The sequence below is a fragment of the Rheinheimera marina genome, assembly GCF_042654345.1.
Classification (GTDB): Bacteria; Pseudomonadota; Gammaproteobacteria; order Enterobacterales; family Alteromonadaceae; genus Pararheinheimera; species Pararheinheimera marina.
Genome location: NZ_JBHSGB010000017.1, coordinates 1 through 57,671, shown reverse-complemented (window position 1 = coordinate 57,671; position 57,671 = coordinate 1). Strand labels below are relative to the sequence as shown.

Annotated in this window: 46 protein-coding genes, 1 tRNA gene and 1 riboswitch (1 of these 48 running past the window's edge); of the genes, 28 read left to right on the top strand and 19 right to left on the bottom strand. The window is 53.7% G+C overall.

The window, feature by feature from the left end:
* Positions 1 to 1,010, top strand: the 3' portion of a protein-coding gene (locus tag ACFO3I_RS16560; RefSeq protein WP_377335878.1) for an ATP-binding protein. The gene continues 2,239 nt to the left of window position 1, outside the view; only the last 1,010 of its 3,249 coding nucleotides appear in the window; its start codon lies beyond the left edge, outside the window; its stop codon occupies positions 1,008 to 1,010.
* Positions 1,011 to 1,016: 6 nt separating this feature from the next.
* Here ACFO3I_RS16560 and trhA read toward each other — a convergent pair whose 3' ends face one another.
* Positions 1,017 to 1,643 (bottom strand): PAQR family membrane homeostasis protein TrhA, encoded by a 627-nt coding sequence (trhA, locus tag ACFO3I_RS16555; RefSeq protein ID WP_377335876.1) that lies wholly within the window; start codon positions 1,641 to 1,643, stop codon positions 1,017 to 1,019.
* Positions 1,644 to 1,776: 133 nt separating this feature from the next.
* Between trhA and ACFO3I_RS16550 the strand changes: the two genes are divergently transcribed.
* From ACFO3I_RS16550 to ACFO3I_RS16540, 3 genes are read left to right on the top strand one after another with little or no spacing between them, the layout of a single operon-like run.
* Positions 1,777 to 3,018, top strand: a complete 1,242-nt coding sequence (locus ACFO3I_RS16550; protein WP_377335874.1) for a glycosyltransferase — start codon at positions 1,777 to 1,779, stop codon at positions 3,016 to 3,018.
* Complete coding sequence (locus ACFO3I_RS16545; RefSeq protein WP_377335872.1) at positions 3,015 to 3,779, top strand: Nif3-like dinuclear metal center hexameric protein; 765 nt, start codon at positions 3,015 to 3,017, stop codon at positions 3,777 to 3,779. Before ACFO3I_RS16550 ends, ACFO3I_RS16545 begins: the two co-directional genes overlap by 4 nt.
* 7 nt (positions 3,780 to 3,786) lie before the next feature.
* Complete coding sequence (locus ACFO3I_RS16540; RefSeq protein ID WP_377335870.1) at positions 3,787 to 4,554, top strand: methyltransferase domain-containing protein; 768 nt, start codon at positions 3,787 to 3,789, stop codon at positions 4,552 to 4,554.
* Positions 4,555 to 4,827: 273 nt separating this feature from the next.
* Here ACFO3I_RS16540 and ACFO3I_RS16535 read toward each other — a convergent pair whose 3' ends face one another.
* The 3 genes from ACFO3I_RS16535 to tamA all read right to left on the bottom strand — a co-directional run bounded on the left by ACFO3I_RS16535 (position 4,828) and on the right by tamA (position 10,937).
* Positions 4,828 to 5,460, bottom strand: a complete 633-nt coding sequence (locus ACFO3I_RS16535) for a PilZ domain-containing protein (protein WP_377335868.1) — start codon at positions 5,458 to 5,460, stop codon at positions 4,828 to 4,830.
* A 99-nt stretch (positions 5,461 to 5,559) separates the two neighbouring features.
* Entirely contained in the window at positions 5,560 to 9,276 is a 3,717-nt protein-coding gene (gene tamB, locus ACFO3I_RS16530) for an autotransporter assembly complex protein TamB (RefSeq protein ID WP_377335866.1), read from the bottom strand.
* Positions 9,273 to 10,937, bottom strand: a complete 1,665-nt coding sequence (gene tamA, locus ACFO3I_RS16525; RefSeq protein WP_377336620.1) for an autotransporter assembly complex protein TamA — start codon at positions 10,935 to 10,937, stop codon at positions 9,273 to 9,275. Before tamA ends, tamB begins: the two co-directional genes overlap by 4 nt.
* Before the next feature lie 240 nt (positions 10,938 to 11,177).
* On the opposite strand from tamA, the gene ACFO3I_RS16520 reads away from it, so the two are divergent.
* Positions 11,178 to 11,930 carry an alpha/beta fold hydrolase gene (locus tag ACFO3I_RS16520; RefSeq protein ID WP_377335864.1) on the top strand — a complete coding sequence of 251 codons (753 nt, stop codon included), beginning with the start codon at positions 11,178 to 11,180 and terminating at the stop codon, positions 11,928 to 11,930.
* Here ACFO3I_RS16520 and ACFO3I_RS16515 read toward each other — a convergent pair.
* The gene (locus tag ACFO3I_RS16515; protein WP_377335862.1) at positions 11,857 to 12,087 is read right to left on the bottom strand and encodes a hypothetical protein; all 231 of its coding nucleotides are present in this window, start codon (positions 12,085 to 12,087) and stop codon (positions 11,857 to 11,859) included. The two genes, ACFO3I_RS16520 and ACFO3I_RS16515, sit on opposite strands and share 74 nt — an antisense overlap.
* A 222-nt stretch (positions 12,088 to 12,309) precedes the next feature.
* Here ACFO3I_RS16515 and ACFO3I_RS16510 point away from each other — a divergent pair, with 222 nt between their 5' ends.
* Together ACFO3I_RS16510 and ACFO3I_RS16505 are read left to right on the top strand one after the other, a co-directional pair.
* Positions 12,310 to 12,741, top strand: coding sequence for a hypothetical protein (locus tag ACFO3I_RS16510; RefSeq protein WP_377335860.1), 432 nt, complete (start codon positions 12,310 to 12,312; stop codon positions 12,739 to 12,741).
* Positions 12,742 to 12,815: 74 nt separating this feature from the next.
* Complete coding sequence (locus ACFO3I_RS16505) at positions 12,816 to 14,501, top strand: dipeptidyl-peptidase 3 family protein (protein ID WP_377335858.1); 1,686 nt, start codon at positions 12,816 to 12,818, stop codon at positions 14,499 to 14,501.
* A 387-nt stretch (positions 14,502 to 14,888) separates the two neighbouring features.
* Here ACFO3I_RS16505 and ACFO3I_RS16500 read toward each other — a convergent pair whose 3' ends face one another.
* The 3 genes from ACFO3I_RS16500 to ACFO3I_RS16490 are packed head-to-tail and all read right to left on the bottom strand — an operon-like array spanning position 14,889 to position 19,541.
* The gene (locus ACFO3I_RS16500; RefSeq protein WP_377335856.1) at positions 14,889 to 17,756 is read right to left on the bottom strand and encodes an ATPase; all 2,868 of its coding nucleotides are present in this window, start codon (positions 17,754 to 17,756) and stop codon (positions 14,889 to 14,891) included.
* Positions 17,749 to 18,297 carry a condensin complex protein MksE gene (locus ACFO3I_RS16495; protein WP_377335854.1) on the bottom strand — a complete coding sequence of 183 codons (549 nt, stop codon included), beginning with the start codon at positions 18,295 to 18,297 and terminating at the stop codon, positions 17,749 to 17,751. The genes ACFO3I_RS16500 and ACFO3I_RS16495 overlap by 8 nt, the downstream gene beginning before the upstream one ends.
* A 2-nt stretch (positions 18,298 to 18,299) precedes the next feature.
* Entirely contained in the window at positions 18,300 to 19,541 is a 1,242-nt protein-coding gene (locus ACFO3I_RS16490; RefSeq protein WP_377335852.1) for a hypothetical protein, read from the bottom strand.
* A gap of 119 nt (positions 19,542 to 19,660) precedes the next feature.
* On the opposite strand from ACFO3I_RS16490, the gene nhaD reads away from it, so the two are divergent.
* From nhaD to ACFO3I_RS16475, 3 genes are all read left to right on the top strand, one after another.
* Positions 19,661 to 20,908 (top strand): sodium:proton antiporter NhaD, encoded by a 1,248-nt coding sequence (gene nhaD / locus ACFO3I_RS16485; protein ID WP_377335850.1) that lies wholly within the window; start codon positions 19,661 to 19,663, stop codon positions 20,906 to 20,908.
* Between the two features lie 85 nt (positions 20,909 to 20,993).
* A riboswitch (Lysine riboswitch) is annotated at positions 20,994 to 21,166 on the top strand.
* Between the two features lie 104 nt (positions 21,167 to 21,270).
* Positions 21,271 to 22,617: a lysine-sensitive aspartokinase 3 gene (gene lysC, locus ACFO3I_RS16480; protein WP_377335848.1), complete on the top strand. Its 1,347-nt coding sequence runs from the start codon at positions 21,271 to 21,273 to the stop codon at positions 22,615 to 22,617.
* A 110-nt stretch (positions 22,618 to 22,727) separates the two neighbouring features.
* A complete protein-coding gene (locus tag ACFO3I_RS16475) occupies positions 22,728 to 23,579 on the top strand; it encodes an AraC family transcriptional regulator (RefSeq protein WP_377335846.1) in 852 nt (283 codons plus the stop codon).
* Positions 23,580 to 23,924: 345 nt separating this feature from the next.
* Here ACFO3I_RS16475 and ACFO3I_RS16470 read toward each other — a convergent pair whose 3' ends face one another.
* The 6 genes from ACFO3I_RS16470 to ACFO3I_RS16445 form a co-directional block, all read right to left on the bottom strand.
* Positions 23,925 to 24,764, bottom strand: a complete 840-nt coding sequence (locus tag ACFO3I_RS16470) for an HDOD domain-containing protein (RefSeq protein ID WP_377335844.1) — start codon at positions 24,762 to 24,764, stop codon at positions 23,925 to 23,927.
* A gap of 124 nt (positions 24,765 to 24,888) precedes the next feature.
* Positions 24,889 to 26,646: a DNA repair helicase RadD gene (locus ACFO3I_RS16465; RefSeq protein ID WP_377335842.1), complete on the bottom strand. Its 1,758-nt coding sequence runs from the start codon at positions 26,644 to 26,646 to the stop codon at positions 24,889 to 24,891.
* A 50-nt stretch (positions 26,647 to 26,696) separates the two neighbouring features.
* Positions 26,697 to 26,948, bottom strand: a complete 252-nt coding sequence (locus tag ACFO3I_RS16460; protein ID WP_377335840.1) for a DUF3862 domain-containing protein — start codon at positions 26,946 to 26,948, stop codon at positions 26,697 to 26,699.
* A 23-nt stretch (positions 26,949 to 26,971) separates the two neighbouring features.
* Positions 26,972 to 28,084: a CsiV family protein gene (locus ACFO3I_RS16455; protein ID WP_377335838.1), complete on the bottom strand. Its 1,113-nt coding sequence runs from the start codon at positions 28,082 to 28,084 to the stop codon at positions 26,972 to 26,974.
* A complete protein-coding gene (gene mfd, locus ACFO3I_RS16450) occupies positions 28,081 to 31,572 on the bottom strand; it encodes a transcription-repair coupling factor (RefSeq protein WP_377335836.1) in 3,492 nt (1,163 codons plus the stop codon). The genes ACFO3I_RS16455 and mfd overlap by 4 nt, the downstream gene beginning before the upstream one ends.
* 45 nt (positions 31,573 to 31,617) lie before the next feature.
* Entirely contained in the window at positions 31,618 to 32,220 is a 603-nt protein-coding gene (locus tag ACFO3I_RS16445; RefSeq protein WP_377335834.1) for a PilZ domain-containing protein, read from the bottom strand.
* Positions 32,221 to 32,341: 121 nt separating this feature from the next.
* On the opposite strand from ACFO3I_RS16445, the gene ACFO3I_RS16440 reads away from it, so the two are divergent.
* The 10 genes from ACFO3I_RS16440 (at position 32,342) to tcdA (ending at position 43,115) form a co-directional block, all read left to right on the top strand.
* Positions 32,342 to 33,547: a lipoprotein-releasing ABC transporter permease subunit gene (locus ACFO3I_RS16440; protein WP_377335832.1), complete on the top strand. Its 1,206-nt coding sequence runs from the start codon at positions 32,342 to 32,344 to the stop codon at positions 33,545 to 33,547.
* Positions 33,540 to 34,223: a lipoprotein-releasing ABC transporter ATP-binding protein LolD gene (gene lolD, locus ACFO3I_RS16435; RefSeq protein ID WP_377335830.1), complete on the top strand. Its 684-nt coding sequence runs from the start codon at positions 33,540 to 33,542 to the stop codon at positions 34,221 to 34,223. The genes ACFO3I_RS16440 and lolD overlap by 8 nt, the downstream gene beginning before the upstream one ends.
* Positions 34,216 to 35,460: a lipoprotein-releasing ABC transporter permease subunit gene (locus ACFO3I_RS16430; protein ID WP_377335828.1), complete on the top strand. Its 1,245-nt coding sequence runs from the start codon at positions 34,216 to 34,218 to the stop codon at positions 35,458 to 35,460. The genes lolD and ACFO3I_RS16430 overlap by 8 nt, the downstream gene beginning before the upstream one ends.
* A gap of 140 nt (positions 35,461 to 35,600) precedes the next feature.
* A complete protein-coding gene (locus ACFO3I_RS16425; protein ID WP_377335826.1) occupies positions 35,601 to 37,841 on the top strand; it encodes a DNA internalization-related competence protein ComEC/Rec2 in 2,241 nt (746 codons plus the stop codon).
* A gap of 78 nt (positions 37,842 to 37,919) precedes the next feature.
* Complete coding sequence (gene msbA / locus ACFO3I_RS16420) at positions 37,920 to 39,668, top strand: lipid A export permease/ATP-binding protein MsbA (RefSeq protein ID WP_377335824.1); 1,749 nt, start codon at positions 37,920 to 37,922, stop codon at positions 39,666 to 39,668.
* Positions 39,668 to 40,666 (top strand): tetraacyldisaccharide 4'-kinase, encoded by a 999-nt coding sequence (lpxK, locus tag ACFO3I_RS16415; RefSeq protein ID WP_377335822.1) that lies wholly within the window; start codon positions 39,668 to 39,670, stop codon positions 40,664 to 40,666. The genes msbA and lpxK overlap by 1 nt, the downstream gene beginning before the upstream one ends.
* Position 40,667: 1 nt before the next feature.
* Positions 40,668 to 40,865, top strand: a complete 198-nt coding sequence (locus ACFO3I_RS16410; RefSeq protein ID WP_377335820.1) for a Trm112 family protein — start codon at positions 40,668 to 40,670, stop codon at positions 40,863 to 40,865.
* Positions 40,853 to 41,611, top strand: a complete 759-nt coding sequence (kdsB, locus tag ACFO3I_RS16405) for a 3-deoxy-manno-octulosonate cytidylyltransferase (protein ID WP_377335818.1) — start codon at positions 40,853 to 40,855, stop codon at positions 41,609 to 41,611. Before ACFO3I_RS16410 ends, kdsB begins: the two co-directional genes overlap by 13 nt.
* Complete coding sequence (locus ACFO3I_RS16400; protein ID WP_377335816.1) at positions 41,608 to 42,321, top strand: TIGR01621 family pseudouridine synthase; 714 nt, start codon at positions 41,608 to 41,610, stop codon at positions 42,319 to 42,321. The genes kdsB and ACFO3I_RS16400 overlap by 4 nt, the downstream gene beginning before the upstream one ends.
* Before the next feature lie 2 nt (positions 42,322 to 42,323).
* A complete protein-coding gene (gene tcdA, locus ACFO3I_RS16395) occupies positions 42,324 to 43,115 on the top strand; it encodes a tRNA cyclic N6-threonylcarbamoyladenosine(37) synthase TcdA (RefSeq protein ID WP_377335814.1) in 792 nt (263 codons plus the stop codon).
* A gap of 103 nt (positions 43,116 to 43,218) precedes the next feature.
* Here tcdA and ACFO3I_RS16390 read toward each other — a convergent pair whose 3' ends face one another.
* The 3 genes from ACFO3I_RS16390 to metG form a co-directional block, all read right to left on the bottom strand.
* A complete protein-coding gene (locus ACFO3I_RS16390; RefSeq protein ID WP_377335812.1) occupies positions 43,219 to 43,854 on the bottom strand; it encodes an NAD(P)H-dependent oxidoreductase in 636 nt (211 codons plus the stop codon).
* Positions 43,855 to 43,923: 69 nt separating this feature from the next.
* Entirely contained in the window at positions 43,924 to 45,378 is a 1,455-nt protein-coding gene (locus ACFO3I_RS16385) for an MFS transporter (RefSeq protein WP_377335810.1), read from the bottom strand.
* A gap of 180 nt (positions 45,379 to 45,558) precedes the next feature.
* Positions 45,559 to 47,619 (bottom strand): methionine--tRNA ligase, encoded by a 2,061-nt coding sequence (metG, locus tag ACFO3I_RS16380; RefSeq protein ID WP_377335808.1) that lies wholly within the window; start codon positions 47,617 to 47,619, stop codon positions 45,559 to 45,561.
* A 96-nt stretch (positions 47,620 to 47,715) separates the two neighbouring features.
* Here metG and apbC point away from each other — a divergent pair, with 96 nt between their 5' ends.
* The 3 genes from apbC (at position 47,716) to ACFO3I_RS16365 (ending at position 50,476) form a co-directional block, all read left to right on the top strand.
* Positions 47,716 to 48,783, top strand: a complete 1,068-nt coding sequence (gene apbC, locus ACFO3I_RS16375) for an iron-sulfur cluster carrier protein ApbC (protein WP_377335806.1) — start codon at positions 47,716 to 47,718, stop codon at positions 48,781 to 48,783.
* A 3-nt stretch (positions 48,784 to 48,786) separates the two neighbouring features.
* Entirely contained in the window at positions 48,787 to 49,377 is a 591-nt protein-coding gene (dcd, locus tag ACFO3I_RS16370; protein WP_377335804.1) for a dCTP deaminase, read from the top strand.
* A gap of 211 nt (positions 49,378 to 49,588) precedes the next feature.
* Positions 49,589 to 50,476: a DMT family transporter gene (locus ACFO3I_RS16365; protein WP_377335802.1), complete on the top strand. Its 888-nt coding sequence runs from the start codon at positions 49,589 to 49,591 to the stop codon at positions 50,474 to 50,476.
* A gap of 32 nt (positions 50,477 to 50,508) precedes the next feature.
* Here ACFO3I_RS16365 and ACFO3I_RS16360 read toward each other — a convergent pair whose 3' ends face one another.
* Positions 50,509 to 50,631 (bottom strand): hypothetical protein, encoded by a 123-nt coding sequence (locus ACFO3I_RS16360; RefSeq protein WP_377335800.1) that lies wholly within the window; start codon positions 50,629 to 50,631, stop codon positions 50,509 to 50,511.
* On the opposite strand from ACFO3I_RS16360, the gene ACFO3I_RS16355 reads away from it, so the two are divergent.
* The 3 genes from ACFO3I_RS16355 to ACFO3I_RS16345 all read left to right on the top strand — a co-directional run bounded on the left by ACFO3I_RS16355 (position 50,630) and on the right by ACFO3I_RS16345 (position 53,878).
* Positions 50,630 to 52,174: a DUF3300 domain-containing protein gene (locus tag ACFO3I_RS16355; RefSeq protein WP_377335797.1), complete on the top strand. Its 1,545-nt coding sequence runs from the start codon at positions 50,630 to 50,632 to the stop codon at positions 52,172 to 52,174. The two genes, ACFO3I_RS16360 and ACFO3I_RS16355, sit on opposite strands and share 2 nt — an antisense overlap.
* Before the next feature lie 54 nt (positions 52,175 to 52,228).
* A complete protein-coding gene (gene bla, locus ACFO3I_RS16350) occupies positions 52,229 to 53,161 on the top strand; it encodes a class A beta-lactamase (RefSeq protein WP_377335795.1) in 933 nt (310 codons plus the stop codon).
* 141 nt (positions 53,162 to 53,302) lie between these two features.
* Complete coding sequence (locus ACFO3I_RS16345; protein ID WP_377335793.1) at positions 53,303 to 53,878, top strand: glutathione S-transferase family protein; 576 nt, start codon at positions 53,303 to 53,305, stop codon at positions 53,876 to 53,878.
* 65 nt (positions 53,879 to 53,943) lie between these two features.
* Here the strand turns inward: ACFO3I_RS16345 and ACFO3I_RS16340 are convergent, their stop codons facing one another.
* The gene (locus tag ACFO3I_RS16340; protein ID WP_377335791.1) at positions 53,944 to 55,785 is read right to left on the bottom strand and encodes an ABC transporter ATP-binding protein; all 1,842 of its coding nucleotides are present in this window, start codon (positions 55,783 to 55,785) and stop codon (positions 53,944 to 53,946) included.
* Between the two features lie 302 nt (positions 55,786 to 56,087).
* Here ACFO3I_RS16340 and ACFO3I_RS16335 point away from each other — a divergent pair, with 302 nt between their 5' ends.
* Both ACFO3I_RS16335 and ACFO3I_RS16330 read left to right on the top strand, forming a co-directional pair.
* Positions 56,088 to 56,732 (top strand): hypothetical protein, encoded by a 645-nt coding sequence (locus ACFO3I_RS16335; protein WP_377335789.1) that lies wholly within the window; start codon positions 56,088 to 56,090, stop codon positions 56,730 to 56,732.
* A 96-nt stretch (positions 56,733 to 56,828) separates the two neighbouring features.
* Positions 56,829 to 56,905: transfer RNA gene (locus ACFO3I_RS16330), tRNA-Pro, on the top strand.
* Positions 56,906 to 57,671 lie beyond the last annotated feature (766 nt).

Genomic DNA, 57,671 nt, shown 5'->3' with positions numbered 1-57,671 from the left:
TTGAAGAGAGGGCTGTGCATATTCGGGTATTACCGCATTGGTGGCAACGCGTTGAGATCATTGCGCTGGCAGTTGGGCTGGTAGTACTGCTGATCATTGCCGTGCATGCCTACCGATTACGGCATATCCGTCAAATTAATAAGCTGCTGCAGCAATCGGTGCAAGAGCGCGCCAATACCCAACTCGCACTGGAAACAATGGTGACACAACGGACCAAACAACTGGAAGACAGTTCAGTGACCCTGTCGTTAAGGTCACGCCAGTTGGAACATAGCCTGGCGAAGCTGGCCGAAAATAATCATGAGTTGACTCGACTCAACCGGTTGAAAGACGAGTTTATCTCGACAGTCAGCCATGAGTTGCGGACGCCGCTAACCTCCATTCGCGGTGCTGTTGGCTTAGTGGCCTCAGGTGCGGTATTGCCATCGTCTGAACATTATCAGCAACTGTTGCAGACGGCGTTAGGAAACGCCGAGCGGCTGTCTAATTTGATCAATGATTTACTTGATGTGCAGAAATTTGAATCTGGTCATTTTCAATTACATCAGCGGCAGTTGGATTTAGCCAGTTTGGTTGAAGATGCGGTGGCTGCATTAACCCCCTATGCCAATGAATACCAGATCCGCATCGACATGAAACTGCAGTCGTGCGTCGTGTTCGCCGATCCAAACCGTCTGACGCAGGTACTGGACAACTTACTGTCAAACGCCATTAAGTTTTCTGAGCCAGGTCAAGGTATCCGGATTGAGTTGTATGCCAAAGACACTAAAGCGCATTTGGAAGTGCAGGATGAGGGCTGTGGCATCAGCGATGAATTCCGCAGCAGGGTGTTTGAAAAATTCTCTCAGGCCGACAGTTCCAGCAGCCGCAAGGCTGAAGGCACAGGCCTAGGCCTGACTATTTGTAAAACCATTATTGAAGCCCACCACGGACAGATTGGTTTTTACAGCCAGACAGGCCAGGGCAGCACCTTTTGGTTTGAACTGGCTCTGGCCGAATCTGCCGAATAAAGCGGCTTAGAGCACGTAGAGGTACACCGCCACAAAGTGGCAGAGGCTGCCTGCCAGCACAAACAGATGCCAGATCAGGTGGTGCATATACATGGATTTTCTGACGTAGAACAGCACACCAAGTGAGTAACAAAGGCCGCCGGCCAGCAACCACCACAAGCCGGCATTGCTGACCTGAGCCAGCATTGGGTCGAGTTTAACCAATATCAGCCAGCCCATCAGCAGATACATCGCCACGGATAATTTTTGTAGCTTGCCGGTGGTAAAGAGTTTGAGGATCACGCCAAGCAGGGCGATGGCCCAGACCACACCAAACAGCCACCAGCCGCCGTGTTCACGCAGACTAATCAGCGTAAAAGGGGTGTAAGTACCGGCGATCAGAATAAAGATGGCGCAGTGGTCGAGTTTGCGCAGCGTCAGTTTCCAGCTGTCTGTCTGGCAGGCGTGGTAGCAGGTGGAGCTGGCGTACAGCAGGCACAGACTCAGGCCAAACACCAAAGCGCTGGCCAATTGCCAGCCATCATGACTGGCCAGCAGCATCAACACTAAACCGGCGACACTGGCGGCAAAGCCCAACCCATGACTGATGCTGTGGCTTATTTCTTCTACTTTACTGTATCTGGTGAGCTGCATGTGCTGTCCTTAAAAAGTCTGTGTGGATCCTAACACCGGACTGGTTGTGCCAGCCAGAGCTTTTCATCGGCGACAGCAGTCGTGCTTTTGAGCCGGACAAGGTAAACTGTGCGCTTTTTTACAGTGGTGACAGATGCAAACTCTGCTGGTACTTGGCTATGTCTGGCCGGAGCCGAATTCATCGGCAGCGGGCTGGCGTATGCTGGCCTTACTGAAACTGTTCCGGCAAAAAGGCTGGCGGGTTATTTTTGCCAGTCCGGCAGAGCCAGGTCCACACCGTGTCGATTTACCTTCGTTCGGCATTGAAGAGCAGCAGGTGCAGCTGAATGACAGTGGTCTGGAGCATCAACTGGCTGACTGGCAGCCGACCGTGGTGATGTTTGACCGTTTTATGCTGGAAGAACAATTTGGCTGGCGGGTGGCGAAAGTCTGCCCGCAAGCGTTGCGGTTGCTCGATACTGAAGATCTGCATTTTTTGCGTCAGGCCCGGCATCAGGCATTTAAGGCTGGCCGGCCAGTTTCCGCCACCGATTTACTGGGCGAAACTGCGCAGCGGGAGGTGGCGGCTATTTACCGCTGTGACCTTAGCCTGATTATTTCCGAGACCGAACTGCAGTTGCTGCAGCATCAATTTAGCCTGCCCGCCGCTTTGTTGCATTATTGCCCGTTTTGGTTTGAACAGTTCCCAACCGAATTGACTGACTTTGATTCTCGTCGCCACCTGGTGTTTATCGGCAACTTTCGTCATGAACCCAATTGGCAGACGGTGCTATGGCTGAAACGTTTGTGGCCGCAATTACGACAACGCCTGCCGCAGGCGGAACTGCATATCTATGGTGCCTATCCGCCGCCAAAAGCCAGCCAGTTACATGCACCTAAACAGGGGTTTCATATCAAAGGCTGGGCCGATGATTCAGCGCAGGTGCTGCGCGATGCGCGCTTGTTGCTGGCACCACTGCCGTTTGGTGCTGGGTTAAAAGGCAAACTGGTGGAAGCCATGCTGACAGGCACCCCCAGTATCACCACGCCAGTGGGGGCTGAGGGGATTGCCGGGTCCGACGACTGGCCAGGTGCAGTGGCTGAACAGGACCAACAACTGATTGAGGCTGTGGTTGCTTTGTATCAGGAGCGGGAGCTGTGGCGGCAGAAACAACAGTTGGGGTTGGTGGTCGCGCAGCAGCGTTTTGGGCCTGAGCAGGCCGAGCGGTTCTGGCAAGCCCTGATGCAGGTGCTGGAGAATTTGCCGGCACACCGGCTGCACAACTTTACCGGCGCTATGCTGAATTTGCATCATCAGCGCAGCACCCAATATATGGCGCAGTGGATAGAAGCCAAAACCAAACTTGCTGCGCTGCAACAGGAGAAGTCATCATGAGTTGTATTGGACGTACTGAGTTGTTGGCGTTAATTGAACAACAATTGCAGAGTCATCTAATTCGCGACTATTGCCCAAACGGCTTACAAGTCGAAGGCAAAGCCGAAATCCGCCGGATTGTCGCCGGTGTCACCGCGTCGCAGGCGTTATTGGATAAAGCGGTTGAGCTGAGCGCGGATGCCGTGTTGGTGCATCACGGTTACTTCTGGAAAAACGAAACTCCGCAAATCACCGGCATGAAAAAACGCCGGCTGCAAACCCTGCTGCGCCACGACATCAACCTGCTGGCCTACCATTTACCGCTGGATGTGCACCCGGTGCTTGGCAACAATGCTCAGCTGGCGCAGAAACTTGGCCTGACGCAGTGGTCTGCGGTTGCGGCGGTGAGCCCAGCTGGTGTGTTAATGCAAGGGACGCTGACCGACGCCGTTCCGGCCGCCGCCATTGCCCACCGTCTGGAGCAGCAGCTGGGGCGCGGCGTGTTGCACAATGCTGTGCTAGACAGGCCCGTCCGCACTCTGGCCTGGTGTACTGGTGGCGGCCAGTCGTACATTGATGCCGCGTATGAAGCTGGCGCTGATCTGTTTATCAGCGGCGAAGTGTCTGAGCAGACCATCCACAGCTCAAGAGAACTTGGCATCGATTTTATCGCCGCAGGCCATCACGCGACGGAACGTTATGGTGTCGCCGCTTTGGCCGACTATATCGCCGCGCAAACCGGCATCAGTTGTCAGTTTATTGATATCGATAATCCGGCTTGAGGTCGTAGTGACAAAGAAAATCCATGATCAAAGCTTTGATGGCATCGCCGTCAAGTTTGCGAAAAATATCTATGAAACCAGCAAAGGCAAATTACGCCAGGCGGTGTTACTGCGTGACTTACTGGAACGACCTGAGCTGGCGTCAAACTGCCGGATCCTGGATGTCGGAGCCGGGCAGGGCCAGCTGGCGCTGGAACTGGCCAGTCGTGGCCACCAGCTGACACTGACGGACCTGTCGGCAGAGATGCTGGAGCTCGCTAAAGAGCGGGCAGCACAGCAACAGCTGCAGATCCAGTGCCACCAACTGCCTCTGCAACAACTGACGGCACAGGGCTGGCCGGCCTTTCCAGTGGTGTTATGCCATGCCGTATTGGAATGGCTGGAAGATCCGGCCGAAGCCATTGCTCAACTGCATCAGCTGGTGGAGCCCGGCGGCCTGGTGTCACTGATGTTCTATAACAAAGACGCCAAACGATTGAGCAATATTATTTATGGCAACTTTAACTATGTGCTGCGTGATTTAACCTACAAAAAGAAAGTCAGGTTAAGCCCGCAGAACCCACTGCAACCTCAACAGGTAGAGCTGTGGTGCCAGCAGGCCGGTTTTGACATTGTGCAAAAAACCGGCGTGCGTTGTTTTCACGATTACCTGAGAGACCGCTCAGAGCAAGAAACTGAGTACGAGCAGTTATTGCAGGTCGAACTGATGTTTAACCGGCAGGAACCTTATGCTTCACTTGGCCGCTATCAGCACTTGTTGCTGAGAGCTTTATAAATAAATGCGATAAATTCTCATTTGGGTGTTGATCGGGGCAAAATAACTGTTATGATAACTCACGTAATGCGAACGGTTATCATTTGCTTGGTTGGTGGGAGGTCTGCACTACTTCTCCAAACGGATTTGACCCAGCCAACGCCTGATGTAGTCTCTGCGCGTGTTACATGTTGTGACCCTGGGCAGCAGCAAGGTTCTGGTGCTGTTGCCAACTCAGTCTTTGCCCATCCAAAGACCACGTTCCTCGCCCGGCTTAACACGCCGGGCATTTTTTTATTGCCCGAACGACTCAGAATCCCGATACAGTTCTTGATAATACTGCCGGTGATTTTGAAAAAGATACTGCCGCAGGCGTTCCCTGTTGGCTTTAGTGGCATGGATACGGGTGGCCAGCAGTTGTCTGTCCTGACGCACGGCTTCAATCTGTAACTGAATTTTTTGACCATCTGGTAAGCGCAGGTGCAGCTGTTTTTGCGCAGCTAACAGACTGGCGGTTGCCTGACTGTCGCAGTGCAGTGCCAGCCCGGTGCTGGAGACTGACTGGATGCTGACATTATTGGCCAGACTGGCGTCATTGAGTTGCAGATCTTTGGGGTGCATCAGCCGCCAGCTGCGCTGCTGACCAGAGTGGTCTTCGACCTCCGGAATACCAAGCACGGGCAAGGGCTCACCGGCTTCGTTCAGGGAGATTTCCAGTGGAAACCACAGCTTGTAGGGGCCCACTTCGGCTAATAAGGTAAAGCTGGCTTTGCCGAGCAGGGTGCTGATGAGTTGTGGCACTTCGGAGGTAACAGACAGCATGTGGCTGATATGGCTCGGCCCTGACACTTCGATTTTTTCATCGCTGCTGAAGATCTCAGCGAAATAGCCTAACTCGTCACTGCTGAGCCCTCGGTCTCTGCTCATTCCCTTACCAGCTTTTGCGTAAAAATCAACCTAAAACCACTGTAACATGAGCTTAAAGTTTAGACAATTACTGGTCGGGGCGAGCAGTGTTAAACCGAATTAATCGAACTCAAATTTGTACAACAGGTCGACGGCATTGTCCAAACCCCGCACAGCTTCCAGATACAGGCTTTTCATCAGCTCATACCGCAGGGTGAATTCGCCCAACGAATTAAAGATACCGACACCGTATTTTAATTGCAGCTTCGGCGACAGATAGCCACTGACGGTGACCTGTGAATTATCGCCAGAACCTTTGGTGTCCAGCGTCACCTGTTCAAATCCGAGTGCTTCGCCGACAGAGCTAACCAGGGCGCCACTATTGGCGATCCCCATACCTATCAGGCTGGTGGTCAGTGGGTTGCCACCGGCTGCGTCTGCAGTCAGATCACGGCCTGTCAGCAGGTAAGATAAGGCGTTTGCCTGCGGCTTGCCGGGCTGAGAGAAGATACTTGCACTGGCGGCGTCTGCCGGGCCCGTGACGCGAATACCGGCAATCACGTCATCTTCGGTATTGTCGGGGTTGCGGATGGCCTCTATATTCAGGTAAGGCTGATCAACAGGGCCATTAAATACCAGCTTGCCTTTGCGGATCTGCAAATCCTGGCCGTAGGAGCGGAAAGTGCCGTCCAGCAGGTTGACTTCACCTTTGAGCGATTGATTGGCGCCGCGCTGAGAAAACAGCAACTGGCCTTTGAGTCGGCTTTTCAGGCCAAAGGCCTGCAGTTTGACCTGTTCACCCAGCACCAGGCGGATATCGCTGCTGAGCTTCAGGCTGGATTGCTCGGCGGCCCGACGCACTTCCAAGTCTTTATTCAGGATCACTTCATCGTCAGACAACTGGACCGCAGAAGCCGGTAAATCATCAATAGCCAGATGTGCTTGTGGAACCTGAACTGTGCCCTGAACCGCCAGGCTGCTGTTTTGCGCCAGCAAGGTCAGCTGTGGGCTTAGCACTAACTGGCCTTGTGGCAGATTCACAGGTAATTGTTGACCGGTCAGCGCCAGCCTGGCCTGGTAATTCACTAAGTCAAACCAGTCGGCAAAACCAGACAGTTCGGCATTGCCCTGGCCACTTTTCAGCTGACCGGATAACTGTGCACTGTGCTGGTTCAGTTGCAGCAACAGTTCGGCTTGATCGATATCCATCGGCGCCTGAACCCCTCGCATGCTGACGTCAGTCAGCCGGACCTGGCCTGCGAGTTTGGGTTTGCTGAGTTGGCCCGACAGGTCGACTTTGCCGTTCAGTGTGGCAGCAAATTCGGTTTGATCAGGCAGCAAGCTTTGCAGCAGGCTTAAATCAAGTTGCTGCAATTCCAGTTGCGCAGCCAGCTGCAAGTCCTGCTGCCTCACATCCGGCAGGCTCAGTTCGAGTTGTGCTTTGGCACTGTCAGTAAACTGAATGCGCGTGGTGCTACTTAGCTTATTACTCGCCAGTGTTGCGGACAGCGACCATTGTTGCCAGGGCAGCAGCAATGGATTGATCTGTGTTTGCTGCCAGTGTCCTTTGGAGCCTGTAACCTCTAACGTTGCTTGCAATGGTTGATTGGTTTTCCACTGGGCGCTTGCAGTCAGTGAAGCTTCGCCGCTCAAACGCTGCTCGTCCGCAATAAAGTGCTGTAACTGCGCCAGCTCAAAGTGTTCAAGGTTCAGTTTGACGGCGCCATGGCTGGCCGATAACCAGTTGCTTTGTTGCAGACAAAGCTCTGCCGGGTTGGATTGCCAGCACTGTGCGGACAAGCGCAGCCGTTGTTTGGTCGGGTCCAGCTCGACGCTGCTTGCCTCTTTCAACACCCAATTGCCAACCGGGCTTGCCAGTTGAGCTTGAGTCATCTGCACTAACCAGAGCTGGTTTTTTTCTGCTTTGGCCTGCAACTGAAGTTGGGCCTGCAGTAGTTCGGTGTCCAGTTGCAAGGCGGCTGCTGACTGCTGCTGGTCACCATGCAGCACCAGTTGTGCCGAATTGAGCTTTTCGCCAGCCAGCCGGCCGCTGCCTAACTGCAGGTCTAACTGGTGTTGCCACTGATTGGTATCCAGGGTTCCGCTCAGGGCCAGACTGTCCATCCGGTAATCCCGTTGGTAACGAAGTTGCTCGCCTTGCAAGTCCAGTTGCAGTCGGGGCTTGAGCTGTGGGCCTGAAACCTGCACCAGGCCTGTCACCCGGCCTTTGGCTGCCTGCACACTTTGTGAAAGGTCGGCCGCGTCAAGCTGCAGCTGCAGTTGCCACTGGTCGGTCAGTTGACCTTTTGCCGTTAATTGATTGCTGCCGTGCTGTAGTACCAGGCCCGTGGTTTCGAATTTACTGATCTGCAGCTGCTGACCAGCCACATTTAGCTGGCCCTGCAATTGAAGCGGTTGCTGCCGGACAGTCCCTGAAGCCGTCAGTTCGGTGAGATCCAACTGCCATTTTTGCTGCTGATAAGCTGCGCTTAGCTGCAAGCTTGCGTTCAGCGAACCTGGGTAGTCCGGCAACCAGGGTGCTAATTGCAGCTCAGTGGTGGCAAGCTGCGCCGCCAGCGATTGTTCGGTGAGATCCAATTGGCCCTGGCTTTGCAGCTTGCCTTGGTCGGAGTTCAATTGCAGCCGGCTCCAATTGAGTTTGGGTGCTTTGAAGTTTGCCTCTAATGTCAGATCAGCTTCACCTGTCTGCGGACTCTGACCTTGGGCCTGCAGCTCAAGCACTAAATCGGTCAGACTGCCTTCGGCACTCAAGCGGCTGTCTATCAGCCGATAGTCCGCGGCTCCTTGCAAAGGCCATTGCAGCCGCTGTACCTGCAATTGGGCGGACAAGGGTAGATTTTGTTGCAGCAGGTTCAGGCTGGCGGTTAATTCTGCCTGCTGCGAGCCTTTCGCCTTAGCAACAATATCCAGCTGTTCCAAAGAGCCAGAAAGCCGGGTGTCCAGTTGTTGCTCAGCGCTTAGCAGGCTCACCTGCGCCTGTAAGGCAAAAGGCGCTGTGTTGGTAAGCCGCGCCTGACCCTGGATAGCCCAATGCTGGTACGTTGCCGACAACTGATGCAGCACCAGGGCATTTGGCGTCGCATCCAGCTGCAGCCGCATGGACTGCAAGGCGAGTTCCGTCATGCCAGTCAGTTGCAGCTGGTCGAGCTCCATCACACCCAGCTCAAGTCGCACTGGTATCGGCAACCTCGCCAGCTTCGGTGCCTGGTACTGCCACCAGGCGGAAGAAGAGGTATGGCTCTGCGCCGGGCTGTCCGGCAGATGCAGACGTAACTGACCGAGTCTGGTCGGACGTATGCTTATTTTGTCGCCCTGGGTGGCGATGGCGCTTTGTAAAGAGGCCAGTTTCAGATCAAAAGCGCCTTGTTGCAGATGAATGTCGCGCAGGTGCAACGCCTGAACCCGGATGGCTGGCAGCGCCAGCGGCTCTGGGGCCGAAGCTGCTGCGTCTTCGTCCTGGAGTGTTTCCGACGGCTCACTGGGTTGAGTGGAGGCTTCTGCCAGCTTCACGTCCAGGCCAGTGGCACTTAGCTCGGTCAGGCACAGCTCCAGCCTGGCCAGACAGCGTAAGTCAATTTTGGCCGCCAGCTCGTCAATCGCCAGCGTCAGTTGTGGTTGTTCGACTTTGAGACCACGAAGCACCAGCCCTTCAGCGAGCGAGCCTTCCAGTGTAGTCAGTCGGATGCTGCCGTCAGACGGCAGGGCAAATGACAGAGTCCAGCGCAGCAGCTGCGTACTGTAGAGCAAACTTAACAGCGCCACTAACAGCAGCAGTACCGGCACTAAGGCCGCTTTTTTCCGGCTGAAGCGGCTCATAGTTCTGGTCCTAAAGCAAAATGCAGTTGAAATTCCCGGCCTGTCGGCAAATCCAGTCCCCAGGCAAAGTCCAGCCGGACCGGGCCGACCGGTGATGCCCAGCGCACACCAAAACCGGCGCCTCGGTACAGGTCGCGCTGGTCGTTCCAGGCGCTACCGGCATCAAAGAAACTGGCCAGCCACCAGTTGCCACTGACCCTGTGTTGGTATTCCAGTGCGGCGGTGGCGAGATAACGGGCACCCGTTAAGGTACCATCCTCGGCAACCGGGGAAATACTTTTATAGGAGTAGCCACGAATACTGTTATCACCACCGGCGAAAAAACGTAGTGATGGTGGTAGCGCGGTTGCCGATTTCATCAGAATGGTGCCCGCATCCAGCTTAACCAGCCAGCGTTGATCGTCAGAGAAAGAACCAATCCAGCCAGCTCGGGCGCGTAAACGCACAAAACGTTCGTCAGAGCCCCAGGTCGGATCAGACAGTTCGGCGTTCACCAGGTAGCGATAGGCTTGCTCTGGCATACTGCCGCCACTGTCGTAAGCGCGGTTAAAACCAAGTCCCGGCATAATCAGGTTGGCACTGCCTGAATCTGAGCCTTGGGTATAGTCTTCGTACAACCAGCGCACCGATGCAACCCGATACCAGCCATTGTCCAGCAGCCAGTGGCGCTCTAAGGCCAGGTTGTATTCGGCGCTGTTGGTGTCTTCAAGGTTGGTATTTTTAATCCCGGTGCTGACCAGATAATAATCGTCACTGACATTCTGCTGTGGCAATTTGTAGCCAGCTTCGATGCTTTGCTCCGGGCCTGACAGCGACATTTTGCTGCTTAGGCTGTGACCTTTATCGTTTAACCAGGGTTTGTTCCAGTTCAGCTTTAGCCGTGGGCCCAGGTCAGTGGAATAGCCGACACCAGTTTCTACCGTATTGCGGATTTGTGGGCTTAAGGCAACCCGCACCTGCAACGGCTGCGCTGGGTCTTTCGGGTCGTCTACATCGACTTCAATGCTGGAAAACCAGCCGCTTTCGGCAAGTTTTTGATGCAGCTCGCCGAGCGAACTGGCCAAATACGGGTCGCCAAGACGAAAGGGAAGCAGCGCTTGCAGCCGTTCTGTACGGATCTGGCTGCCGCTGAACTGTACGTCACCAAAACTAAAGCGCTGGCCGGAGTCGAAGGTTAGCCGTAAAAAGCCTTGACCAAGCCCGGGGGCGACGGCCAGTTCCTGTTGAGTGAGCCTGGCCTGAAAATACCCTTTGCGGATGGCAAGTGAGGTGAGCTGCTTTTTCAATTCTTCGTAACGACCGTGATGAACCCGGTGATTCACCTTCGGGGCGTGTTGCTTAATCAGTGCGGCAAAATCAGCGTCGTTTTTAGCTTCGCCACGCACTGTCACCTGAACTTCTTTGTATCTGGCTGCTTCGCCAGGTTTAACCTGAATTAGCAAGCGGGACTTTTTGCCTTTTTCCTGCAATTCTGTACTTACTTCAATCCTGTAATAGCCCATGGCCCTGGCCGCCGTTTTCACTTCTTGCAGCACCTGGTTTTGAAAGCGGCGCGATCCCAGGTTGCTGGGATCGGGCAATCGGTCAAGGTAAACTTGTATATTCTCGGCAAGCGGACCAGACGCCCCTTTCAGTTCGAGTTGAGAGTGAGCCAGCAGCAAACTGCTGTGGCAGATAAGCCATAAGACGAGGATCCTGGACCACAAAATGTAAACTTTCCTGTGTTGTACCGGATCAGAGGCATCCGGAATAAGTGAACAGAGTATAACAAGCTGTAATGGTTCAGTTATACAACAAGAAGATATTCAGTCAGTGCGGCCAGCTAAAAAGCCCCTTGGCCTGTGGATTGTCAACAGCCTGTCATCTGCAGCTTTTAGTCTGGAGAGATTACGGAGGTACCTATGCTGCTCGTTATTCTGCCGGGGCTCGATGGCTCAGGGTTGCTGTATCAGCGATTTGCTGCCGCGTTGCCACAGGACTGGCAGGTGCAATGTTTCAGCTACCCGGACAGCCCGCTCAGTTATGCCGAGCTGGCTGACTGGCTGGAACCTCAGTTACCAGACCAGCCGTTTTTGCTGTTAGGCGAATCCTTTGGCGGGCCTCTTGCTTATGAGCTGGCCCGGAGGCAGCCGCAGCGGGTGTTGGGGCTGGTGCTGTGCTGTACTTTTATCGAAAACCCGATGCCCTGGGCGCCAGTGTTGTGGCACTGGCTGCGCAAACTGGAGTTTACTGCGGCCCGGCGTATGGTGTTGCTGCGGTATCTGTTGTGGGGGCATGAAGTGCCCGGGCTGCGGGCCGAATTGGATCAGGCGCTCAGTATGTTGCCTCAGGCCAGTTTTATTTATCGGGTTGAGCAGGTACTTGCACTGAAGGCGCCGACAGCACGCAGCGAACTCACCATGCCGGTGCTTTATTTGCAGGCGGCACAAGACAAGCTGGTGTATGCGCATTGTGCGCAGGCATTTCAACAGTTGTTACCACAACTGCAGTTGTTTAAGTTTCAGTGCAGCCACTTTTTATTGCAGCAACAAGCGGAAAAGGGTGCTGAAGTGCTGCTGCATTGGTGCCGGCAACATAGGCTCAGGGACGTCGTTCAGCCTGAGCATTCAGCAGAAACAACATCTTATCCAGATTCAATTTCTGGTAGGGCATAGTCCGTTCAGGTTTGCCTTCACGGTTGATAGTCAGGTGGTCGGCGGCAAAGCTTAGTTCCGCGTTTTGGGTTAACACTTTATTGCCCTGAATGCGGTAGCTGCAGTGGGCCAGGTCCAAAAAAGCTAAAATACGGCTGCGAACAGTAGTCATAGTCATCACGAGCTCCTTAATTAGCGCATTTTTGTTGTTTCCCTGCTGTACATCGTCACTCAGTCCGGGAGGAGTTCTCATTCACAGGCTATGAGTCTTTGGTTCAGCTTTGGTTCAGAAAAAAATAAAAAATTGTCGGCAGTTGCAAAGCCTGCCTGCCGGGCTGGGCTCATGCTAAAGAACAGAGTATGCTAAAGCCAGAAAGTGACTGACAAAGGTGATTTATCAATGCGTTATTGGTTTTTGGCTGTGCTGGCAATGACTGCCGGTTGCAGTTCCGGGCCTGAGTTGCCAAAAAGTGCCGGTGTGTTTGAAAGCTGTGTCCGGCCCGATGGCAGCAAGCAATTCAGTTACCGAAAAGGCCGGGTAAAAAATCTGACGCAACGTGAAATTGCCATTCGAACGAACAATGACCGCGCTGCTGCCAGGATGGTGGAAAAACAAGTGATGACACAGGGGGATCGCAAACCAGGCACCGGCCCTTTGTATGATGAGCTGGCGCTGGTACTGGAAAAAAATCAGTTTTGCAGCGACGGCTATTTTGAACTGGATAGCCAGTTTGAACCTGGTTTTGCCCGTATTATTGCCGAGTGCAATGACAGTGCAACGGACGCACAGCGTGACCGTCTGCAAGCTTGCGGCGCGGAACACTCACTTTAACCCAAAACAACTGAGTCCAGACCCGGGTCTTGCATCCGGCGTCGGATCACAAGCCGATCCCGAAGGAAGCATTTATGCGTTTTCATCCACTTTACCTTGGCCTGCTGACTGCAGGCCTGCTGGCAGTAGCCGCCTGTAAACCTGCTCCTGACAGCGCCAGCACACCGGCTTCAGCCGCCAGCACGGTGCAGACCATGCCTGAACTGAACCCTGGTTTTGAATCCAGGTTGGACATTTACCAGACGGTACGGTTAACCACAGATTTGACGGCAGTGTCACCGGCCCATAAACAGATGCTGGCGCTGCTGATTGATGCGGCCGCAGTGATGGACGAGCTTTACTGGCGTCAGGCGCTGGGTGAAAACAAAGCGGAGTTCCTGGCGAAAATTAAGGATGGGAAAGTCCGTCGTTTCGCTGAAATCAACTACGGCCCTTGGGACCGCCTACAAGGCGATGAGGCCTTTTTAAAAGGCTATGCGGCCAAGCCATTGGGTGCTGAATTTTATCCGTCCGATATGACCAAGGCGGAATTTGAAGCCGCTGATACAAGTGATAAAGCTGGCCTGTATTCACTGGTGACACGGGATAAAGACGGCAAACTGACGACTGTGCCTTATTCAGTGGCCTACAAAGCTGAGCTGGAAAAAGCCGCTGATTTGTTACTCAAAGCGGCCGCGTTGTCGGAAGATGCCGGATTTGCTGTCTATCTGAAATTACGCGCTGAAGCCTTATTGTCCGATCAGTACCAAAAATCTGATCTGGCCTGGATGGAAATGAAAACCAACCCTATCGATTTGGTGATAGGCCCGATTGAAACCTATGAAGATCAGCTGTTTGGCTACCGTGCAGCTTTTGAGGCCTATGTACTGGTGAAAGACCTGGCCTGGAGTGAGCGTTTAAGCAAATACGCCGCGACTTTACCAGCGCTGCAGCAAGGCTTGCCGGTGCCGGATCCGTACAAACAGGAAACACCGGGTTCCGATGCCGACCTGAATGCGTACGATGTGATTTACTACGCTGGCCATTCCAATTCCGGCGGCAAAACCATTGCCATTAACCTGCCAAATGATGAAGAGGTGCAGCTGGAAAAAGGCACGCGCCGATTGCAGCTGAAAAATGCGATGAAAGCCAAATTTGACCATATCATGGCGCCGGTCGCTGATTTACTGATCACGCCGTCACAGCGCAAGCTGGTGACCTTTGATGCGTTTTTTAACAATGTGATGTTCCACGAAGTGGCGCATGGGCTGGGTATTAAAAACACCATTAATGGCAAGGGCACTGTTCGCCAGAGCCTGAAAGAGCATGCTGGTGCGCTGGAAGAAGGTAAAGCCGATATTCTAGGCCTTTATATGATCACCCAGCTGAGCGAACAGGGCCTGTTAACCGACGCCCGGCTGGAAGAGTTTTACGCCACCTTTATGGCCGGTATTTTTCGCTCAGTGCGCTTTGGCGCATCCAGTGCGCATGGCAAAGCCAATATGATCTGCTTTAACTATTTTGCCGAGCAGGGCGCTTTTGTCCGCAATGCAGACGGCACCTATCAGGTGGATTTTGCTCAGATGCGCAAGGCGATGACCTCATTGTCGACCTTGATCCTGACCTTGCAGGGCGATGGTAATTATTACGGCGTCAGCGCACTGTTAAAGGACAAAGGGGTGATCCGGCCAGAGCTGGCGGCCGATTTACAGCGCCTGAGCGGCGCCAATATTCCGGTGGATGTGGTGTTTGAACAGGGCAAAGCCGTGCTGGGGTTGTAAGTCGGCTTTGGGTCGAAATCCGGCAGCGAGATTGCCGCATTGCTTCAGATAAAAAAACGGCGGTTTAACACCTAATGCCAGTCAGTTAAGCTGACTGGCATTATTTTTTATGGTGCAGTATCGGAATTTACCTTCACTAAGACAGTGAAGCGGATAAGTCCGTCCAGGGCGAGGAAAGGCAGAGAACTAAGCAGACCCTGTGAGGCATGGATGCCGAACAGGAGCCTATAGGGATATATCCACGGCGGGTCTGCGTGGGCTTTGCCTTTTCCGCTGCAGCTGAACCAACTCGAGAATAGATAAGCAGTTTTTGCATAAAAACTGCTTATCTGATCGGTATTACGGTTTAACACCGCCGTTTTTTTATTGGCTATGTCTGTCTGAACCTCAGACCGTTTCAGCCTCTACTGAGGTTTCTGCAGTTTCAGCGTCGGCCTGAACTGGGGCTGTGATAATTTTTTCACACAAGATCCAGTCTTTCTCGTCAACCCAGTTTTGCGCGCCACCGGCCACAGTGCGGATAGGCACAATATAGCGGCAGGAGGTTTGCGGTTTTACCGATGCAAAAATTGGTACAAAACCAAAATTCAGTGCTGTTTCAATCAGCGCTTGCTGGTTGTGCGGGTCGATGTCGGCGGCTTCGTCGATGTAAATCGGAATGCGGTATTTGCCACGTTCCCGTTCGGCCAGCAGTTGACGGATAAATAACATGCCACACAGCAGTTTGATGGTGATCCGGGTGCCATTGGAGCCTGCCGAGTCGATTTTGTCGAAAAATTCCACGTCACCGGCACGGTTAATCACCTTAAAGCGGATATCAAACAGGTCAGACAGTGTCAGGCCACCTTTTTCACTGGCGGCCTGGATCAGGTAATCCTTGGCGGCTTGAATATCCTGTTCGCTGCTGGTGGTGCCAGGTGCCAATAAATCCAGCGTATCGCCTTGCTGATAGGAATCCGAGGTGGTCAGAATACTGTCGATATGGCCGACCAGCAGACTGCGGTCGACAATCTCAATTTTGAAATCCTGCAGGTTAGAGATTTGGTGGCGCCAAATACCGCGGTTGAAGCTGTTCATCTCGCGGTGCAATCGGTTTAAGTCGTCGCGTAAGCCTTTTAAGGTCGCCGCCACTTCGGTGAGCGCAACCCGGGCGCGGCGTTCAATGGCTTCACGCTCTTTATCCAGATGGTGATACGCACTGATCAACCGCTGGTACTTCAGCTCTTCGTCGGTCTCGACTTCAAACTTGGTAATACCGGCGTTAAAAATAAACAGGTAAGTGTTTTTGATATTGACGTCAATCAGCTTCAGCTCATGGCACTGGCGGTTAAAGTCGCGCAGCACATCGGCCAGGTTGTCAAAATCCAGCACCACTTCAATTGGGTAAGGCGTGATTTTACCTGAGTAGAAATCCAGCTGGAAATCAATCCGTTCTTTTTTCTCCTGCTCAACACGCTCCAGCTGACGCTTCAGCTGCTCTTGCTTGTTGGACACCAGGTTACGCCGGTCGGACAGGGTCGAGGCTTTATGCTGCACTTCACCCAATTGGGTTTGCAGCAGCTCTTCTTCCTGCTCCAGCTGGTCCAGCATGGCGTGTTGCTCGTCGGCAATCTGCTGCATGTGCTGGTAACGGGCGAATTTCTTTAAGTCTTCTTCGGATTGCAGCATGTCCTGGTACAAGCGGTCCTTTTCGCGGGTTTTGCCGGCTAAATCGCCGGCCACCGCCAGCTGTTGCTCCAGTGTCTGCAAGGTTTGTTGCAGCGCTTCAATCTGCTCTTTGAGCTGAATTTTATTTTCCAGGCTGTTCTGTTCGACCGGTTGCAGGTGCGACAGGTCAATCACAGCACCGGCCAGATGCAGTTTGCCTTGTTTAAAGCAATCGGCCAGCGCCTCGAGTTGCGAGGAAAAGGCATCTTCGTCGGTGATTTCAATATCACCACCCGCTGCGGTCGACAGCGACAACAGGTCCGGGTTCAGCACCCGGCTCAGCTGCTGCACTTCCGGCAGGCTTAAGTCTTCCCGCAGTCGCGAATACAGGTTGTATTCCAGGTTCTTCAGTTGCAGTTTCAGGCTTTGCAGCTGCTTTTGCGTCTGGCTCTTCTGATGCGCCAGCGTGGTGGCATTGACCTGTGACGCGCCTTGCAGGCTGTGGCTCAACTGCTCATAGCTTTGGCGAATGTTTTTCAGGTTGCTGTCCAGTGTCGCTTCATTGGTCAGGCCGAAACGCTGATGCAGCTGGTCATAATCCTGATACCACTGGCTGAGCTGAATACGGCGGCCAGACAAGTCTTTGATTTGGCCTACATAGAGTCGCTGGCGTTCTTCCAGCTGCGTTTTTTCGCCATGCAGTAATTGCAGCTGCTCATTCAGTTGCAGCTGTTGGTCTTCGGCATAACCGTGAAATTCGGTCAGCGCGACATCCAGTTTTGGCGCATAAGTCGCCAGGCGGCCTTTCAGCACAGAGCGGTTGTCCAGCAAACTTTCCAGTGCTGTCACAGCTTCCTGTTGGTTTTCCAGCGCCTTCAGTTCACGCCGGTCTTTGTTCACCTTTTCAAAAGCGTTGTGCCAGACCTGATAGAAATCCACTTTAGGGTCGCCCAAATGGCGGGCAAACACCGGTAATAGCAGACGTTTGACATCCTGCGCTGTTAAACGGTGCAGGTTCAGAATACGGCGGAAAATATCTTTGTAGACCGGCGCGTCGCTGACGTTGGCCAGCGGGATCATACGCAGGTTGATCCGGCTGTCGTACGGGGTAGCACCGCCGGTCAGCATGGCGTTCAGTTCAGACTGTTTCAGTTCAATCGGATCAAAACCCAAAGCGCGTAAATGATGGTCCAGCTTGCTGTAACGCACATAGCTTTTGCTATCCAGGTAATGGGCTAAATCCAGTTTGCCTTTGTAACAAAAGTACTGAAAAGCGTAACCGGCAATTTTGCCGCGGCCTGCCACGCCAATGACCACAGGCCCGTCGGGCAGGTTGGCTTCCAGCAGGATGTAACTCTGGTCCGTGCCAAAATAGAATTTGCGGGTTTCATCCAGATCGTGGCCGTCCCATTCGGTCAAGCGCAAGTCGTTGATTAATGGAAACTGCAGTGCGTTTATCACCGAACTTTTACCCGTATTATTCGGCGCGCAAATAGAGGAGGAATCATCCAGTGGGATCACACATTTGGCATAACCTGCGGTGTTCAGCAGGGCCAGTTTGGTTAAACCATACAGCTCTGGTTTCGTTGAATTAAGCGGCTCAGACATCGGCGTGCTCCTCTGTAACAGCGCTGTGTTCCACATCCATTAAGGCATCTAAATAACGGTAAACAGGGGGTAACAGCTTGATGTTGTCGCCACTGGCGCGGGCCAGGCCATAACGCAGCATCCGGTTGGCGATTTCACGTTTGATATCGGTGACGGAGAAAATTTCCAGCTGTTCAAATAAATGGTAATGCTGTTGCAGCAACTGGCCCCAGACTTCGGACGTCACTTCCTGCTCGAACAGTGCCCGCAGCGGGTCCTGGCCTTTATCGGCGTAAAACTCCACCAGCGCATAGAGAGCCAGTGCAAAGAGCCGGGAAATCTTCCCCATGCTGGCGGTGGCGTCATCCACTTCAAAATAGAAAAAGCCGCGGCCATCCCGTTTCAGGCTATGACCTAGCGCGCCAAACAACGCAGTGTAGGCGTCTTCCTGCTGATCGAGTTCCTGCCACAGCGCAAAATCCTGCTCGCTGATATGGTAGCCCGAGCCTAATTTTTTATGCACCTCAGCCAGCTGGCTGAGCAATTCTAAATCCAGTTGCATCGTTAGTGTCCTTCAGGGCTGCTGCGAAATGGGTGCAGGGTTAATCGATAGCCCTGCACGTCCAGTTGGCTGGCATCCTGCTGATGTTCCAGCTTCAGGCTGTCCGCGCGGGACAGTTCCTGATACAAAAAGAGTAATTCGTCGACCGGCAGTTCCGGGTAACTGTCGGCCAGCCAGCGGCTTAAATCCGGGAGTTGCTTGATGGTTCTGGCTTTGCGCAGCACATCTTTGACTTCAGGCACCTGCATTAAGCTGGCGTGCGCGGAATCGATCGCGTCCGGCACTTCATAGGCGTCGTGCTGGTATTGGCAAAGCTCAGCCATATAACTGGTGATTTGATTGGCCGAACCCAAAGAGAATTTTTGTGCATCTGAACGCAGACCTGGTACCAGCGGGTCCAATGTGTGTTCAATGCCTTTTTTCCGCATCTGGCCCAATAAAAAGCTGGCGTTGCGGGACAGCAGGGTGTTGCGGCGCAGTTCATCACGCAGTGGCATCAACAGGTCGGCACAGCGGCTTAAACTTTCCCGGCCAACCTGGTTCATCTCGAGCAAACGGGTACGCAGTTGCAGCAGACTTTCTTTGTCCTGATGGAGCACGCCTGTGACTTCAATCTGCTGAATTTGTTCGGTTAGTTGCAGCTCGATGCTGCTGATACTGTGCTGAAAGGCACCATTGATATCAACTAATAGCAGCACAGGTTCGATGTAATCATCAAAGGCATCCATCACGGCGGCATAACGCCGGGCCAGGCTGAGTTTGCTTTCGTCCGCTTTGGCGCGCTCCACCAAAGACAGAATCGCCTGCTCGTTTTGGGCGAATTGCTTGAGCACTTCACGGATCCGGTCATCCATGGCGCGGGCAAAGCGGCGCAGCTCACGGCTGTCGCGTTGGCTGGCGGCCTGGGCCATACGGGATGACAAGCGGTTCAGCTCCAACACCCGGCTTTCAATGTCGGTGGCCAGCCCCAATTGCTCTTCATGCAGCAAGTGCTGAGCAAACTCCAGAATGGTGCTGCTCAGCTCAAGCTGACTGGATTTGGCCAGAGGGATCAGAACTTCCAGCTGCAACAGACGCTGGGTTTCTTTAAACACCTGTTCACTGCTGTACTGCGGGTTGGCTTTTTGGATCAGATGCTGCACATCCTGCACACTGAAGCTGCTGTGCTGGCTGCGTTCAACCAGCCATTCAATCAGGGTCCAGTGCTCATCCAGACAGCGGATCAATTTACGCGGCGCTATCATGGGTCCTTTCTTTCATAAAAATTTCATTTTGCGACTTTAGTGGTAGTGACTTTGTAAGTGGCTTGTTAGAAAATGCGCGCGCAATTTCCTTCCCTTCATCAACAAAGCTGGTACCTATCATGTTAAGCGCTGTAATTTTAGGCTTGGTGGCAATCGCCTTCATCATGATCGTTATAGAGGATATTATCCACGTAAACAAGGCAAAAACGACACTTTTTTTCGGTACTCTGTGTTGGATTCTCGCCTTTATTTTTCCAATGCACGGCAGCACAAGTGCCGAAATATCTGAGCAGTTGAACCATAACTTATTAGAAATAGCCACCTTGTGGCTTTTTTTAATGTCAACTATGACTTTTGTCGCTTATCTGAACAGTAAAGGCTTTATTTCACAGCTGGTTCAGCGAATTTTACCAGCCGAACTTTCCGAACGACGGCTGATGTTTCTGATCGCGGTTTTCGCTTTTGTGTTCTCCTCATTTGCCGACAACGTCACGGCGACCCTGGTGTCCATTGCGGTGATCAGCGCCATCAAGCTGGAAATGAAAAAGCGTATTCAGTACGCCACCCTGATTATTTTCGCGGTGAACAGTGGTGGTGTGTCGCTGATCACCGGCGACGTGACCACCCTGATGATCTTCCTGGCTGGCAAGGTGACTATTCCGCACTTATTGTTGCTGGTCGCACCGTCACTGTTTGCAGTGGCTGTGCTGGCGATACTGCTGTCCCACAACATGAAAGGCCGCATTGTGCTGGAAAAGTCGCCGAAAAAGCTGGAAAAGCCAGACATCATTATTGCCTGCATTTTCGCCGCAACTATTGGCTCCACGCTGGTGTTTAATATTCTGTTCCAAATCCCGCCGGTGCTGACCTTCCTGTTTGGTCTGGGCATTATGTTCCTGGCCGCACAGTACCTGCTGCGCAAAAAGCCCGGTGTCAGTATTCTGAACTACATCCGTGAAGTGGAATTTGACACCTTGCTGTTTTTCTTAGGGGTGTTGTTATTAGTCGGCATCCTGAAAGAAATTGGCGTGCTGAACGCCATCCCTCAGCTGTACCAATACCTGGACCCGACGCAGGCCAATTACCTGATGGGCATGACATCTGCGCTGATTGATAACGTGCCATTGACCGCTGCGCTGCTGAAATCCGGTGTGGAAATGTCACCAGCCCAGTGGTTGATGCTGACCTATGCCACAGGGGTCGGTGGGTCCATTCTGATCATCGGCTCTGCGGCAGGTATTATTGCGATGAGTAAGGTGAAAGAGCTGACCTTTATCACTTATTTCCGTATGGCGGGCTATTTACTGGGCTGCTACAGCCTGGGTTATGTCGGCGTGTATCTGGTCGGTACCACGGTACTGGGATAAACCGAAGCAATAAAAAAGACGGCTATACGGCTGTTGCTTTTTCCCAGTCAGTTGGGTTAAAGTCTTGGCCGTCCATCGAATCTGATAGACCAGAAGAGGAGCGTTAACCAGGTAGATGATCTCAGGCTGCTACAAGCCGCAGGGTCATTGAGGGGGATTAACGCCGAGGGAAACCAGAGGTAGCACCTGAGTTCCCGGTTGTTAAGGCTGAATCCTTACGACTGTCACCTGTAGTTAGGGTGGAGAGCTTCTGGCCTTTGTTGGTGTATTCCGGCTGCCACAGCTTTCTGCCTGTTGCTGCGCGTTGTTCCCCATGCAAATGCCATTGCTCTGCCTTATGAAATGAAATAAGGAGAGACTCAATGTCCAATTCACTGATCGTCGCCAAATTTGGCGGAACTTCTGTGGCTGATTTCCCGGCCATGTCCCGTTGTGCTGATATTGTGCTGGCAGACTCGGCCATCCGTTTAATTGCGGTCAGCGCAAGCTCTGGTGTGACCAACCTGTTGGTGGATATTACCCGTCAGACCGAAGTTGCAGCCCGCTTTGAAGCCTATGCTGGTATCGAAAAAATTACCCTGGCGGTGCTGGAAAAACTGCAGCAGCCGCATGCGGTGGCCGCTGAAATTGAAACCCTGCTGGCTGACCTGCGTAACCTGATTGAAACCGGCGGCGCTGTGTACAGCGGTGCCCATAAAGATCTGATCCAATCCTTTGGCGAGCGGTTAAGTTCGGTGTTATTCGCTCAGGTGCTGCGTGAGCGCGGAGCCAAAGCCTCGGCCTTCGACGTGCGCCGGGTGCTGCGTACCGACAGCCGGTTCGGCAAAGGCGAACCGCAAGTGAAAGAAATTGCCGCCCTGGCGGACGTGCATCTAAAACCACTGCTGGCTGACCAGCTAATTGTGACCCAGGGCTTTATTGGTGCTGATGTGACAGGGCAGACCACAACGCTGGGTCGTGGCGGTTCGGATTACAGTGCCGCGCTGCTTGGTGAAGCTCTGCAGGCAGACATTGTGCAAATCTGGACCGATGTGGTGGGTATTTTCACCACTGACCCACGCCTGACCAGTGAAGCGCGCTGTATTCCGGAAATCAGCTTTGACGAAGCCGCTGAAATGGCCACCTTTGGTGCCAAAGTGTTGCACCCGGCGACCTTAATTCCGGCGATGCGCCGCAATATCCGGGTTTTTGTCGGCTCCAGCCGCGAGCCTGAAGCAGGCGGCACCTGGATTGCCAAACAAGTTGAACACAAGCCAGCCTACCGTGCCATAGCACTGCGTAAATCTCAGACCTTGATCACCGTGAAAAGCCCTGAGATGTTGCATGCGGCCGGCTTCCTGGCCCGGGTGTTTGATATTTTAAGCCGCCATCAGATCTCGGTGGATTTAGTTACCACCTCCGAAATTTCAGTGGCACTGACACTGGATGAAACTCCGGGCAGCGCGTTTAACCAGAATATTGAACCGGCTCTGGTGGAGCTGCGCAGTTTCTGTGAAGTGACGGTGGAGCAGGGCCTGAGCCTGGTGGCAGTGATTGGTAATCAACTGCACAGCAGTAAAGGCGTCACCGGCGATTTATTCAGTGCGCTGGAAAAAATTAATATGCGACTGATTTGCCATGGCGCCTCCCGGCATAACCTGTGTTTCCTGGTGCAGGAAGAGCAGGCCGCTAAAGTGGTGAAAGACTTACATCAGCGTTTATTTAACTAAAGGCAGACTAAGGCCGTTACAACATCCTGCGACGAAACAGCAAAAACGGACACCTGCGCTGCAGGGATCTGCATTAAGCTGGTTGAAGTCTTCTAAAACAGGAGTTTGTAATGGCCAGCCTTGAACAGTTGTTACCTCGTTTGCAACGGGCGCTTGCATTATTGGGGCAGAAAGTGGCGCAGGAGCAGGCGGTCAGTCTGGATGAGTTGGCTGCTGAAGCTGCGTTATCCAAATACCATTTTCACCGGCTTTATCGCCTGGCCTTTGGTGAAACCTGCAAACAAACCCAAACCCGGTTGCAATTACTTAGAGTCAGCCAGGCGCTGAATGAAAATGCTTTGTCGGCACAGCAGGTGGCCTGGTTGGCCGGCTTTTCTTCTGCACAGGCGCTCAGTAAAGTGCTCAAACGAGAACTGAACACCAACGCGACTGAATTACGGCAGGACCCAGAGCGGTTGGGGTTGCTGATGCAAGAGCTGCAACTCCCCAAAACTCAAATGGTGGCACCTTATCAGGTGAGTGTGGTTAGCCTGCAAGGTACTGAAGTGCTGTCGGTACTGACCCGCGATCAGTATCCAGAGCTGAACCAGCAGTATGAACTGTTGTTTGAGGTGGCTGCGGTACAAAGTGACATTCTGGCTATTCTGGGACTGGCCTGGCAGGATCTCGACAGCGATGTAGCTGGAGCTCGTTTTGACTGTGCATTGCTCACTGCGCCTGTAGTGAGTGTGCAACAAACGGGCGTCAGCCTGCAGCGTATCAGCGGGGGCGTATTTTTGGTGTTTCGTCACCAAGGCAGTTATCAGCAGTTGGGCGACAGTATAGATTGGTTGTATGCCTATGCAGTGACGCAGGGTTATCAGCTGGCGGACCAGCCTTGCTTGCATCATTACCTGGATGATCCCGAACAGGTTGAGGAAGCGGTGCTCAGAACGGATCTATATTTACCTGTATCGCGCTAACCAGATGGATTGAAAAGAAAAAGGCGCCTGATGGCGCTAATGCCAGTCAGATAAGCAGCTTTTATTCAAAAACTGCTTATCTATTCACGAGTTGGTTCAGTTGCAGCGGAAAAGGCAAAGCCCACGCATACCCGCCGTGAACCCCTCCCTGGGGGCTCCTGTTCGGCCTCCATGCCTCACAGGGTCTGCTTAGTGCTTTACCTTTCCTCGCTTTGGATAGAATGTGTTAGTTCACTGTTTTCGTTCAGGTGAATCTTGATACTGATTCACAAAAAACAATGCCAGTCAGTTTAACTGACTGGCATTAGCCTGATGGCGCCTTTTTCTTTGGTCTTAATGGCTGTTTCAAACAAACAGCTGTTTCATATCGTGGTACAAAGCAACAAATTCCGGCGAGCGGTTGAAATCAACGCCAGCGATCAGGCCGCGCTCCACATAAGGTTTCAGCGCAATACGCGCTTCGGTTTTGTCTTTGCAGTAGCCTTTTTGGATGGCAGCAATGCGGATAAAGTCGATGTAACAGACTTTGTCGCTTGGGTCCTGATTGTTCCACTTCTCCGCAACGGCCACCAGCTCCTCCGGAAATTCCCAACTACGCAGAATGCTGCCGCCAATGTTACCTGCCAGATCTTCAATGCAGTGCTCGATAAAGTCTTTGTCACCAAACTGGTCCAGGTTCTTTTCGGCTTCGGTCAGAATGGGCAGGGCACCGATATTGTGAATAAGGCCGGCCAACGTCATGGTGTCAAAATTGACCGGGCTGTTTTTCAGGTTGCTGTTGTACAGCTGCATGGCCGCCAGCGCAGTTGCAGCCACTTCCAGCGTGTCATGCCAGACCTTACCCATCAGGCCTTTGATCAGGCTGGAATGCGAGACAAACAGCTGTTCAACCGCCATTGCGGTGACGATGTTTTTGATGTAACGCAGACCAATGCGGGTCACGGCCTGATGTAAGGAATTCACGTGCACTGAGCGGCCGAGAAAAGCACTGTTGGCAATTTTCATCATACGGGCTGACATGGCCGGGTCGTGAGAAATAATATCGGCCATCTGGTTCAGGTTCACCTGAGGGTCTTCCGCCATCTTGCGGATCCGTAACGCAATTTCCGGCAAGCTGGGCAGAACCAGCGTGTCATTTTTAATTTTTTCAACGAGAGAACTGAGTAAGGCGTTTTCGTTTGACATAACCTGCAACCCTATAAGCAAAAACTGGTGTGATTTGAATATCTTGCAATAGCTTTATTTTTGTATCCCGACTGATTATGGGCGAATACGGGGTGCTTTGCCCAGAGGCCTTGCTAAATTTTTTTCAGTTTCTATCAATTTCAGTTGGGGGTTGGGCCAGTTGGAACAATTTGTCGCGGATACGCCAGAAGCGGCCATCTTTGCGCGCAATTAATGCCGCTGGCGGAGCCAGCCGATGTTGTTCTTTCAACACCGCCGTCACAGTGCTGGCTGTAAAAGGTCGGTGCCGGTCAATCAAATGAGCGGGGATAAACTGCTGCAAGAACTTTTGTTTTTGCGCTTTGCTGTGCAAAGACCAGAATTCAGCCAGCTCAGTGCCATCGGCTGAAAAGTAGCTGACTTTCAGACTGGTCTTGCCGTCTTTCTGATGGCTGCTCAGCTGCATGCGGTTGATATAAAGCACCAGAGCATCTTTCAGAGCCAGCGCTTCTTTCAGTTTTTTATCCGGGTCGACCAACACCAGGCCGCAGTCACTGCACTGACGGGCGGCGATATCATTTTCTGCACCACAATCCGGGCAGAACTTGCACTTAAAGCGGTAACCACAAGGCTGAGGATTGTCCTGCTCATCCGGCTGATACCCCTGACAGCGGCGGCCATAGTGTTCCAGCACAATGCCGCGTTCATCAGTTTTGCCCCAGAAGCTGTTAAAAAAGCCACACAAAGGGCAGGGTACAGTCACCAGCTCTGCGGCAGGATCTGGCCTGAGTTCACCAATGTCCGGCTGTTCCAGATTAAAGCGGTTGCCGGCGTAATCCAGCACCAGACAGTCCTGTTTGCCCGGGCTTAACCGCAGGCCCCGGCCAACAATTTGCTGATACAAGGTGACGGATTCGGTCGGGCGTAAAATGGCAATCAGATCGATATGTGGTGCGTCAAAGCCGGTGGTTAATACTGCTACATTGACCAGGTATTTCAACTCTTGCTGTTTAAATTGCAACAGCAGCCGGTCGCGTTCAGCCTGCGGGGTTGCTCCCAAAATAAGTGCGCTCTGGTCTGCAGGTAAATAGGACTGGATTTCCTGTGCGTGGCGGGTGGTGGCGGCAAATACCATCACTCCCTTCCGGCTTTGGGCCTGCTGTACCACTTGCGCGATAATTTGTGGTGTGGCCCGTTGCTGCTGCGAAATTCGTAAATCCAAATCCTGTTCTTTAAAGTAACCACCGCTACCAGGCGTCAGCCCTTGAAAGTCGTAACAAAGTACAGGAGCATCCAGCAGTATTGCCGGGGTCAGGTAGGCTTCGCTCAGCAAATGCCGGATCGGCAAATCAAAAATGCAGTAGGTAAAAAACCGTGGCTCGGTGGTACGCACCATACCCCGGGTGTGGTACTGGTAAATCCAGCCACTGCCCAAGCGGTAAGGGGTTGCCGTCAAGCCCAATACTTTAAGTTGTGGGTTTTGCTGCTGCAGCGCCCGTATTACTTTCAGGTAGCTGCTGTTGTTATCCTCACTGACGCGGTGGCATTCATCGATGACTAATAAACTGTACTGCTCGGCAAAATCCTGCAAATTGCGGCTGACCGACTGCACCGACGCAAACACCACTTTGCTGGCGGTTTCTTTGCGGTTCAGGCTGGCGGAATACACCGCCGCATCCAGGCCGTAGTGGCAGTATTTGGAGTGGTTTTGTTCAACCAGCTCTTTGACATGTGCCAGCACTAATACCCTGCCTTTGGCCAGCCGTGCCAGCTCAGCAATCACCAGGCTTTTGCCTGCACCTGTGGGCAGAACCAGTACCGCGGGCTCGGGGTGGCGGCGGAAATGCACCAGCACGGCTTGGACGGCCTGCTGTTGGTAATCACGTAACTGGGGATTGTTCATCGGGCAGGGACTAAGCAGAGGCGGGGCCAGCCCCGCCATCCGAACAAGGCTTATTGAATGCCTTCGTTAGAAAACACGGTGGCGCGGTCAGCAATAAAGGCAATTTTGATGTTCTTTTTGTCATCACCCCAACGGCAGTTTTTGGTGCCGATGGCTTCTTCACAATGATCGGCTTTGCCCAAAATGGCAGAAACTTCTTCATAGTTCATGCCCGCTTTGACTTTGTTGTAGTTGTCCTGGGTTAACTTGCTGCAGGCAGTCGCTGCCACTAATACAGTCAAGGCCAGAAGTACTTTTTTCATAACAGATTCCTTGTGTTATTGCGTCAATTTGTGGCCGTGGGACTGGCCGGATCGTAACGTTTGATCTGAATAATCACCCCTAAGCGAGGATGATCCAGGTAATTCAGCTGCCCTAATGTTAAACGGGCCTGCTGCTTCACTTCGACCTGAGCCGGCAGCGCGTCATTAGCTTGGCGTAAGTAAAAGCTGCCGTCAAACAGAATAAAGCGGCCAGCTCTGAAACTCAGCAGGCTGTCCAACTGCCAGGGACTAAACCACTGCTGCATCGCACTCTGGCCCTGGCTCAGGGCCTGCAACTGCTGTTGCACCTGTTGCATCAGGGCCGGTGTTTCCGCGCTAGGCAGCATTTCCTCTGGCGTAAAATACTGACCGGCATACCAGTGACTGCGCTGACGGTTACTGGTTAGTGGCTGACGCCAGGCGGTATGCAGTAGTAATTGCTTGGAAGCATCCTGCTTAATTTGCGATGCTACATTTTTTAAACTGAACTGGTCCTGACTCAGCAGGTATGGGATGCCTTGCTGCTCGCCGCTGCCTGCTACTTCAGCTGGAATTAGCGTCGGTGCAGGTAGTTGCAGCGCCAGTTCTGCGCTGCTGAGCGGGCGGCTCAGCAACTGACCATCCTGCGTCCACTGCTCCATCTGGCAACTTTGTGGGTTAAATTGTTCGGCTGACAGCAGCTCAGCTGTGGCGTCGTCCGCTGTGGTCAGTTCTGTGTCGCTGCTGTCCGCCGTCGCTTGCTCTGGAGACGCGGGTTGCGCTGCTTCTGGTTCTGTCGTCAGCGCAGGGGTCGGAGCCAGTAACTGCTGCAGCGCTGCTAACTGCCCGGCTGGCAGAGTGGCAGGTGGTTGGGCTGGCGCCGCAGCGTCTGTTGGCGCGGAGCCTGTAGTCTGCTCAGCAGCCGGGTTACATGCTGGAATAGCTTTGATTAAATCGGCCACCCGTGGCTGATACAAAGGTGCAATTAAGTCCAGCGCTTTGCCTGGTTGCAAGGCTTTTTCCGGTGCTTTAAAGCTTTCTTTCAGGCTGGCGTCCGGCTGGCGGCTGAACACCAGCATTTCAATTTCATACCAATTGGCCAGAGCCGATGGCGCGCTGACCAGGCCTGCCAGGGCCAGCAATAACCGAAGTTTCATGAGACTCCTGTTTGATGAGCATGCAACTCCGACAGCAGCTGGGTGACAAAAGCAATCCGGCTGTCGGCGTTAGTTAATTCTTTGATAAATTTCAGCTTATTCCCACCTTCCAGCTTAAAGACTTTCGACTGAGTCTGAATAAGCTGAATGATAAAGCTGGGGTTGACGCTGGTACGGTCGCCGAATTCTAGCACACCACCTTTGGGGTTGGCTTCCAATCGTTTGACGCCAATCGCTGCGGCCTGCAATTTTAACTCGGTGATTTTCACCAAATTTTTCGCCGCGTCTGGCAGCAAGCCAAAGCGGTCAATCAGTTCCACCTGCACATCGTCGAGTTCCAGGCTGTCTTTACAGCTGGCCAGTCGCTTGTAAAAAGACAAGCGCAGGTTGATGTCAGGAATATAATCATCCGGAAACAGCGCCGGTAGTTTCAGATCCAGCTCGGTTTGCTGTTGTAGCAGGGCGTCCAGGCTTGGCTCTTTGCCTTGCTTTAAAGCCTCAACCGCTTGTTCCAGCATCTCCATATAGAGGCTGAAACCAACAGATTCAATTTGCCCGCTCTGTTCATCGCCCAGCAGCTCACCGGCACCGCGAATTTCTAAATCGTGGGTGGCCAGCGCAAAACCAGCGCCTAAATCTTCCAGCGCCGAAATAGCCTCTAAACGCTTTTCGGCGTCTTTGGTCAGGCGTTTCGGCGGTGGTGTCAGCAGATAGGCATAAGCCTGGTGGTGCGAACGGCCAACCCGGCCCCGCAGCTGGTGCAGCTGTGCCAGACCAAAGTTGTCGGCTCTGTTGATCAAAATAGTGTTGGCGGTTGGCACATCAATACCGGTTTCGATAATGGTGGAGCACAGCAGCAGGTTAAAGCGCTGATGGTAAAAATCCGCCATCACTTGTTCGAGCTCACGCTCGCGCATTTGGCCATGGGCAATGCCTATCAGGGCTTCAGGCAACAGCTCGCTCAGGTCAGCGGCCATTTTTTCGATGCTGGCAACGTCGTTGTGCAGAAAATACACCTGACCACCCCGGCTGATTTCGCGCAGCACGGCTTCACGTATCAGGCCACTTTCAAATTCACGGACAAAGGTTTTCACCGCCAGTCGTTTGGCTGGTGGTGTGGCAATAATGGACAAATCACGCATTCCGGATAACGACATATTCAGGGTGCGCGGTATTGGGGTGGCGGTCAGGGTCAGAATATCGATATTGGCTCGCAGCGCTTTGATTTTGTCTTTTTGCCGCACACCAAAACGGTGCTCTTCATCGACAATCAGCAAGCCGAGGTCATCAAACCGAATATCGTCCTGCAGTAATTTATGGGTGCCAATCAGAATATCCACTTTGCCGGCCGCCACATCGGCCAAAATCGCTGTTTGTTCTTTAGCGCTGACGAAACGCGACAATACTTCCACCCGGATTGGCCAGTTGGCAAAACGGTCGCGGAAGTTTTCATAGTGCTGCTGCGCCAGCAAGGTGGTTGGCACCAGCACCGCCACTTGTTTGTTGTCGTTAATGGCGACAAAGGCGGCGCGCATCGCCACTTCGGTTTTACCAAAGCCAACGTCACCGCAGACCAGCCGGTCCATGGCCCGCTCGGCCTGCATATCCGCCAGCACATGGCTGATGGCGTCCAGCTGATCGACGGTTTCTTCATACGGGAAGCCGTCAGCAAATACGTCGTATTGCTCAGCGTCCAGCCGGAAGCCATAGCCGGTTTGAGCCGCGCGTTTGGCGTACACATCCAGCAACTCGGCCGCCACGTCCCGTACTTTCTCCGCAGCTTTACGGCGGGCTTTTTCCCATTGATCCGTGCCGAGTTTATTTAGCGGCGCATGCTCCTGATCGGCCCCTGTGTAGCGGCTGATCAAATGCAAAGAGGACACCGGCACATACAGCTTGCTGGCACCGGCGTATTCAATAGTAACAAATTCTGCGCTGATGCCACCGGCGTCCAGCACCTGCAAGCCCTGATAACGGCCAATACCATGCTGTAAATGCACCACAGGCTGACCAAGGGATAATTCCGCCAGGTTGCGGATAATGGTGTCGCTGGAAATTTGCTGGCTACGTTTACGGCGGCGTTTTTGCGCTACTTTCTGGCCAAACAACTCGTTTTCGCTGATCAGCGCCAGCGGCGTTTTGTCGCTCAGCACGCAGCCTTGCTCCAGCGCTCCAACCACAATGGCCAGGTCGGCGTCGCCGGTCAGAAAGTCGGCCAGGCTCTGACACTGCTGCAGCCGGATCTGCTGTTTGCCCAGCAGTTGCAGCAGGCTTTCGCGGCGTCCTTCCGATTCCACCAAAAACACAGCGCGGCCTTTTTGCTGTTTCAGCTTCAGCACATAATGCTGCAACTTCTCCAGCGGGTTTTTCAGTTGATGATCCACGGCCACATCGGGCAGGGCACCAACTTTTGCATTGGCCTGGCCGACCCGCTGTGGCAATTCTGCTCTGGACAACCGCAGGCGCGGGTAGCTTTTCATCCGGCCAAAGAATTCATCTTTTTGCAGGTAAATCTCGGCCGGCTTGAGCAGCGGTTTCAAAAGGTCGATGGCTTTGTCCTGATAGCGGCGCAGCAGATCCTGACTGAAGCGGTCGGTGGCGGCGTCTAAATCACCCACCTGCACCAGTTCGGTGTGCGCGGGCAGGTAGTCGAACAGACTGCAGCTTTGTTCGGCAAACAGCGGCAGGTAGTATTCAATACCGGCTGGCATCAGGCCCTGACTGACCTGCATATACAGCGATTCTTTTTCGTTGCGTGCAGGAAAGCGTTCGCGGTAACGGATGCGAAAACGTTCGATGGCTGCTTTGTCCTGCGGAAATTCGTGGGCCGGCAGCAGCGCCACTTTTTCAACCTGCTGTACAGTGCGCTGGTTGTCCGGGTCAAACAAGCGAATGCCGTCAATTTCATCGTCGAAAAAGTCGATGCGATAAGGCAGCTGGCTGCCCATCGGAAATAAGTCCAGCAAGGATCCACGCACGGAAAATTCACCATGTTCCATCACCTGCTCCACAGCGCGGTAACCGACCGCGGCCAGTTGGGTACGCAACGAGGTTAAATCCAGCTGCTGGCCTTTCTCCAGCCATAAGCTGTGTTGCTGCAGCCAGTCCGGCTGATTCAGCCGCAGCATGGCGGTGCTGACCGGTACCAGCACCAGGCCAGTTTTTAGCTGTGGCAGCCGGTACAGGGTTTGAATACGTTGCGAAATGATGTCCTGGTGCGGCGAAAACACATCGTAAGGCAGGGTTTCCCAGTCCGGAAATACCTGCAGCAAGGCCGGGTTCTGCGCCAGGTCATCTTGCAGGAATACCTGTAATTCTTGCTCAAGGCGCAGTGCGGTCGGCGTATCAGGCACCAACACCAGATAAAGCCCTGGCTGACGCTGCACTAAGTCGGCTAACGCAAAAGGCAAGGCCGCGCCTTGCAGCTGGCCCCATTGTTTAAGATCCTGAGCGCCCGCAGGCAGAGGTAATTGCTGAAAATAAGTCATTTAAGTTCGGTTCGTTGTACGGCTGCTTATCAAATCAATAAGAGGTCAGGTTGCTGTCTGTTGTGCCTGACGGGCTTCTGCTTTGCGTTTGAGCTGTCGGCTTTGCTCATGCAGGCTGGCACGTACCACCAGATCGCGGTCATCTTCACGGATGCGGCGGAATAACAATCGTGCCAAAAACCCCTGCCCAGACGGCTCACAGTCAATCAGTTCGGCCAGCGCAAACACTGCACCTTCGTTATGGTCTAAAAACAGTTTCAATTCATAAAGCTGACCTGGTTCTGCCGCATCATTGAGCTGCACCCGCACACCGGAGCCGCCAAAGCTAAAGGCCTGAAAGCGTTGGCTGCTGTCGTCCTGATTGCGCAGCACATAATGCATCAGCGCGTCTATTTTGCGGGTCTGTAGCTGCAGGTAGCTGATAAGCTCAGGTTGCAGATCTTTGATCCCGGTTAAGGCCCTGCTGCTGGAGCTGTTCAGTGCCGACAATTCGCTGGTCATTTTAAAGGCGTCCGGCAACAACTGGTAAAAGCCATCGTCGTCCGGTAAAGGCGCATCAAAAGGCACCAGATTGACTGAAACGGACTGTTCTACCTGGAAATAATCGTTAAATTCTTCAAGACGTTGAGTGGAACTGGGCTGCAGCATAGGGATCCTCAAGTTGCAAGCTTGTAACCTTAACGGATTCTCACTATTATCGCAGCAATTTCTTGCCCGGCCCAGCATAGCTGCTGTGAAAAAGCCGGTTGCCATGTAAAAGTGGGGTGCTGTGAAAAACCTGTCGTTACCTCTGTTCGCCCGCATTGGTCTGCGTTACAGCCAAAGCCGCCGTGGCCGTGGCTTCTTGTCCTTTATCACTTTATTTTCTGTCACTGGTATTTTTCTCGGTGTACTGGCGCTGACCGTGGTCAGCTCGGTGATGAATGGCTTTGAAGCCAGCCTGAAACAGCGGGTGCTGGGGGTGATCCCGCATTTGCTGGTCAGTACAGAACAGCCAGAGCTGGCTGCTGATTTGCCCAAAGAGTTTGATCAAATCACTCAGGTGACTCCGCATTTGCAGCTGGAAGCACTGGCGCAAAGCCCGGGTGAGCTGACGCCTTTGTTATTGCAAGGCATTGAACCGGCCGCCATTCCCGAATTCCTGCAGCAATCATTGCTGGTGGGCGACTGGCAGCAACTGGCCGACAAGCCTTATTCCGTGATGTTAGGTGTGGGGTTGGCCGATCAATTAAAGGTCGGCCCTGGCCAGCAAATCCGTTTGATCCTGGCACAGGGCGGCAGTTTTACCCCCATGGGGTGGATGCCACGGCAGCGGCTGTTTAATGTCGCAGGGCTGGTCAGTACCGGCTCTGAGCTCGACAACAGCGTGGCGCTGGTGCATTTGCCTGATTTAAAAAAATTAAGTGCCGGCCAACAGCAAAGCAGCCAGTGGCGGGTGACCTTGCAAGAGCCCTTTGATGCGCCTGCTCTGGAGCCTTTGGTGGCGTCTGTGCCGGGTGTCACCGCAGTCACCGACTGGCGGGACAGCCACGGCAAGCTATTTGCCGCTGTGGCGATGGAAAAATCCATGATGTGGCTGATGCTGCTGCTGATCATTGCGGTGGCGGCTTTTAACATAGTGTCGGCGCTGGCGATGATGGTGACTGAAAAACAACGGGAAGTGGCGATTCTGAAAACTCAGGGCATGACAGACAGCCAGCTGTTTATGGTGTTTGCCGTGCAGGGCATGAATAACGGCTTGCTGGGCACCTTGACCGGTGCTGTGGCCGGTGTGCTGCTGACCTGGCAGCTGAATACCCTTTTATCCGTTTTAGGTATTCAGGTGATTGCCGGTGTGGCATTGCCGACGGATATTCAGCCACTGCAAATTCTGACCATTGTGCTGGCCGCCTTAGGCTTAACGGCGCTGGCGGTGATTTACCCGGCCTGGCGCGCGGTACGGGTTCAACCTGCGGAAGTATTAAGAGATGAATAAGGTGTTAGTGGCCCGTGGCCTGAGTAAAAGTTATCGCGATGGCTCGCAGGAAACCCAGGTGTTGCATGGGGTCGATTTAACGGTTGCGGCTGGCGAAATGCTGGCGATTGTTGGCAGTTCCGGCTCGGGCAAAAGTACTTTGCTGCATATTCTCGGCACACTGGATTTACCGGACCAGGGCGACCTGGTGCTGCTGGGCAAACCAGTTGCCAGCCTGAGCACAGACGCCAAAGCCAAACTGCGTAACCAGCATCTGGGCTTTATTTATCAGTTTCACCATTTGTTGATGGACTTCAGTGCGCTGGAAAACGTGATGATGCCACTGCTGATTGGCAAGACGCCGGAAGCGGAAGCCCGCCATCGCGCCTTGCGGTTACTGGACAAAGTAGGCTTGTCGCACCGGGTTGAACACAGACCGGCGGAGCTCAGTGGTGGTGAGCGGCAGCGGGTGGCCATTGCCCGGGCTTTAGTGGGCGAACCTGCGCTGGTGCTGGCGGACGAACCGACCGGTAACCTGGACCATCAGACTGCCGAACAAATCTACCAATTGCTGCGTCAGCTCAATCAGGAATTATCCACCAGTTTTATTGTGGTGACTCACGACAGAGCGCTGGCGGCCCGGCTGGATAAACAGTACTGGATGCAAGACGGCCGTTTGGGTGCTGCGCATGGCTAGTTTGTCCTGGCAATTGGCCCAGCGTTACCGCCACAGCCGTAACAGCAATGCCTTTATCCGTTTTATTTCCGCCTCATCCACCATTGGCATAGGTCTGGGGGTGGCTATTCTGATACTGGCCTTGTCGGTGATGAACGGTTTTGAACAGGCGCTGCGCACTCAGCTGCTGGCGGTGATCCCGCATATTGAGTTGCAGGCGGTGGACAAGCCTATTTTGCACTGGCAGAAGAAGTTGCCGGCATTGGTAAAACAGCCCGGCATAGTGGCTGGTGCGCCTTATATCAAAACCAACACATTAATGCGGATTGGTGCTCAGGTGAAGGCTGCCAGTTTGCGTGGTATTGACCCGAAGCTTGAGCAGGGCGTCAGTGAGTTGCAGCGTTTTCTGAAAGCCGGCAGTCTGGACCAGTTAACAGCGCAGCAGATTGTATTGGGTCAAGGGGTGGCGAAAGAGCTGGGTGCCTGGATTGGTGATGAAGTGCAGCTGATGTTGCCGCAGCAGAATAGCGACGGCAGTCTGGCCAGCCATAAACATGTCAGTCTGACCGTAGCCGCTATTGTTGGCATGGGTGGGCAGATGGATTACCAGCAAAGCTGGGTGCAGCTGGACGCGCTCGCCGGGTGGCTGAACTACCCGCCCGGCGCTGTGCAAGGTCTGGCCTTTAAAGTGCAGGATGTGTTTGCGGCGCCGCGATTGTCCAGAGAACTGGGCAACCAGCTGAGTGGAAAAGATTATGTGTATATGCTGGATTGGGTACGCAGCCAGGGCCACTTGTACCACGATATTCAAATGGTGCGCAGCATTTTGTACCTGGTGCTGGTGCTGGTGCTGGCAGTGGCCTGTTTTAACATTGTCGCTACCCTGGTGATGGCGGTGCGGGAAAAACAAAGCGATATTGCCATCCTGCTGACCATGGGCATGCCGCGGGGCGCTGTGGTTAAAGCCTTTATGTGGCTGGGCTGGCTCAACGGCCTGGTCGGCACCCTGGTTGGCGCTGCAGTTGGCTTGCTGCTGGCCTGGCAGATTGAGAATTTGTTTGCGGCGCTGACCAGCTGGACAGGTTTTGTGTTACTCGACCCCAGTATTTATTTCGTTAACTATGTGCCTTCCAAAATCGACCCGTTGCAGGTACTGCTGACGGTTGGCGTGGCGTTAGTACTGAGTTTACTGGCCACCTTGTACCCGGCCATTCAGGCCAGCCGGGTGCAACCCGCTGTGGTGCTGGGTCGCAGTTAAGCGGCTTTGGCCTGGATTCGCCTGTATTCGCTTAAAATATTGGTGTAGCGGGCTAAGCTCGCTACACCATCCTGAAGGCCCTTCGAACCCTGAGCAGATGCATCTCTTGGCTGTTGCAAAGCCATCAGCTGCCGCCATACTTGAGTTCTCATTATTTACTTTTAATTTACATGAACGCCTTTTGCTGCGGCCTGATTGCAGGCTGCCTCAGCCTGTTGTTCTGGCCACAGATCCCGCCATTCAACGGGCTCTGGGCGCTCTTATGCCTGCCGGTTTTACTCTATACCCGCTGTTGGTTTGCTGCGGGTTTGCTGCTGAGCCTGGTGTCTGCGCTGGCGGCAGTGCAACAGCATCAGAGCCTGAGTCAGCAGCTGCTGCGGACGCAGCCGCTCTGGTTGCAAGGCCAGATCAGCGCTATGGTGCAGCCAGGTCGGGATTACAGCCGAGTGCAATTTCGTCTGGATACAGCGCCGTATCAAGGCTATTCGCTGCGCCTTGGCTGGGCTCAGGCGCCGGAATTGCTGGGACAGGGCCAGCGCTGGCAGCTGAAACTCAAGTGCAAGCCGGTGCGCCCACCGGCCAATCCGGGCTCGGCGCCGGTGGAAGCCAATGCCTATGCAGTTGGCGTGCTGGCCAGTTGTCAGGTCAGTCAGGGCCTGCTGCTGCAGCCTGAGCTGGCGCAGCGTCAGCGGCTGTATAACAGCTGGCTCGCGCGTTTTGGCGAACGGCCTGGCTTTGCGCTGATCAGTGCGCTGACATTAGGGGAGCGCCCCTTTAGCAGCGAACTTTGGCTGGGATTACAGGCCAGTGCGCTCGGGCATCTTATTTCTATTTCAGGTTTTCATATCGGCTTGTTGTTTGGCTGGGTGGCTGCGTTAAGCCGCTGGCTGGGAAGGCGCTGCGGCTGGGCTTTTTTGCATCAGCATGCGCCCTGGCTGGCATTGGCTGTCGCCTGTTACTACAGCCTGCTGGCAGGGTTGGCCATTCCGACCTTAAGAGCTTTGCTGGCTTTGGCACTTGGCGTGTTGTTATGGGCCAACCGGCAGCGGCTCAGCTATCTGCAAGTCTGGTTGTTGTTGGCTGCCTCATTGTTACTGCTGCAACCGCTTTGGGTGCTGAGTATCAGTTTCTGGCTGACGGTGCTGGCGGTCGGGTTGTTGTTGCTGTTGCTGTGGCGTTACCCGCTGCGCGAACAGGGCTTTCGGGCCAAGCTGCTGTGGGGGCTACGCTTTCAGCTGCTGATGACTGTGCTGATGGCCGTACCTACTTTACTGTTTTTTCATGGTGTGGCGCCTTTGGCACTGCTGTCTAACCTGCTGTTTGTGCCCTGGTGTTCACTGGTGCTGATCCCCTGGTTGTTTCTGGCGGTGCTGATTGACCTGATATCGCCTGCCAGCTGGTTATGGCATTGGCAGCTGGCGGACTGGCTGGCGCGGCCCTTGCTGCAGTGGCTGCTCTGGAGTGCCGATGCCGAGCACTGGTGGTTGTTACCGGCCCAAACCGCGGCTTCGGTATTGGCGCTTTTTGCGGCGCTGGTGCTGCTGGCCTTTGGCTGGCGCCGAGTTCCTTTGGTGCCACTGACGGCGCTGTTATTCGTGCCCGCCTTTTCGGCGGGCCGCTTTGACAGCAGTCAGGTGCGGCTGCACCTGATTGATGTTGGGCAGGGCACTGCACTGCTGCTGCAACAAGGTCGTCGCGGTTTGTTGTATGACGCCGGTCCGCGCTATGGGGATTTCAGTGCCACCGAAGCCTATGTGATGCCTTATCTGCAGTATCAGGGCATTTCGCAGCTGGATTATCTGCTGCTCAGTCATGCTGATGCAGATCACACGGGCGACTACAGGAAACTGCTGCAATCCTATCCGCACACAGCGCTGCTGGCAGATTTTGCCACTGGCCTGACACAACAACCCTGTAGCAGTTTGCCACCATTTTGGCGGCAGGCCCGGCTTCGCAGCGAGCGGTTTGGCCTGGATACCAGCAGCAACGACGGGTCTTGCTGGTTGCAACTGAGCTGGGCTGGTTGGACCTTTCTGGCCAGCGGTGACAGTGGACAGGCCGCAGAGCTCAGATACCTGCAGCACAATTGGGGCAAAGCAGATTTTCTATTGCTGGGCCATCATGGCAGTAACAGCTCGTCGGGGCTTGAATTTTTGCAGCAGTTATCCCCATTAATGGCGCTGAACAGTGCGGGTGCGTTAAACAGTTACGGTCACCCGCATGCCGATGTACAGGCCCGGTTAGCCCTGCTGCAAATCCCATTGCTGGATACAGGCCAGCAGGGTGCTATTGAGCTAAGATTTCGAGCCGCAGAGGTGGAGATTTGGCTTTACCGGCAGCGGCTGTGGCCCCTTTGGTTGCGCAATTCTGCAGCACTCTGATGCCGCTGGGGGATAACAGCTGAAACTGGCGATTGAACCATGTAGAATGTCGGCAGAATTCTGCTCAAGGAATGTATTTTGTCTGTAAATCAAATTGATATGCGTGCTACTGCCAGACGTTTATTCAGTTATCTGAAATCTTATCGTCCAGCGTTTGCCGTCGCTATTGTCGGTATGGCGGGTTACGCCGGGGTGGATATTCTGTTTATCTCCCAGTTTGGTGACTTTATTGACCGTGGTATCAGCCAGAAAGACACTAATTACCTGGCCTGGGCGCCGGTTTTTGTCATTGGCATGTTTTTGCTGCGGGGCGTATTTAATTTCATCTCCAGCTACTGTCTGACCTGGGCTGGCACCCATATCGTCAAAGACTTGCGGCAAGAATTGTTTAGCAAAATGATGACCTTGCCTGTCAGTTACCACGACAAACACAGCACCGGCGAGCTGATTTCAAAAATCACCTACGATGCGGAGCAAATCAAACAAACCTCAAGCAAAGCGCTGGTGGTGTTGATCCACGAAGGCGTCTTTGTGTTTGGCTGCCTTGGCCTGATGTTCTGGAACAGCTGGCAGCTGTCGCTGATTTTCCTGCTGATTGCGCCGCTGATTGCAGTGGTGGTGTCGCAGGTGTCCAAGCGGTTTCGGGTCATCAGCTCCCGTATTCAAAACTCGATGGGCGATGTCACCAGCAGTTCAGAGCAGATGCTGAACGGTCATAAGGTGATCCGCGCTTTTGGCGCTGTCGAGCTGGAAAACCGCAAATTTGCTGACGTCAATAACCGCAACCGCCAGCTGGACGTCAAAATGGAAGCGACGCGTTCGATCAGCGTTTCGCTGATCCAACTGATTGCTTCGTTTGCTTTGGCTTTTGTGATTTACCTGGCGAGCTTCCCGGCGATGCTGGAAACCCTGACGCCGGGTATCTTCAGCGAAATTCTGGCGGCGATGATGCTACTGCTCAAACCACTGAAACAGCTGACTACGGTCAACAGTGAATTTCAGCGTGGTATGACCGCCGCGGCCAATGTGTTTTTAGTGCTGGACCAGCCGTCAGAGCAGGATACGGGCACAGTGCAACTGCAGCAGGCCAAAGGCTTGTTGCAGGTCAATAATGTCAGCTTTAACTACCCTGGGCACAGCCGTCAGGTGCTGAACGATATCAGCTTTACCGCACAGCCCGGCCAGACCGTTGCGCTGGTTGGTCGTTCAGGCAGTGGCAAGACCACCATTTCCAGTTTATTGCCGCGTTTTTACGAAATAGAGCAGGGCGAGATTCTGCTCGATGGCGTGAATATTCAGCATTGCACACTGGATTCTTTACGCGCGCAGATGGCGACAGTGTCGCAACAAGTGGTGCTGTTTAACGACAGCATTGCTAACAATATTGCTTATGCCTACCGCGGTGACCTGAGTCGGGAGCGACTGCTGCAGGTGGCTGAGCGCGCCCATGTGATGGAGTTTGCCAATCAGCTTCCTGAAGGCATCGACACCGTGATTGGTGAAAACGGCGTCACCTTGTCTGGTGGCCAGCGCCAGCGTATCGCCATTGCCCGTGCTTTGCTGCGTGAAGCGCCGCTGCTGATCCTGGATGAAGCCACCTCGGCGCTGGATACAGAGTCTGAGCGTAAAATTCAATCGGCCCTGGATGAACTGCTGAAGGGGCGTACCAGCCTGGTGATTGCACACCGCTTGTCGACCATTGAACAGGCGGATCTGATCCTGGTGATGGATCAGGGTAAAATTGTCGAGCGGGGTAACCATCAGCAGTTGCTGGCGCTGGACGGCTATTACGCTCAACTCTACAAGATGCAGTTCAGTGAGGCCTGATGAACTGGTTTGAACGGGGCTGGTACGGCGAACATCGCGGCACGCTGCTGCTGTGGCCGCTGAGTCTGTTGTACCGGCTTATTGGCGCCTGGCGGCGCTTTGCTTATGGTTTGGGCTGGCTGAAAAGCGAACGTATGACCGTGCCTGTGCTGGTGGTTGGCAATATCAGCGTGGGCGGTACAGGCAAAACGCCAATGACCTTGTATCTGTGCCAGCAGTTGCAGCAACGTGGCCTTCGGGTGGGTATTGTCAGCCGCGGTTATGGCGCTCGTATCACTGCGCCGCTGTTGGTCAGGCCTGAGCATTCACCAGTCGACGTGGGCGACGAGCCTTATTTACTGGCCAGCCGCAGTGGTTGCCCTGTGGTGGTTTGTCCGGACCGGGTGGCTGCGGCCCGACATTTACTGGCGCAGTACCCGCTGGACCTGATTATTTCTGACGACGGCATGCAGCATTACCGGCTGCAACGTGACCTTGAACTGGTACTGATTGATGGTCAGCGTGGTTTTGGCAATGGCCAACTACTGCCCGCTGGTCCGTTACGTGAACCTGTCAGCCGGTTGGCCAATGCCAGTGCTGTGGTGGTTAATAGCGCAAGCGTCGGCAGTCACTTTGCGCTGCCTGCTGGGTTGCCGGGGTTCCGGATGGCGTTACAAGCTGGAGCGCCAGTTGCGCTGGTAGGCTCTGCGCACTGGACAGGCGAAGCCGTTACCTTGGTAGCGGCAATCGGCAACCCGCAGCGTTTTATCAGAACCGCTGAAGCCTGCGGTGTGCAGGTGGCGGCGACGCAATTTTTTCCTGATCATTTTGCGTTTAGTGCCGATAGTCTGGCGGCCATTGATGGGCCTGTGCTGATGACTGAAAAAGATGCGGTGAAATGCCGCCCCTTTGCCAAAGCCGACTGGTTTTATCTGCCGGTTCAGGCTGAACTTACCCCTATTAAGGGCAGCCCGGAGTTGATCCCCTGGCTGCTGCAACGCATTCAACCAAGGAGCTGATATGGCGTTAAATGTAGCGCTGCTCGACATCATTGCCTGCCCGGTGTGCAAAGGCAAACTGAAGCTGGATAAAGAGCAACAGGAACTGATTTGTGTGGCTGACAGGCTGGCGTACCCGGTGCGTCAGCATATTCCGGTGCTGCTGGTGAACGAAGCCCGGCAGTTGACGCTGGATGAGGCGGAAACATGGCGTTCCTAGTGGTGATCCCGGCGCGTTTTGCGTCGAGCCGGCTGCCTGGTAAGCCTCTGGCTGATATTGCCGGCACCAGTATGATTGAACGGGTCTGGCGTCAGGCTGGCGAAAGCGGCGCTGAGCGGGTGGTGATTGCGACCGACAACGAACAAGTCGCTGCCCATTGCCGCAGTTTCGGCGCTGAAGTCTGCATGACCAGTGAACGCCATAACTCTGGCACTGAACGGCTGGCCGAAGTGGTGCAGCAGCTGGGCCTGCCGGATGATACTGTGGTGGTGAATGTGCAAGGCGATGAGCCTTTTATCCAGCCAGCCCTTATTCGTCAGGTCGCTGACAATCTGTCCGGGCAGAGCAAAGCCCGGATGGCGACGTTAGCGGTCACCCTGGCGGATGCCGACGAAATTACTAACCCCAATGTGGTGAAGGTACAGACCGATAAAGACGGTTATGCCCTGTATTTCAGCCGCTCGGTGATCCCGTTTGACCGTGACCAGGCGTTTTCGCAGCAGCTGGCGGCTATTTACCGCCGTCATATAGGTATTTATGCCTATCGCGCTGGTTTTATTCAGCAGTATGTGCGCTGGCCAGCATCGCAGTTGGAGCAGGTCGAATGCCTGGAGCAGCTGCGGGTGTTATGGCAAGGCGAGGCTATTCATGTGGCCACTGCTTTGGAACGACCGGCGATGGGCGTCGATACGCCAGAGGATCTGGAAAAAGCCAGGGCTTTTGCGCTGGAGTTTGACCGCGCATGAGCCTGCAGCTGGTGCACCAACAGGCCGATTTTGTCGTGCTGAATAAACCCTCCGGCCTGAGTTTTCATAGCGAGTTTGAAGCTGGGCTGGTGGCGCTGGCCGAAGCGCAGCTGGGCGAAAAGCTTTATGCGGTGCATCGGCTGGACAAAGGCACCAGTGGCCTGATTATTCTGGCCCGTAGCAGTGAAGCCGCCGCGCGCTTTTCGGCACTGTTTGCCAGTGCTGGTATTGATAAATGGTATTTAGCGCTCTCCAGTGGTAAAGCCAAAAAAAAGCAGGGTTGGGTGAAAGGCGATATGGTGCAGGCGCGCCGTTCGGCCTGGATGCTGACCACGGCGCAGTCGAACCCGGCGGTCAGCTATTTTATCTCGGCTGGTCTGGCCGAAGGGGGCCGTCGAGCTTATCTGGTCAAGCCCTACACAGGGAAAACCCATCAGGTGCGGGTGGCGCTGAAAAGTGTTGGCGCCGCGTTGCTGGGGGACGAGCTGTACAAGGGCGATAGCGCAGACCGCTTATATCTGCATGCCTATGCGCTGCGTTTTCAGTGGGAGGGGCAGTGGATTGAGCTGGTGTTGCCACCGACCGAAGGTGAGGCATTTCAAAGCAGTGCCTTGGCACAGCAACTGGCGACTGACTGGGCCTGTCCCTGGCTGCTGAATTTTCCTCTGCTTCATTTACGCGCTGGCTTAGATGCCACACCATCGGATTAATCATGTCAGATTATCTATTACGTTTTGCCGGTATAGGCCGGTTGTATGGCGTGAAAGCGCTGGAAAAATTTCAGCACAGCCATGTCTGTGTCGTCGGTATTGGCGGTGTCGGCAGCTGGGCTGCTGAAGCGCTGGCGCGTTCGGGCATTGGCCGCATTACGCTGATTGACCTGGATGATATTTGCATCAGCAACACCAACCGTCAGCTGCATGCGCTGACCGGCACCATAGGCAAGGACAAAGTGGCGGTGATGGCGGATCGTATTCGCGCCATTAACCCGGACTGCCAGGTGACTTGTGTTGAAGATTTTGTTGCCACCGACAATATCGCCCAATTGATGAGTGCAGGCTTTGACTATGTGGTGGATTGCATCGATTCCATCAAAGCCAAAGTGGCGCTGATTGCCCACTGCAAACGCAATAAAATTCCGTTGGTAACTGTCGGCGGAGCCGGCGGTCAGACCGACCCGACCCAAATTCAGCTGGCCGATTTAAGCCAGACCACCTATGACCCGCTGCTGGCCAAAGTGCGAAATACGCTGCGGCGCGATTACAACTACAGCCGCAACCCGAAACGCCGCTTTGGCATTGATGCGGTGTATTCCACTGAGCAGCTGGTGTATCCGGCGGGTGATGGCACGGTCTGCCAGACTAAACCTGACTTAGAAGGGGCTCAGTCCGGTATGCGGCTGGACTGCTCGGGCGGTTTTGGCGCCGTCACAGTGGTCACCGGCAGTTTTGCATTTGTCGCTGTGTCAAAAGTGCTGCGCAAACTGGCGGACAAAGCCCACTAACAGCTCGCAACAAAAAGGGGTCAGGTCTTGAATTTTGCATGGCTATGCAAAATTCAAGACCTGACCCCAACAGAAGGGAGGCGTTGTGCCTCCCTTTTGCGTATTAGTCGCGTTGGATCACAAAGTCTTGCGTGGCACGGCGCACTTTTTTCAGGTTCACCAGCCAGTCGCCTTCGGCTGCACGATAGCCCAGTGGCAACAGCAATACCGACTTCAACCCAAGCTCCGCCAGGTTCAGAATTTCATCGACTTTCGCCGGTTCAAAACCTTCCATTGGCGTTGCGTCGACTTGTTGCTCGGCGGCGGCAATCAGCGCCGAACCCAAACCTATATAGGCCTGACGGGCGGCATGTTCAAAGTTCACTTCAGCCGGACGCTGCGGGTAATGGCTCAGCAGTTGTTGGCGGTAGGCTTCCCAGCCATCGTTTTTAAAGCCGCGTTGCTCGTTGACCAGGTCAAACATCATATTGATGCGCTCGGCGGTGTAATTGTCCCACGCGGCAAAGACCAGCAGGTGAGAGCAGTCGGTGACCTGAGACTGGTTCCAGGCGACGGCGCGGATTTGGGCTTTCAGCTCCGGGTTCGTCACCACCAGCACCTGGTAAGGCTGCAGCCCGCTGGAGCTGGCGCTTAGGCGAATGGCTTCCAGAATATATTCCAAACGCTCAGCTGGCACCGCGCTGCTTGGTTGCATCTTTTTGGTGGCATAACGCCAGTTCAGTAAATCAAGGGTCGACATCAGAGGTACTCCATTGGATGAATACCTCTGATATAAGGCTGTCGCCCTCGTTTTCAAGGGCTTAAAGGGTCAAGGGGCTGGTGGTTTTTCTGCTGCGGCTTGTTTTGAAGCCTCATGGTCTGAGTCGTCACTGTCTGGCCCGTTAGTCAGTTGCTCCTGGTCCACCGGCCCATCGCTTTGCTGGGGCTCAACCATCTCCTGACTCGATAGCTCCTGACTCGACAGCTCCTGATCTGCATTCGGCAGCGGGGTGTCCATATGCACCGGCTGCACCATTTGCTGCTGCACAGTTTGCTCATCGACCCGTGGGTCCAGTGCTGCCGCCAGCGGTGAGGACACCAAATCGCCGGATGCCATCACATAATCCTGGGTTTTTTGCTTGTCCTGCTGCTTTTGCTGGTAATTCACCTGCGAAAGGCGCAGGAACAACAACAAAGTACAGAGGGCGATAAAGCCATACAGCATCCGATAGCCAAGTAACTGTACTAAACCCGACGCCAACAGAGGGCCTATACTGGCGCCTAAGCCGAAGGTCAGCAGGATAGTCGCCGACAAAGCCACCCGCTGGGATTGTTCGACGTTTTGGTTGGCCAGCGCTGTGCCAAGCGGGTACAGCGTAAAAGCAAAAATGCCATAAGCAAAGGTAAATACCAGTTGCAACCAACCGGCCAACGGCAACAAGGCGATGCAAAGTGCAATGGAGCCGAGGATCACTGTATTGGTGCGAATAAGCCGGCTGCGGCGCACCCGGTCTGACAATTTACCCATGGGCCACTGAGCCAACAGGCCGGCCACTATGGTGCAGCTCATATAAAGCGCCACTTGTTTGGTGTCACCGCCCTGGCTGGCGACATAAGCCGGAGCCAGACCGTAAAAGCTACCTGCAATTACCCCAGCCATCGCCACTGTGGTCAGGCTTTGTGGCACCTGTTGCCAGAACACCCGAATTTTTAGCGGTGCCGGTTGCAATGGTGCCGGGTGAATGCGGCGGGTCAGCGCCAGCGGTACCAGGCAAAGCGCAAAGCACATACCAACGATTAACAGTGGTTTTAAGTCCAGTTCAGGGCTAATGCTTATCGCCGCCTGACCCAGCATCAGGCCCAGGTACGACACAATCATGTAACTGGCAAACACAGTACCGCGGTTTTTACTGTCGGCTTGTTCGTTCAGCCAGCTTTCCAGCACCATATACATACACATCATGCCGGTGCCGACCAATAGCCGCAGCACCAGCCAGACCGCTAAATCATCAATCAGCGCATGGCCCAAGGCTGAGGCGCTGGTGACACCTGCGCTGGCGACAAAGGTACGGATATGGCCGACCTGAGCAATTAAACGGTGACCCACTTTAGAGCCGCCCACCAGGCCAAGGTAATAAGCCGACATCATGCCGCCAATCCAGATTTGAGCCACCTGATCGGCTGCCAGCCGCAACCCCAGGTAAGTCGTCAGTACGCCACTGGCCAGCAGGGCAAGCAAGGTTGCCGAGTAAAGCGAAGAAAATGACCGTAAAGAAGTCGACATAAAAGGTCCTGTATATACCCGTCGTACTTGAAGCTGCGGCTTTGTTGGCTGCTCCATCTCGCCCCAGTCATATAGGATTTCTATGCTCCTGGGGTCTCACTGGCTTGCCGCCTCCCCGCAACATCAAGTTGCTTGGGTATAGACAAGCCGTGAAAAAAGGGGCGGTAAACCGCCCATTTTTTATTTTACCCGCATGCCTGCTGTTGCGCCTGAATCTGGCGTCAGCAGGAAAATCTCCGAGCCGCCAGGGCCTGCGGCCATCACCATGCCTTCGGACATGCCAAAGCGCATTTTACGCGGCGCCAGGTTGGCCACCATCACCGTCAGGCGTCCGACCAATTGCTCTGGCTGGTAGGCCGATTTAATACCGGCAAACACCTGGCGTTGTTCATTGCCTAAATCCAGTTGCAGTTTCACCAGTTTGTCAGCACCTTCAACATGTTCGGCGCTGACAATAAGTGCGACCCGCAGGTCCAGTTTGGCAAAGTCATCAATGTTGATGGTTTCACCAATAGGCTCAATCTCACCACTTACGGCTGGCGCAGCAGCTGCTGCTTGTTCCGCTTTGGCGGCTGGCGCCGGAGCAGGGGCCGCAGGCTGCAGGTTTTCTTTGCTGGCATCAACCATGGCTTCGACTTTACTCATCTCAACGCGCTGCATCAGCGCTTTAAATGGGTTGACCGCATGGGCTGTCAGCGGCTGCTGGTAGCTGTCCCAACTCAGCGGGCTGTTTAAGAAGGCTTCAACTTCAGCCGCCATGGCTGGCAGTACTGGCTTTAAGTAATGCATCAGCACGCGGAACAGGTTAATACCCATAGAGCACACCAGGTGCGCTTCTTCCAGCGTGGCGTCGTTTTTCGCCAGCACCCAGGGCGCTTTGGCGTCAATGTACTGGTTGGCTTTGTCGGCCAGCGCCATAATGTCGCGAATGGCACGGGCAAACTCACGTTTTTCGAAGCTTTCCGCAATGCTGTCACCGGCCGCAGCAAACTCGGCATACAGCGCTGGTTCTACCACTGTGGCACTTAACTTGCCATCAAATTTCTTGCTGATAAAGCTGGCGCAGCGGCTGGCGATATTGACCACTTTGCCAACTAAATCTGAGTTGACCTTTTGCGCGAAATCTTCCAGATTCAGGTCCAGGTCGGTAATGCCACTGGTTAGCTTAGAGGCAAAGTAATAACGCAGGTATTCCGGGTTTAAATGTTCCAGATAAGTGCGGGCCTTGATAAAAGTGCCCCGTGACTTGGACATTTTGGCGCCATTGACGGTGACAAAACCATGGGCAAACACGCTGGTCGGCTTGCGGTAGCCTGCACCGTCTAACATGGCAGGCCAGAACAGGCTGTGGAAATAGATAATGTCTTTACCGATAAAGTGGTACACCTCAGCGTCTGAGTCTTTGGCCCAGAACTGGCTGAAGTCGACACCGGTTTTGTCGCAGTAATTTTTAAAGCTGGCCAGGTAGCCGATAGGGGCGTCCAGCCAGACATAGAAAAACTTGCCCGGGGCGCCTGGAATTTCAAAACCAAAATACGGTGCGTCGCGGCTGATGTCCCACTGCTGCAGGCCTTCTTTAAACCATTCCTGCAGTTTGTTGGCCATTTCATCTTGCAGTGACCCACTGCGGGTCCAGTCTTGCAACATCTGTTCAAAAGACGGCAGGTCGAAGAAGTAATGCTCAGAATCTTTCAGCACAGGAGTGGCACCCGACACCACAGAACGCGGGTTTTTCAGCTCGGTTGGGCTGTAGGTTGCACCGCAGACATCACAACTGTCGCCGTTTTGATCCAAAGCTCCGCACTTAGGGCAGTCGCCTTTGACAAAACGGTCTGGCAGGAACAATTGTTTTTCCGGGTCAAACAACTGGCTAATGGTATGGCGTTTAATGTAACCACCGGCGTCCAGCTTCTGATAAATCTCGCTGGCAAAAGCGCGGTTCTCATCGCTGTGGGTGCTGTGGTAGTTGTCAAAACCAATTAAAAACTCAGCAAAGTCGGCTTTGTGCTCAATGGCCGTCTGTCCAATCATTTGCTCTGGTGTCATGCCCAGTTGCTGGGCTTTGAGCATAATTGGTGTGCCGTGGGCATCGTCTGCACAGACGTAATAACACTGGTGACCACGGGCTTTTTGGAAGCGGGACCAAATGTCGGTCTGAATGTATTCCAGCATATGGCCTAAATGAATGGGGCCGTTGGCATAAGGAAGAGCGCTGGTGATCAGAATTTTGCGTGCTGTCATCGATAACCCATAGAGAGAACAGAAAAAAATAGTGCGCTAATGATACAATAGCCGACATGAAAGCGCATCCGTTTCCCCCTGCATCAAGGACAGTCTATGTGGTTTGACTGGTTATCCCGTAGCAAGAACCAAGTTCCCGCTGCTATTGCACAATGCATCGCTGATTTTCAGCCGACTGAAATGCCGCTGCCACTGACCCAGGTGGTGCAGCAGCTCGAGTGGCAGGACAAAGATCACCGGCTGACACTGACCCTGCCTTTTGCCTGGCAAAGCCTCAGCGCCGAGTTGTTACCAAGGCTGTTGCAGTTAGACCCGAAGCTGCAACTGGAGCTGCGCTACCAAAATTCGTTACCCGCACTGTTTAAAGGCATCAAACAAGTGATTCTGGTCGCGTCCGGCAAAGGTGGGGTGGGTAAATCCACCACGGCGGTTAATGTCGCTGTGGCCATGGCGCAGGAAGGCGCCAAAGTGGGCTTGCTGGATGCCGACATTTACGGCCCGTCTATTCCGCTGATGCTGGGCCTGCAAGGGCAAAAAGCCGAATCAGCGGATGAAAAACACCTATTGCCAAAACAAGCGGCTGGCCTGGCGGTGCAGTCAATTGGCTTTCTGGTTGACCCGGACTCTGCCACCGTCTGGCGTGGGCCTATGGCCAGTCAGGCCTTGTTGCAGTTATTAAATGAAACCGACTGGGGTGAGCTGGATTACCTGGTGGTGGATATGCCGCCGGGCACAGGCGATATTCAACTGACGCTGTCACAGAAAATACCACTGTCAGGCGCGGTGATTGTTACCACACCGCAGGACGTTGCCTTGGCCGACGCGCAAAAAGCGGTCGCCATGTTTAACTCGGTGCGGGTGCCTGTGCTGGGGCTGGTGGAGAACATGAGTTATTACCAGTGCAAAAGCTGTGGTGCGCAGGATGACGTGTTTGGCAGCCAGGGCGGACTCGAGCTGGCGCAGCGCTATCAGTTACCAGTGCTCGGCCAGTTACCGCTGGATACGCAAATCCGTCAGTCCGGTGACGCAGGGGTTCCCTTGGTGCAACAAGCCGGTTCCGGCACTGAAAATTACAAGCAGATAGCGAGACAACTGATTTTTGCTTTATATTGGCGCTCATTACAACAAGCTGCTGCGCCTGAAATTATTTTTACGGATGATTAACTGATGAGACTTTGTGACCGCGATATTGAAGCCTATTTAGACGAAGGCAAAATTCAGATTAACCCGAAACCGACCCCTGACATGATCAGTGGTGTTAGCGTGGATATTCGTCTGGGGCATTCGTTTCGTACCTTCCGGCCTTATGCCGCGCCTTTTATTGATTTAAGCGGTCCGCGGGAAGAAGTGGAACAAGCGCTGAATTCAGTGATGAGTGAAGAAATTCTGCTGTCGGATGACGACGCCTTTTTTCTGCACCCTGGCGAGCTGGCATTGGCGGTCACGCTGGAGTCGGTGACCTTGCCTGCCAATATCGTCGGCTGGCTGGATGGCCGTTCGTCGCTGGCGCGGCTTGGTCTGATGGTGCACGTCACGGCACACCGCATCGACCCGGGCTGGTCGGGCAATATCGTACTGGAATTCTACAACAGTGGGCGTTTGCCGCTGGCGCTGCGGCCGAATATGAAAATTGGTGCGCTCAATTTTGAACTGATGACAGGTGAAGCGGCGCGTCCTTACAACAAAAGGGTTGACGCCAAGTACCAGCAACAAACCAATGCGGTAGCAAGCCGCATTGGCCAGGACGAAAAAGGCTGAGTTTATTCAGCGCTATAAATGAAAAAGCCCGAACCAAAGGGGTCCGGGCTGAAGCAATAAAGCAAAAATGAAGCCTGGTAATTATGCAACAGTGCTGCATAGAACATCAAGCTGGCTTCTGTAAATTTTTCAGTTTTTTTGCATAGTTATGTACGTAGGGCCCGAGGGGCTCTGTTCTGATCGCCACCCAGCTGCGCTGCGCAGGAGAGTTATGCAACTCAGTAGTCTTGTTCGTTTATTCAGTCTGGCCGCCATTTGGGGTTCCTCCTTTTTGTTTATGCGCATTGCGGTGGAATCGTTAGGTCCTGCTGCCTTAATGACGGGCCGGGTGTTTTTTGCTGCGCTGTTTCTGGCCGGAGTCGGTGTCCTGTTAAAGCAGGCGCTGCACTGGAAAGAACACTGGAAGCATTATTTTATTCTGGGCTTTTTTAATTCCGCCTTGCCTTTTTTGCTATTCGCTATTGCTGCGCAAACCCTGACGGCTTCAGTGCTATCGGTGCTTAATGCCACCGCGCCTATCTGGGGCGCGCTGATTGGTATTGTCTGGTTCCGGCAAAAAGTCAGTTGGACTGTGCTGCTCGGTTTGATTTTGGGCATCAGTGGCGTCGCCATTCTGGTGGGCTTTGACCCAGTACTGCTTCAACCTGGCGCTATGCTGGCTGTGGTCGCTGCGGCAGGTGCGGCGTTTTGTTACGGCATCGCCACCCATTACACTAAAAATGCGAAAAAGGTGCCGGGCTTTGCCAATGCGCATGGCTCGATGTGGGCATCCAGCCTGATATTAGCGCCGGTTATTTTCGCATCGCCGGTGCAGGGCGAGATCAGCCTTGGTGTGGTGGGGGCGGTGCTGGCACTTGGCGTATTGTGCAGCGGTGTGGCTTACCTGCTGTTTTTCCGTTTGGTGGAAGATGAGGGTGCCACTTCAGCATTAACAGTCACCTTTTTAATTCCGGTATTTGGCGTGTTTTGGGGCCACCTGTTTTTAGCCGAAGTGATCGGCTGGCATACGATAGTGGGGGTGGCGACTGTGATTGTTGGCACGGCTTTGGTCACTGGCTTTAAACCTTCGGCGTTCAAAAGAGTCAAAGTGGCTGGGTAAAGGCTTTTGCTGATGTTTTATTCAGAAAGCGTTCACACAAGCTTTGCTATACCTAAATCAAACTGGTCATTGATGTAATAACTGAACAGTGTGGCCCGGCAAACCACCGAATTTGCCGATTGATGCTGCAGTCGCAGCAGGAGTACAAAAGCCATGAAACCCCTGATCTCATACCTCTCAGTTGGTGCCTTGCTGCTCAGCCCCGCCGTGCTATTAAATCCGGCGATGGCGCAACAAACGGTTAGTGCGGGCACTGTGGTGCAGGAATTTAATCAGGGGCAGCTGGACGCAATGTTGGCGCCCATTGCGCTTTATCCGGACACAGTGTTGTCTCATGTGTTAATTGCCTCTACTTATCCGCTAGAAGTGATTAAAGCGCACCGCTGGGCCGAAGAGCATCCAAACCTGAAAGGGGAAGATGCGGTGAATGCGGTAGAAAACCAGGATTGGGACCCCAGTGTCAAAGCGCTGGTGGCTTTTCCTGAGTTGCTGCAACGCATGAGCGATGATATTGACTGGACTCAGCGGCTGGGTGATGCCTTTCTGGCGCAGGAAGGGCAGGTGATGGCCAGTATTCAGACCTTGCGAAGCAAAGCCTATGAATCCGGTCAACTGGCCAAACAGCAACAGGTGAAAGTGATCCGGGAAGAAAAAACCATCATTATTGAACCTGCGTCTCCAAGCGTCGTGTATGTGCCTTATTACGATCCATGGACTGTCTACGGCCCTTGGTGGTGGCGCAGCTATGATCCATTCTGCTTTGAACGGCCACGTGGCTATGTCGTATCCACAGGTTTCTATTGGGGCGTTGGCATCCGCATTGCCCCGGGTTTTTACTTCAGTACTTTTCATTGGCCGCGCCGCCAGATTGTGGTAATTGACCGTCATTCACACTGGAACAGCCCACGCTACTACAGTAGCCATCAGATAGTGCGGCACAAGAATTCGCAGCACTGGCGCCATGATCCGCATCACCGTCAGGGCGTCAGCTATCATGCCGGTTATCAGCCAACCCGGGAGTTTAACGGCAACCGCAGTTACAAAGATCAGCAACAGCACCGCGATTGGGCCAACCGGACCCGCGAAGAACGTGGTATTGAACACAAAGAGCAGCGCGTAGCGCAAAAAGACCAGCGTTTTGACGACAAACAACGTCAGTTTGAGCGCAGCAAAACAGGTGATGCACTGGTGCAGCGCAGCAAAACTGAACCTGAGCGTCAGCGCGTTTCGCCAAACGAACGCCGTGTCGACAATGAAGCGCAGCGGCGGGAAGCCCTGCGTCAGGACAGGCCGCAGCTGGACAGCAATCGTCTGCAGAACCGTGAATACAGTCCGCAACGAACAGCGCCGGATCAGGCACAGGTGCGCGAGCAATTGCGTCAGAGCCCTACAACAGATCGCAGCTGGTCTCAACCACAACGTAGCCAGGAATCAACCCGGGTTATGGCAGAGCGTAGCGAACCTTCGTTTAAACGGGTCGAGCGCCCAGACCGGGTGTATCAGCCACAACCGAACATGCAGCGGGAAGCCGCAGTACCACGCTATCAACCCGAGCAGCGCCAGAGCCGCAGCGAGTCGGCGCCAAGCCGATCCTTTGAACGCCAGGCCACTCCGCGCTATGAAGCGCCTAAAATGCAAAGTGCGCCACGCGAGCGTGCTCAGCCGAACCGGGAACTCGCTTCGCGCGATCTGAATTAACCACCTGCCAATCCCGGCGACAAGCCGGGATTTCTTTGGCGACAAGGAGTCCTGATGCCGCTTTTATTCACCCGTTTTTGTTTCCGCTGGCTGATCTTCGGGTCCGTGTTGTTGTGCTGGTCTGTGTCAGCGGACACCTTGCAGCAGCGTATCGAGCAATTGACCAAGGGCCACAAAGCCACTGTTGGGGTTTCTGTGGTCGACCCCTGGGGCTATCCGGTGGTCGAGCTGCAGGGCAACACCCAGTTTCCGCTGCAAAGTGTGTTTAAGTTGTATCAGGCCTTACACGTATTGCATTTGGTGCAGCAACAGCAGTTGTCCTTGCTGCAACAGGTGCAGATCGACCGCAGCCGTTTGCTGCAAAACAGCTGGAGTCCGATGCTGAAAAAATATACACAGCCAAAGTTTCAGCTGACGGTCGCGCAGTTGCTGCAATACGCCGTGCGCGACAGCGACAACAATGCCTGCGATTTGTTATTTGGCTTAACCGGCGGACCTGCCGCACTGGAAGCGTATCTACGCACACTCGGTATCGAGGAAATCCAGATCCGCGCCAACGAGGCACGGATGCACAGTGGCTGGTCGGTGCAATTTGAGAACTGGAGCAGTGTCGGGGCGGCCAGTCGTGTGTTGCAGCGTTTTATGTCAGGTCAGCTGTTAAGTGCTGAACTACAACGTCAACTTTGGCAGTGGATGAGTCAGAGTACGACCGGGTTGAACCGGTTGCGTGGTCAGTTACCAAAAACAGCCATTGTGGCGCACAAAACCGGCACCTCTGGCGTGCAGGCGCAAATTCGTGCGGCGGCCAATGACACCGGGGTGATGCTATTACCTGACGGACGCACAGTGCTGGTGACGGTGTTTATTACCGCGTCCCGTGAAAGCCTGGATAAAGACGAAGCGCTGATGGCAGCCATTGGCCGTGCTGTGTGGGATTTTTACCTGCAACCGCCTCGTTACCAGGGGCTGACTGGCATGAACAACTAAGAAAATCATGTCAGATGAATACGCTTGATACTGCTCAAAACTGCCGCTTTTACTCGCGACCAACTAATGGCTCAGCGACTCGCTTCTTGAGGGCACTTGGGTATACACTGCAGTCAACACCGCACTAAGTCAGGAGTTTGTATGCAGTTGTTTGGTTCAGTGGCTTCCCCTTACGTTCGTCGCCTGCGTTTGTTGCTGGCAACACAGCCTTATGAATTTGTCGCGTTAAATATTTTTGAAAGCTCAGGGCGTGCCACCCTGGTTGAGCACAACCCTGCGCGTAAAGTGCCTGTGTTGGTGGATGGCGGGCAGCATGTGTTTGACTCCAACGTGATCTACCGTTACTTAGTGCAGAAGCTGAACCTGGCGCCATTAAGCTGGCCTGAAGAGAATACCCTGACCCTCATTAATGCCGTCAATGATTCTCTGGTCGAGCTGTTGCTGTGCCAGCGCTCAGGCCTGGACACCAGCGAAGACAAGCTGTTCTTTAATCTGCAGCATGAACGTATCACGGCGTGCCTGGACGCCTTGAATGAACAGGTGAAGCTGGGCGGTTTTGCCCGTTGGGATTACCTGGCGATGAGCCTGTATACCCTGGTGGATTGGCTGGAGTTTCGTAAGCTGGCCGATTTAAAACCTTATTCGGCGCTGCGTCAGTTTGTACAGCAGCATCAGCAACAACCGGCAGTCGCAGAAACGGACCCCCGGTTGAGTTAAGCGTGATCACAGAGGCGGACTAAAACAGGCCGGAATTCCGGCCTGTTTTGATCGCATCCCCTGGTTTAATCGATGCCGATAAAACCACCGGTCTGATGAGCCCACAACTGAGCGTAAATGCCTCCAGCAGCAATCAGCTGCTGATGTGTGCCCTGTTCGACAATCTGACCTTTATCCAGCACAATCAGCCGGTCCATCGCGGCGATCGTGGAGAGCCGGTGCGCGATGGCAATCACTGTTTTTCCCACCATCAGCTGGTTCAGGCTGTGTTGAATGGCGGCTTCCACTTCAGAGTCCAGCGCCGATGTGGCTTCGTCCAGGATCAGAATAGGCGCGTTTTTCAGCAGCACCCGCGCGATGGCGATGCGCTGGCGCTGACCACCCGACAATTTCACTCCACGTTCACCGACTTGCGCGTCAAAGCCGCTGTTGCCATTGGGGTCGGTCAATTCGTGGATAAAGGCGTCAGCCTCTGCCTGGCGGGCCGCGTCAAGCATGTCTTGCTCTGTGGCATCCGGCCGACCGTACAGAATGTTTTCGCGCACGCTGCGATGTAGCAGCGAGGTATCCTGAGTCACCATCGCAATATGGGCACGCAGGCTTTCTTGTTGCACGTCCCGGATGTTCTGGCCGTCAATACGAATTTCGCCGCTGTCGGCGTCGTAAAAGCGCAGCAGCAGGTTGACCAGGGTTGATTTGCCCGCGCCGGAGCGGCCAACCAGGCCCACTTTTTCACCTGCTTTGATCGACAAGTTCAGCTGATTAATCACCGGACCTTGTTCGGTCACCGTTTTGCCGTAATTAAAGCTCAATCCCGAAAACTCAATCTGACCCTGCGGCACCGACAACGCAGGGGCATCGGCTTTATCGACTATTAACTGGGGTTTGGCCAGGCTACTGATCCCATCGGCCACAGTGCCGATGTTTTCAAACAGGGCGCTGACTTCCCACATGATCCACTGCGACATGCCACTTAACCGTAAGGCGAGGGTGACTGCAATAGCGATAGCACCGACGCTGATGGCATTGGCGGACCATAACCAGATAGCCAGAGTGGCAATGGCAAATACCAACAGGTAGTTGGCACTTTGCACCCAGACATTCAGCCAGGTCGCCAGGCGCATCTGCCGGTACACAGGTTTTAAAAACAGCTCCATGCTTTCGCGGGCATAGGCCGATTCGCGGTCTGTGTGCGAAAACAATTTAATGGTGCTGATATTGGTGTAGCTGTCGACGATCCGGCCTGTCATTTCGGAGCGGGCGTCGGCCTGTTCGGTAGAGACTTGTTTCAGGCGTGGGATGAAATAACATTGGATCACAATGTACACGGCGAGCCAGACCAGCATCGGCAGCACCAGGCGCCAGTCAGCCTCTGCAATCAGGTACAGCATGGAGCCAAAGTACACCAGCACATACACCATCACATCCAACAGCTTGACTGCGGTTTCACGCACAGCCAGCGCAGTTTGCATCACTTTGGTGGCGATACGTCCGGCAAACTCATCCTGGTAAAAACCAAAACTTTGCTTCAGCAGGTAACGGTGAGCCAGCCAGCGAATGGACATAGGGTAGTTACCCAAAATCGTCTGGTGGATCATGGCTGAGTGCAGAAACACCAGCAGCGGCAACACCACCACCAGCATCAGACCCATGCCAATTAAGGTTTGTTGTTCTTCTTGCCAGAAGGTCTCCGGGTTTTTACTGACCAGCCAGTCCACCAACTGACCCATATAGCCAAATAGAGACACTTCCAGCGCCGCTAACAGCGCGGTGAGCACTGACATCACCAGCAGAGGAACCACCATGCCTTTACTGTAGTGACGGCAGAAGGCGTACAAACCTTTGGGCGGCTGAGTTGGTTCTTCGGCAGGAAAAGCTTGTGTCAGGCGTTCGAAAAATTTCAGCATACAGATCCTCAAAGTGCTGAGCGGCGGGCGCGCTATTTTACGTTATTTGGCCGGGACTTGGGGCGATAATTGGTCAACAAAGAGTTTGATAAGATGAACCATAAAAATACCGGCTTCTTACATAGCTGCTTTTATGTTCATTTGATAATAATGGAATTGTATTTATGCCCTAGTTTCAGTTTCTTAGGCATTTTTTTCTCTATGGGTAGGGGGAAACTGAAAAAATCATACGGAAAACAATAAACTGAGTCACTTGCACCTCAGTGCATGCTTTCTAAACTTGACTAAGTACTGTAGTGCAGATGCAGAGGTGTACCGTGATTGATGATAAAGAAATTGAATGGCAGCTCACCGACGCTGAAATTCATGCGAATGCGGTGTTGATGACTCACCGAAAACTGAAAGAGCAGGTGCAACAGCTGGATAACAGGAGCGAGGATACCAGTGAACAGCGTAGATTGAGTGATGAGCTGTATTTGTCGATCCACCTTCTGTTATGGCATTACCATCAGTTATCCAGGGTATTTTGGCCAGCGAAATGCGGTGGCGAAACTGGCCTTGAGCTGGGGCATAAAGCCATCGCACTTCGCGCTGAACTGGACTTGCCGGACTTACAACATCCTTTGCACAATGAAAAGTTATGGGCCCACAGCGAAGAGTTGTATCGGGTTGTGCATGAACACACTGAAACACATTACCAGGTTCATCATTTCTCTGCAGAAAATCAGGTGATCACATGGATGGATGATGACGCGATGTTTTGCCTGTATGAGCCTGTCAGCGACCGTTTTGTGCTGCATGGCGACGAGTTTATGCTGGCCGAACTCTTTGAGCAGGCCAGTAGCTTGCAATTGGCGATCCAGACCCGGTTGGATCAGCTGCGCAGAATGAACATGCATTCGCATCACCCGGCAGACACTATGCCGTCGTGGGGACACCGATTCTGACGCATGCAGGTGCACGGTGCGCGCTGGGCAAAAAAGACGCAGTCAGTAGTTTGCCCGTTGCATTTGCTTCTTAATTCATTATGATGGGTGCCACGTCGGTACGTAGCGCAGCTTGGTAGCGCACTGTCATGGGGTGTCAGGGGTCGTGGGTTCAAATCCCGCCGTACCGACCATTTAACTCCTTATTTTTCAATATTTTACTCTTCTTTTTGACATCCATTTCGCACCTTGAAAATCACTGCTTCTCTAATTTTTTCGCCCGTATTTCGCTCAATATAACCTCTTAAGATATGCCCTCAAGCACCGAGGCAAAAACCTTCGCCCTTGCAGGGGATAAATAGAAGACAGCTAATTGCACCTTTTGGGCTTGAAGCTGCAAACTATGGTTTACAAAAGCGATTATTTTAAGTTGTACAATTTTACTGAGCGGCATGGAGGCAGAAGGAAATCAACATCCAGTCGCCCCTTCAAGATGAATAAATGCGGTCGAGGAAGACGGCTTACTAAGCCTCTGGACTGTCAGCTAATTGATGCCATCGCCCTTTAACAGTTCGGATACTTACCTTAGCCTGGCGCGCAACGTTTGCTTGGGTCACTTTAAGCCCCAGTTGCTGGCAAGACAAAACAGCATCATGTAGCTTTGCCAATGTTTTAGCTGATTTCGCTCTTGCCGTATCGAGAGCCGCTTTGGCTTGCCTCGCTTTCACTTCGTCTTTAGATAACCTGGGCTGCTCTGGCCTGTTGAGATAGTCAGGAACATAGCCCAAAAGATCTTCCAGATAGTGCGATAACGACAGTTTGTTGTAACGATAAAAATTTATTCTGGCAGATGCTAAGTAAGCTGCGTATTTCGGTGAATCCGATCAGCGATTCCGGAGTTATCCGATCACCTGCTAACCGTTCTTTTTCTTGATTCTATTTTTACGCTAAGTGATCGGA

What these genes read in the sequence shown, in the direction of transcription:
- trhA (WP_377335876.1), bottom strand. Translation starts at nt 1,643, where the DNA reads ATGCAGCTCACCAGATACAGTAAAGTAGAAGAAATAAGCCACAGCATC.
- ACFO3I_RS16550 (WP_377335874.1), top strand. Translation starts at nt 1,777, where the DNA reads ATGCAAACTCTGCTGGTACTTGGCTATGTCTGGCCGGAGCCGAATTCA.
- ACFO3I_RS16545 (WP_377335872.1), top strand. Translation starts at nt 3,015, where the DNA reads ATGAGTTGTATTGGACGTACTGAGTTGTTGGCGTTAATTGAACAACAA.
- ACFO3I_RS16535 (WP_377335868.1), bottom strand. Translation starts at nt 5,460, where the DNA reads ATGAGCAGAGACCGAGGGCTCAGCAGTGACGAGTTAGGCTATTTCGCT.
- tamB (WP_377335866.1), bottom strand. Translation starts at nt 9,276, where the DNA reads ATGAGCCGCTTCAGCCGGAAAAAAGCGGCCTTAGTGCCGGTACTGCTG.
- ACFO3I_RS16520 (WP_377335864.1), top strand. Translation starts at nt 11,178, where the DNA reads ATGCTGCTCGTTATTCTGCCGGGGCTCGATGGCTCAGGGTTGCTGTAT.
- ACFO3I_RS16515 (WP_377335862.1), bottom strand. Translation starts at nt 12,087, where the DNA reads ATGACTATGACTACTGTTCGCAGCCGTATTTTAGCTTTTTTGGACCTG.
- ACFO3I_RS16510 (WP_377335860.1), top strand. Translation starts at nt 12,310, where the DNA reads ATGCGTTATTGGTTTTTGGCTGTGCTGGCAATGACTGCCGGTTGCAGT.
- ACFO3I_RS16505 (WP_377335858.1), top strand. Translation starts at nt 12,816, where the DNA reads ATGCGTTTTCATCCACTTTACCTTGGCCTGCTGACTGCAGGCCTGCTG.
- ACFO3I_RS16500 (WP_377335856.1), bottom strand. Translation starts at nt 17,756, where the DNA reads ATGTCTGAGCCGCTTAATTCAACGAAACCAGAGCTGTATGGTTTAACC.
- ACFO3I_RS16495 (WP_377335854.1), bottom strand. Translation starts at nt 18,297, where the DNA reads ATGCAACTGGATTTAGAATTGCTCAGCCAGCTGGCTGAGGTGCATAAA.
- ACFO3I_RS16490 (WP_377335852.1), bottom strand. Translation starts at nt 19,541, where the DNA reads ATGATAGCGCCGCGTAAATTGATCCGCTGTCTGGATGAGCACTGGACC.
- nhaD (WP_377335850.1), top strand. Translation starts at nt 19,661, where the DNA reads ATGTTAAGCGCTGTAATTTTAGGCTTGGTGGCAATCGCCTTCATCATG.
- lysC (WP_377335848.1), top strand. Translation starts at nt 21,271, where the DNA reads ATGTCCAATTCACTGATCGTCGCCAAATTTGGCGGAACTTCTGTGGCT.
- ACFO3I_RS16475 (WP_377335846.1), top strand. Translation starts at nt 22,728, where the DNA reads ATGGCCAGCCTTGAACAGTTGTTACCTCGTTTGCAACGGGCGCTTGCA.
- ACFO3I_RS16470 (WP_377335844.1), bottom strand. Translation starts at nt 24,764, where the DNA reads ATGTCAAACGAAAACGCCTTACTCAGTTCTCTCGTTGAAAAAATTAAA.
- ACFO3I_RS16465 (WP_377335842.1), bottom strand. Translation starts at nt 26,646, where the DNA reads ATGAACAATCCCCAGTTACGTGATTACCAACAGCAGGCCGTCCAAGCC.
- ACFO3I_RS16460 (WP_377335840.1), bottom strand. Translation starts at nt 26,948, where the DNA reads ATGAAAAAAGTACTTCTGGCCTTGACTGTATTAGTGGCAGCGACTGCC.
- ACFO3I_RS16455 (WP_377335838.1), bottom strand. Translation starts at nt 28,084, where the DNA reads ATGAAACTTCGGTTATTGCTGGCCCTGGCAGGCCTGGTCAGCGCGCCA.
- mfd (WP_377335836.1), bottom strand. Translation starts at nt 31,572, where the DNA reads ATGACTTATTTTCAGCAATTACCTCTGCCTGCGGGCGCTCAGGATCTT.
- ACFO3I_RS16445 (WP_377335834.1), bottom strand. Translation starts at nt 32,220, where the DNA reads ATGCTGCAGCCCAGTTCCACTCAACGTCTTGAAGAATTTAACGATTAT.
- lolD (WP_377335830.1), top strand. Translation starts at nt 33,540, where the DNA reads ATGAATAAGGTGTTAGTGGCCCGTGGCCTGAGTAAAAGTTATCGCGAT.
- ACFO3I_RS16430 (WP_377335828.1), top strand. Translation starts at nt 34,216, where the DNA reads ATGGCTAGTTTGTCCTGGCAATTGGCCCAGCGTTACCGCCACAGCCGT.
- lpxK (WP_377335822.1), top strand. Translation starts at nt 39,668, where the DNA reads ATGAACTGGTTTGAACGGGGCTGGTACGGCGAACATCGCGGCACGCTG.
- ACFO3I_RS16410 (WP_377335820.1), top strand. Translation starts at nt 40,668, where the DNA reads ATGGCGTTAAATGTAGCGCTGCTCGACATCATTGCCTGCCCGGTGTGC.
- kdsB (WP_377335818.1), top strand. Translation starts at nt 40,853, where the DNA reads ATGGCGTTCCTAGTGGTGATCCCGGCGCGTTTTGCGTCGAGCCGGCTG.
- ACFO3I_RS16400 (WP_377335816.1), top strand. Translation starts at nt 41,608, where the DNA reads ATGAGCCTGCAGCTGGTGCACCAACAGGCCGATTTTGTCGTGCTGAAT.
- tcdA (WP_377335814.1), top strand. Translation starts at nt 42,324, where the DNA reads ATGTCAGATTATCTATTACGTTTTGCCGGTATAGGCCGGTTGTATGGC.
- ACFO3I_RS16390 (WP_377335812.1), bottom strand. Translation starts at nt 43,854, where the DNA reads ATGTCGACCCTTGATTTACTGAACTGGCGTTATGCCACCAAAAAGATG.
- ACFO3I_RS16385 (WP_377335810.1), bottom strand. Translation starts at nt 45,378, where the DNA reads ATGTCGACTTCTTTACGGTCATTTTCTTCGCTTTACTCGGCAACCTTG.
- metG (WP_377335808.1), bottom strand. Translation starts at nt 47,619, where the DNA reads ATGACAGCACGCAAAATTCTGATCACCAGCGCTCTTCCTTATGCCAAC.
- apbC (WP_377335806.1), top strand. Translation starts at nt 47,716, where the DNA reads ATGTGGTTTGACTGGTTATCCCGTAGCAAGAACCAAGTTCCCGCTGCT.
- dcd (WP_377335804.1), top strand. Translation starts at nt 48,787, where the DNA reads ATGAGACTTTGTGACCGCGATATTGAAGCCTATTTAGACGAAGGCAAA.
- ACFO3I_RS16365 (WP_377335802.1), top strand. Translation starts at nt 49,589, where the DNA reads ATGCAACTCAGTAGTCTTGTTCGTTTATTCAGTCTGGCCGCCATTTGG.
- ACFO3I_RS16355 (WP_377335797.1), top strand. Translation starts at nt 50,630, where the DNA reads ATGAAACCCCTGATCTCATACCTCTCAGTTGGTGCCTTGCTGCTCAGC.
- ACFO3I_RS16360 (WP_377335800.1), bottom strand. Translation starts at nt 50,631, where the DNA reads ATGGCTTTTGTACTCCTGCTGCGACTGCAGCATCAATCGGCAAATTCG.
- bla (WP_377335795.1), top strand. Translation starts at nt 52,229, where the DNA reads ATGCCGCTTTTATTCACCCGTTTTTGTTTCCGCTGGCTGATCTTCGGG.
- ACFO3I_RS16345 (WP_377335793.1), top strand. Translation starts at nt 53,303, where the DNA reads ATGCAGTTGTTTGGTTCAGTGGCTTCCCCTTACGTTCGTCGCCTGCGT.
- ACFO3I_RS16340 (WP_377335791.1), bottom strand. Translation starts at nt 55,785, where the DNA reads ATGCTGAAATTTTTCGAACGCCTGACACAAGCTTTTCCTGCCGAAGAA.
- ACFO3I_RS16335 (WP_377335789.1), top strand. Translation starts at nt 56,088, where the DNA reads ATGCAGAGGTGTACCGTGATTGATGATAAAGAAATTGAATGGCAGCTC.